The sequence below is a fragment of the Scandinavium sp. genome (assembly GCF_032012665.1).
Lineage (GTDB): Bacteria > Pseudomonadota > Gammaproteobacteria > Enterobacterales > Enterobacteriaceae > Scandinavium.
The window spans coordinates 1-57,479 of the sequence record NZ_DALZVG010000027.1 but is presented as its reverse complement, the minus strand read 5'-3'; the positions used below and the strand labels follow the sequence as shown (position 1 = coordinate 57,479).

At 56.4% G+C, this 57,479-nt stretch carries 54 protein-coding genes (1 of these 54 running past the window's edge); 28 read left to right on the top strand and 26 right to left on the bottom strand.

The features are described 5' to 3' along the window. Positions 1-105, top strand: partial view of a Si-specific NAD(P)(+) transhydrogenase gene (gene sthA / locus RTU33_RS18430; RefSeq protein WP_312629278.1) — the final stretch only. 1,296 nt of this gene lie to the left of the window's left edge; 105 of the gene's 1,401 nt are visible here — the last part of the coding sequence; its start codon lies beyond the left edge, outside the window; the stop codon is at positions 103-105. On the opposite strand, the gene oxyR is transcribed toward sthA, so the two are convergent. The 4 genes from oxyR to argC all read right to left on the bottom strand — a co-directional run bounded on the left by oxyR (position 88) and on the right by argC (position 4,605). Further along, complete coding sequence (gene oxyR, locus RTU33_RS18425) at positions 88-1,005, bottom strand: DNA-binding transcriptional regulator OxyR (RefSeq protein ID WP_312629277.1); 918 nt, start codon at positions 1,003-1,005, stop codon at positions 88-90. The genes sthA and oxyR overlap by 18 nt on opposite strands. Positions 1,006-1,334: 329 nt before the next feature. Next, positions 1,335-2,708, bottom strand: a complete 1,374-nt coding sequence (gene argH / locus RTU33_RS18420; protein WP_312629276.1) for an argininosuccinate lyase — start codon at positions 2,706-2,708, stop codon at positions 1,335-1,337. A gap of 105 nt (positions 2,709-2,813) precedes the next feature. Beyond that, entirely contained in the window at positions 2,814-3,590 is a 777-nt protein-coding gene (gene argB, locus RTU33_RS18415; protein WP_312629275.1) for an acetylglutamate kinase, read from the bottom strand. A gap of 10 nt (positions 3,591-3,600) precedes the next feature. Beyond that, positions 3,601-4,605 (bottom strand): N-acetyl-gamma-glutamyl-phosphate reductase, encoded by a 1,005-nt coding sequence (gene argC / locus RTU33_RS18410; protein ID WP_312629274.1) that lies wholly within the window; start codon positions 4,603-4,605, stop codon positions 3,601-3,603. 88 nt (positions 4,606-4,693) lie between these two features. On the opposite strand from argC, the gene argE reads away from it, so the two are divergent. Together argE and ppc are read left to right on the top strand one after the other, a co-directional pair. After that, complete coding sequence (gene argE, locus RTU33_RS18405; protein ID WP_312629273.1) at positions 4,694-5,845, top strand: acetylornithine deacetylase; 1,152 nt, start codon at positions 4,694-4,696, stop codon at positions 5,843-5,845. 339 nt (positions 5,846-6,184) lie between these two features. Beyond that, positions 6,185-8,836, top strand: a complete 2,652-nt coding sequence (gene ppc, locus RTU33_RS18400) for a phosphoenolpyruvate carboxylase (RefSeq protein ID WP_312629272.1) — start codon at positions 6,185-6,187, stop codon at positions 8,834-8,836. A 134-nt stretch (positions 8,837-8,970) separates the two neighbouring features. On the opposite strand, the gene katG is transcribed toward ppc, so the two are convergent. The 4 genes from katG to metB form a co-directional block, all read right to left on the bottom strand. Next, on the bottom strand, positions 8,971-11,151 hold the full coding sequence (gene katG, locus RTU33_RS18395; RefSeq protein WP_312629271.1) for a catalase/peroxidase HPI: 2,181 nt from the start codon (positions 11,149-11,151) through the stop codon (positions 8,971-8,973). Between the two features lie 284 nt (positions 11,152-11,435). Further along, a complete protein-coding gene (metF, locus tag RTU33_RS18390) occupies positions 11,436-12,323 on the bottom strand; it encodes a methylenetetrahydrofolate reductase (RefSeq protein ID WP_312629270.1) in 888 nt (295 codons plus the stop codon). Between the two features lie 222 nt (positions 12,324-12,545). Then, on the bottom strand, positions 12,546-14,978 hold the full coding sequence (locus RTU33_RS18385) for a bifunctional aspartate kinase/homoserine dehydrogenase II (RefSeq protein ID WP_312629269.1): 2,433 nt from the start codon (positions 14,976-14,978) through the stop codon (positions 12,546-12,548). Between the two features lie 2 nt (positions 14,979-14,980). Continuing rightward, positions 14,981-16,141: a cystathionine gamma-synthase gene (metB, locus tag RTU33_RS18380; protein ID WP_312629268.1), complete on the bottom strand. Its 1,161-nt coding sequence runs from the start codon at positions 16,139-16,141 to the stop codon at positions 14,981-14,983. A 262-nt stretch (positions 16,142-16,403) separates the two neighbouring features. Here metB and metJ point away from each other — a divergent pair, with 262 nt between their 5' ends. Further along, complete coding sequence (gene metJ / locus RTU33_RS18375; protein ID WP_002436782.1) at positions 16,404-16,721, top strand: met regulon transcriptional regulator MetJ; 318 nt, start codon at positions 16,404-16,406, stop codon at positions 16,719-16,721. A 49-nt stretch (positions 16,722-16,770) separates the two neighbouring features. Here metJ and rpmE read toward each other — a convergent pair whose 3' ends face one another. Beyond that, positions 16,771-16,983 carry a 50S ribosomal protein L31 gene (gene rpmE, locus RTU33_RS18370; protein WP_312629267.1) on the bottom strand — a complete coding sequence of 71 codons (213 nt, stop codon included), beginning with the start codon at positions 16,981-16,983 and terminating at the stop codon, positions 16,771-16,773. Positions 16,984-17,190: 207 nt separating this feature from the next. Here rpmE and priA point away from each other — a divergent pair, with 207 nt between their 5' ends. The 7 genes from priA (at position 17,191) to rraA (ending at position 25,199) form a co-directional block, all read left to right on the top strand. Continuing rightward, positions 17,191-19,386, top strand: a complete 2,196-nt coding sequence (priA, locus tag RTU33_RS18365) for a primosomal protein N' (RefSeq protein WP_312629266.1) — start codon at positions 17,191-17,193, stop codon at positions 19,384-19,386. Between the two features lie 150 nt (positions 19,387-19,536). Continuing rightward, complete coding sequence (gene cytR, locus RTU33_RS18360; RefSeq protein ID WP_312629265.1) at positions 19,537-20,565, top strand: DNA-binding transcriptional regulator CytR; 1,029 nt, start codon at positions 19,537-19,539, stop codon at positions 20,563-20,565. Positions 20,566-20,658: 93 nt separating this feature from the next. Next, on the top strand, positions 20,659-21,663 hold the full coding sequence (gene ftsN, locus RTU33_RS18355; RefSeq protein ID WP_312629263.1) for a cell division protein FtsN: 1,005 nt from the start codon (positions 20,659-20,661) through the stop codon (positions 21,661-21,663). Between the two features lie 90 nt (positions 21,664-21,753). After that, positions 21,754-22,284: an ATP-dependent protease subunit HslV gene (gene hslV / locus RTU33_RS18350; RefSeq protein ID WP_097164448.1), complete on the top strand. Its 531-nt coding sequence runs from the start codon at positions 21,754-21,756 to the stop codon at positions 22,282-22,284. Positions 22,285-22,293: 9 nt separating this feature from the next. Then, positions 22,294-23,628 carry an HslU--HslV peptidase ATPase subunit gene (gene hslU / locus RTU33_RS18345; protein ID WP_312629262.1) on the top strand — a complete coding sequence of 445 codons (1,335 nt, stop codon included), beginning with the start codon at positions 22,294-22,296 and terminating at the stop codon, positions 23,626-23,628. A gap of 66 nt (positions 23,629-23,694) precedes the next feature. After that, positions 23,695-24,621 carry a 1,4-dihydroxy-2-naphthoate polyprenyltransferase gene (menA, locus tag RTU33_RS18340; protein ID WP_312629261.1) on the top strand — a complete coding sequence of 309 codons (927 nt, stop codon included), beginning with the start codon at positions 23,695-23,697 and terminating at the stop codon, positions 24,619-24,621. Positions 24,622-24,713: 92 nt separating this feature from the next. Beyond that, positions 24,714-25,199, top strand: a complete 486-nt coding sequence (gene rraA, locus RTU33_RS18335) for a ribonuclease E activity regulator RraA (RefSeq protein ID WP_312629260.1) — start codon at positions 24,714-24,716, stop codon at positions 25,197-25,199. A 53-nt stretch (positions 25,200-25,252) separates the two neighbouring features. Here the strand turns inward: rraA and RTU33_RS18330 are convergent, their stop codons facing one another. From RTU33_RS18330 to cpxP, 4 genes are all read right to left on the bottom strand, one after another. Then, entirely contained in the window at positions 25,253-25,756 is a 504-nt protein-coding gene (locus RTU33_RS18330) for a DUF1993 domain-containing protein (RefSeq protein WP_312629259.1), read from the bottom strand. Between the two features lie 158 nt (positions 25,757-25,914). Continuing rightward, positions 25,915-26,877, bottom strand: coding sequence for a 6-phosphofructokinase (gene pfkA, locus RTU33_RS18325; RefSeq protein WP_312629258.1), 963 nt, complete (start codon positions 26,875-26,877; stop codon positions 25,915-25,917). Between the two features lie 173 nt (positions 26,878-27,050). Then, a complete protein-coding gene (gene fieF, locus RTU33_RS18320) occupies positions 27,051-27,965 on the bottom strand; it encodes a CDF family cation-efflux transporter FieF (RefSeq protein WP_312629256.1) in 915 nt (304 codons plus the stop codon). Positions 27,966-28,101: 136 nt separating this feature from the next. Beyond that, the gene (gene cpxP / locus RTU33_RS18315; protein WP_312629254.1) at positions 28,102-28,605 is read right to left on the bottom strand and encodes a cell-envelope stress modulator CpxP; all 504 of its coding nucleotides are present in this window, start codon (positions 28,603-28,605) and stop codon (positions 28,102-28,104) included. A gap of 150 nt (positions 28,606-28,755) precedes the next feature. Here cpxP and cpxR point away from each other — a divergent pair, with 150 nt between their 5' ends. Further along, positions 28,756-29,454 (top strand): envelope stress response regulator transcription factor CpxR, encoded by a 699-nt coding sequence (gene cpxR / locus RTU33_RS18310; RefSeq protein WP_312629252.1) that lies wholly within the window; start codon positions 28,756-28,758, stop codon positions 29,452-29,454. Next, the gene (gene cpxA / locus RTU33_RS18305; protein WP_312629249.1) at positions 29,451-30,824 is read left to right on the top strand and encodes an envelope stress sensor histidine kinase CpxA; all 1,374 of its coding nucleotides are present in this window, start codon (positions 29,451-29,453) and stop codon (positions 30,822-30,824) included. The genes cpxR and cpxA overlap by 4 nt, the downstream gene beginning before the upstream one ends. A 134-nt stretch (positions 30,825-30,958) precedes the next feature. Here the strand turns inward: cpxA and yiiM are convergent, their stop codons facing one another. Next, on the bottom strand, positions 30,959-31,633 hold the full coding sequence (yiiM, locus tag RTU33_RS18300; RefSeq protein ID WP_312629247.1) for a 6-hydroxyaminopurine reductase: 675 nt from the start codon (positions 31,631-31,633) through the stop codon (positions 30,959-30,961). 146 nt (positions 31,634-31,779) lie between these two features. On the opposite strand from yiiM, the gene RTU33_RS18295 reads away from it, so the two are divergent. Then, the gene (locus RTU33_RS18295) at positions 31,780-32,673 is read left to right on the top strand and encodes a dihydrodipicolinate synthase family protein (protein ID WP_312629246.1); all 894 of its coding nucleotides are present in this window, start codon (positions 31,780-31,782) and stop codon (positions 32,671-32,673) included. A 51-nt stretch (positions 32,674-32,724) separates the two neighbouring features. Here the strand turns inward: RTU33_RS18295 and kdgT are convergent, their stop codons facing one another. Next, positions 32,725-33,708, bottom strand: coding sequence for a 2-keto-3-deoxygluconate transporter (gene kdgT, locus RTU33_RS18290; RefSeq protein ID WP_312629245.1), 984 nt, complete (start codon positions 33,706-33,708; stop codon positions 32,725-32,727). 261 nt (positions 33,709-33,969) lie between these two features. Then, positions 33,970-34,590, bottom strand: coding sequence for a superoxide dismutase [Mn] (sodA, locus tag RTU33_RS18285; RefSeq protein WP_004203668.1), 621 nt, complete (start codon positions 34,588-34,590; stop codon positions 33,970-33,972). 289 nt (positions 34,591-34,879) lie between these two features. Between sodA and rhaT the strand changes: the two genes are divergently transcribed. After that, positions 34,880-35,914 (top strand): L-rhamnose/proton symporter RhaT, encoded by a 1,035-nt coding sequence (gene rhaT / locus RTU33_RS18280; protein ID WP_312629243.1) that lies wholly within the window; start codon positions 34,880-34,882, stop codon positions 35,912-35,914. Here rhaT and rhaR read toward each other — a convergent pair whose 3' ends face one another. Both rhaR and rhaS read right to left on the bottom strand, forming a co-directional pair. Next, on the bottom strand, positions 35,915-36,763 hold the full coding sequence (rhaR, locus tag RTU33_RS18275) for an HTH-type transcriptional activator RhaR (RefSeq protein ID WP_312629242.1): 849 nt from the start codon (positions 36,761-36,763) through the stop codon (positions 35,915-35,917). A 72-nt stretch (positions 36,764-36,835) separates the two neighbouring features. Continuing rightward, positions 36,836-37,672, bottom strand: a complete 837-nt coding sequence (gene rhaS / locus RTU33_RS18270) for an HTH-type transcriptional activator RhaS (RefSeq protein WP_312629241.1) — start codon at positions 37,670-37,672, stop codon at positions 36,836-36,838. Between the two features lie 301 nt (positions 37,673-37,973). Here rhaS and rhaB point away from each other — a divergent pair, with 301 nt between their 5' ends. The 5 genes from rhaB (at position 37,974) to rhaM (ending at position 43,306) form a co-directional block, all read left to right on the top strand. After that, entirely contained in the window at positions 37,974-39,440 is a 1,467-nt protein-coding gene (rhaB, locus tag RTU33_RS18265) for a rhamnulokinase (protein ID WP_312629240.1), read from the top strand. Beyond that, positions 39,437-40,696 carry an L-rhamnose isomerase gene (gene rhaA, locus RTU33_RS18260; protein ID WP_312629238.1) on the top strand — a complete coding sequence of 420 codons (1,260 nt, stop codon included), beginning with the start codon at positions 39,437-39,439 and terminating at the stop codon, positions 40,694-40,696. The genes rhaB and rhaA overlap by 4 nt, the downstream gene beginning before the upstream one ends. A gap of 98 nt (positions 40,697-40,794) precedes the next feature. Then, positions 40,795-41,625 (top strand): rhamnulose-1-phosphate aldolase, encoded by an 831-nt coding sequence (gene rhaD, locus RTU33_RS18255; RefSeq protein ID WP_312629237.1) that lies wholly within the window; start codon positions 40,795-40,797, stop codon positions 41,623-41,625. A gap of 221 nt (positions 41,626-41,846) precedes the next feature. Continuing rightward, positions 41,847-42,995: a lactaldehyde reductase gene (fucO, locus tag RTU33_RS18250; protein WP_312629235.1), complete on the top strand. Its 1,149-nt coding sequence runs from the start codon at positions 41,847-41,849 to the stop codon at positions 42,993-42,995. After that, complete coding sequence (rhaM, locus tag RTU33_RS18245) at positions 42,992-43,306, top strand: L-rhamnose mutarotase (protein WP_312629233.1); 315 nt, start codon at positions 42,992-42,994, stop codon at positions 43,304-43,306. The genes fucO and rhaM overlap by 4 nt, the downstream gene beginning before the upstream one ends. 41 nt (positions 43,307-43,347) lie before the next feature. Here rhaM and RTU33_RS18240 read toward each other — a convergent pair whose 3' ends face one another. Beyond that, positions 43,348-43,896: an XRE family transcriptional regulator gene (locus RTU33_RS18240; RefSeq protein ID WP_312629232.1), complete on the bottom strand. Its 549-nt coding sequence runs from the start codon at positions 43,894-43,896 to the stop codon at positions 43,348-43,350. A 113-nt stretch (positions 43,897-44,009) separates the two neighbouring features. Between RTU33_RS18240 and RTU33_RS18235 the strand changes: the two genes are divergently transcribed. Then, on the top strand, positions 44,010-44,672 hold the full coding sequence (locus RTU33_RS18235; RefSeq protein ID WP_312629231.1) for an AzlC family ABC transporter permease: 663 nt from the start codon (positions 44,010-44,012) through the stop codon (positions 44,670-44,672). Beyond that, complete coding sequence (locus RTU33_RS18230) at positions 44,672-44,995, top strand: AzlD domain-containing protein (RefSeq protein WP_312629230.1); 324 nt, start codon at positions 44,672-44,674, stop codon at positions 44,993-44,995. Before RTU33_RS18235 ends, RTU33_RS18230 begins: the two co-directional genes overlap by 1 nt. Positions 44,996-45,047: 52 nt before the next feature. Here the strand turns inward: RTU33_RS18230 and RTU33_RS18225 are convergent, their stop codons facing one another. After that, positions 45,048-45,260 (bottom strand): DUF1471 domain-containing protein, encoded by a 213-nt coding sequence (locus RTU33_RS18225; RefSeq protein WP_312629229.1) that lies wholly within the window; start codon positions 45,258-45,260, stop codon positions 45,048-45,050. A 128-nt stretch (positions 45,261-45,388) separates the two neighbouring features. After that, entirely contained in the window at positions 45,389-46,174 is a 786-nt protein-coding gene (gene fdhD, locus RTU33_RS18220; RefSeq protein WP_312629288.1) for a formate dehydrogenase accessory sulfurtransferase FdhD, read from the bottom strand. A gap of 247 nt (positions 46,175-46,421) precedes the next feature. Between fdhD and fdnG the strand changes: the two genes are divergently transcribed. The 6 genes from fdnG (at position 46,422) to RTU33_RS18190 (ending at position 52,764) form a co-directional block, all read left to right on the top strand. Continuing rightward, complete coding sequence (fdnG, locus tag RTU33_RS18215) at positions 46,422-49,472, top strand: formate dehydrogenase-N subunit alpha (protein WP_312629228.1); 3,051 nt, start codon at positions 46,422-46,424, stop codon at positions 49,470-49,472. 12 nt (positions 49,473-49,484) lie between these two features. Beyond that, positions 49,485-50,387, top strand: a complete 903-nt coding sequence (fdxH, locus tag RTU33_RS18210) for a formate dehydrogenase subunit beta (RefSeq protein ID WP_312629227.1) — start codon at positions 49,485-49,487, stop codon at positions 50,385-50,387. Beyond that, positions 50,384-51,019: a formate dehydrogenase cytochrome b556 subunit gene (gene fdoI / locus RTU33_RS18205; protein WP_312629226.1), complete on the top strand. Its 636-nt coding sequence runs from the start codon at positions 50,384-50,386 to the stop codon at positions 51,017-51,019. The genes fdxH and fdoI overlap by 4 nt, the downstream gene beginning before the upstream one ends. Beyond that, positions 51,016-51,945, top strand: coding sequence for a formate dehydrogenase accessory protein FdhE (fdhE, locus tag RTU33_RS18200; RefSeq protein ID WP_312629225.1), 930 nt, complete (start codon positions 51,016-51,018; stop codon positions 51,943-51,945). Before fdoI ends, fdhE begins: the two co-directional genes overlap by 4 nt. A gap of 296 nt (positions 51,946-52,241) precedes the next feature. Continuing rightward, positions 52,242-52,484 (top strand): type II toxin-antitoxin system ParD family antitoxin, encoded by a 243-nt coding sequence (locus RTU33_RS18195; RefSeq protein ID WP_312629287.1) that lies wholly within the window; start codon positions 52,242-52,244, stop codon positions 52,482-52,484. Beyond that, positions 52,477-52,764 (top strand): type II toxin-antitoxin system RelE/ParE family toxin, encoded by a 288-nt coding sequence (locus tag RTU33_RS18190; protein ID WP_312629223.1) that lies wholly within the window; start codon positions 52,477-52,479, stop codon positions 52,762-52,764. The genes RTU33_RS18195 and RTU33_RS18190 overlap by 8 nt, the downstream gene beginning before the upstream one ends. Before the next feature lie 2 nt (positions 52,765-52,766). Here the strand turns inward: RTU33_RS18190 and fabY are convergent, their stop codons facing one another. The 5 genes from fabY to typA all read right to left on the bottom strand — a co-directional run. After that, entirely contained in the window at positions 52,767-53,708 is a 942-nt protein-coding gene (gene fabY, locus RTU33_RS18185) for a fatty acid biosynthesis protein FabY (protein WP_312629286.1), read from the bottom strand. 47 nt (positions 53,709-53,755) lie between these two features. Beyond that, entirely contained in the window at positions 53,756-54,193 is a 438-nt protein-coding gene (gene dtd / locus RTU33_RS18180) for a D-aminoacyl-tRNA deacylase (protein WP_312629221.1), read from the bottom strand. Then, the gene (locus tag RTU33_RS18175; RefSeq protein ID WP_312629219.1) at positions 54,190-55,062 is read right to left on the bottom strand and encodes a virulence factor BrkB family protein; all 873 of its coding nucleotides are present in this window, start codon (positions 55,060-55,062) and stop codon (positions 54,190-54,192) included. Before RTU33_RS18175 ends, dtd begins: the two co-directional genes overlap by 4 nt. After that, complete coding sequence (yihX, locus tag RTU33_RS18170; RefSeq protein ID WP_312629217.1) at positions 55,056-55,655, bottom strand: glucose-1-phosphatase; 600 nt, start codon at positions 55,653-55,655, stop codon at positions 55,056-55,058. Before yihX ends, RTU33_RS18175 begins: the two co-directional genes overlap by 7 nt. 172 nt (positions 55,656-55,827) lie before the next feature. Further along, positions 55,828-57,479, bottom strand: a 1,652-nt coding sequence (typA, locus tag RTU33_RS18165; RefSeq protein WP_312629215.1) for a ribosome-dependent GTPase TypA, incomplete at its 5' end; no start/stop codon positions are given.

Below are 57,479 nucleotides of genomic sequence, written 5' to 3'. Positions count from 1 at the left end.
GGTGGCAACACCATCGAGTACTTCGTTAACACCACCTTTAACTACCCGACGATGGCGGAAGCCTATCGGGTAGCGGCGCTGAATGGCTTAAACCGCCTTTTTTAACGACTTATCGAAATGGCCATCCATCTGCGTGCGGATGGCCTCTGCCAGCTGCTCATAGCGGCTGCGCAGCGGTGAACCCGGACGATACACCAATCCTACCGTACGACGCGGCTCCGGCTTAATGCACGGCAGATAAATCACGCCATCACGTTTACGTTCAGACGGCACGGAGAGCGCCGGTAACAGCGTAATTCCGCTGCCTGCGGCCACCATATTGCGCAGCGTTTCCAGGCTGGTTGCACGGAAGTGTGTATCTTCGTCCGCGCCCGCCTCAAAACAGAAGCCCATCGCCTGATCGCGCAGACAGTGCCCGTCCTCCAGCATCAGCAACTTTTCACCGGCCAGGTCGGACATCGGTACCACGTCGCGGTTGGCCCACGGATGGTCCTCATAAATCGCCAGCATCATTGGCTCGTCAAACAGCGGAACCTCAATAAAGGCTTCACTCTCTTTAACCAGCGCGAGAATGGCGCAGTCGAGCTTGCCGCTGTCGAGCTGTGCCAGCAGCTGATGCGTTTGCGCTTCATGCAGATACATTTCCAGCTTCGGGAACGTCTGATGCAGCATTGGGATAATCTGCGGGAGCAGATAAGGCCCCACGGTCGGGATCAGGCCGATATGCAGCGGACCGGACATCGTTTCGCCCTGTTGGCTCGCCATCTCCTTGAGCACTTTTACCTCGCGCAGCACCGTACGCGCCTGATCCACCAGCAGCAAACCGGCCTGGGTGAACAGCACCTTGCGGCTGGTACGCTCCAGCAGCATCACGCCAAGCTCATCTTCCAGCTTGCGGATCTGTCCGCTCAGCGTGGGCTGGCTGACGTGGCAGGAATCCGCCGCGCGGCGAAAATGACGATGCTCGGCAAGCGCCACCAGGTATTCAAGATCACGAATATTCATTCTTCATCCTCCATCGCCACGATAGTTCATGGCGATAGATAGCATAGCAACGAACGATTATCCCTATCAAGCTCTCTGGTCAATAATAACCCACATAAACGAGGCGGTACCTCATTTAACCCTTGAAGCCACCGACTCGTTCAGAGTTTCTCTCTGATACAAATAACGAAAGCCAACGTGAACTTTGCGGACCCCGTGGTCCGCTTTTTTTTGCGTAAAAAAGCCTGGTCCAGATAAAAGCAAAAAGGCAACTTGAGTTGCCTTTTTTAGTGTTTGCTCCCTCTTTCCGTGGGAGAGGGCTGGGGTGAGGACACCAGACCATAGCGAGCTTAATTCAATCGCGCCTTAGCGTCAGCAATTGCCTGCGCAATCTGTTTCGGTGACACGCCACCTTTTGCAGCACGCTTATCCAGACAAGACTGCAGCGACAGAACCGGATAAACATCTTCACCAATTACCGCACTGAATTTTTGCAGGTCTGACAGCGGCAACTCTTCCAGCGGTTTGCCCTGACGAATGGCTTCCACCACAGCTTCACCAACGATATGGTGCGCTTCGCGGAACGGTACACCTTTCGCAACCAGATAATCCGCCAGCTCCGTTGAGTTAGCATACCCTTGCTGCGCGGCTTCCTGGCAGCGCGGGCGTTTTACCTGAATGCCGTCCAGCACCAGCGCGCCCATATGCAGGCAGTCCAGCCAGGTGTCGAGTGCATCGAACAGCCCTTCTTTGTCTTCCTGCATATCTTTGTTGTACGCCAGCGGCAGGCCTTTCAGGGTCATCATCATGCCCGTCAGCGCGCCCTGCACGCGGCCACACTTACCACGAATGAGCTCCAGCGCATCCGGGTTTTTCTTCTGTGGCATCAGGGATGAACCGGAGGTTACGCGATCGGAAAGCTCCACGAAGCCCGCTTCGCCAGAGTTAAAGAAGATAAGGTCTTCCGCAAAGCGCGACAGATGCACCATGCCGATGGACGCATTCGACAGCAGTTCCAGCACGTGATCGCGATCGGAGACGCTGTCGAGGCTATTGCGGGTAGCCGAGGCAAAACCCAGCCAGCCTGCCAGCTGCTCACGGTCGATTTCATACGCCGTGCCTGCCAGCGCGCCGCAGCCGAGCGGGCTTACGTCCAGACGTCTTAACGTATCCTGTAAACGGCTTTCGTCACGGGCCAGCATTTCAACATACGCCAGGCACCAGTGCGCAAACGTCACCGGCTGTGCGCGCTGCAAATGCGTGTAGCCCGGCATTACCGCATCCTGATTATTCTTCGCCGTTTCCACCAGCGCCTGTTGCAGCTGACGGCTGGCGCTCAGCAGTTCAGTAATTGTGTCTTTGCACCACAGCTTCAGATCGGTGGCAACCTGGTCGTTACGGCTACGCCCGGTATGCAGCTTTTTTCCCAACTGACCCACTTTGTCGATGAGCTTGCCTTCTACCCAGCTGTGAATATCTTCGGCATCGCTCTCAAGAATTTGCTGTGGATTGGTACGAACTTCCTCCAGCAGCACGTTGAGCGCCTCTTCAAGCTGCTGTTGTTCGGCGGCCGTCAACACGTTAACCGTCACCAGCGCTTTAGACCAGGCCACAGAGCCAACGATGTCCTGCTCCGCCAGGCGATAGTCAAAGCGCAAAGAGTCGTTGAACAGTTTGAACCGTTGATCCGCTGCCTGAGTAAAACGCCCGCCCCAAAGTGCCATAACATGCATCCTTAAATTCGTTTATTTCTGCCGGATGGCGCTACGCTCATCCGGCCTACGCTATTGCAGGCCCGGCAAGCGCAGCGCCGCCGGGCAATAAAAAAATTAAGCCAGAATCCGCGTGCCGATTGGCGCGCCGTTGAAAAGCGACGGCAGCTGCTCAGCGTGACGCCAGGAGGCGATATCCACCGGGCGACCCAGCGTGCGGGCCGCATCCAGCGCAGCATTCACTTTAACGATCATGCCGTCGGTGATAATACCCTGGTCAATCAGCTGCTCCGCCTTCGCCGCAGTCATTTCCGCAATGCGCTGGCCTTTACCGTCCAGAATTCCGCTTACGTCAGAAAGCAGGATCAGATCGGCACCGAGCGTTGCCGCCAGCGCCGTCGCGGCCTGGTCGGCGTTAACGTTCATCAGCTGACCTTCTTCCGTCACGCCAATGGAGCTCACCACGGGCAGGAAACCACCTTCCAGCAGCGTATTAATCAGCTTTGGCGAACCCGGTTTCGCCAGCCCAACGTGGCCCAGCTCTTCATCCAGCTGCGTGACCTTTACGCTGTCGCCATCGCCAAGATACAGGCCAACGGAGGCGATATGGTGCTTCTTCGCCCACGCCAGCAACGTTTTGTTCGCTGTGCCTGCCAGCGCACCGGTGATGATATCAATCTGATCCGCAGGCGTGACGCGCAGTCCGTTCTTCTTTTTCACCGGCAGATTGAGCCCTTTCATCAGTTCATCCACCACGCAGCCGCCACCGTGAACAATCACCAGCGGGCGCTTGTGCTCCGCCCGGTAATTTACCAGCGCGCTGAACAGCCGCTCCAGCGCTTCTTCACTGTCCAGCAGCACACCACCGAGTTTGATAATCAAAGGATTCATCATCACGTATCCATTAAAGAAGAGACTGGGTTTCAGCAAAGCCGAAACGAATGTTGGCGCACTGCATCGCCTGAGCAGCTGCGCCTTTCAGCAGGTTATCCTCTGCAGCGACCACGATCAGGTGCTCGCCCTGAACGGCAAAGCCGATATCGCAGAACGGCAGGCCGACGACATTTTTCAGCGCCGGAACACCGTTGTTGTACAGACGAACCAAAGGTTTAGCGGCATACGCCTGAGCGAAGGTTTCCGCCACCTGTTCGCGGGTCACGCCCGGCTTCAGCCGACAGGTAATGGTTTCCAGAATACCGCGCTTAAAGTTACCCAGATGCGGAGTAAAAATCACCTCAGCACCTAAGTGAGTGGTAATTTCAGGATGATGGCGGTGGTTGAACACGCCGTAAGGCTGCAGGCTGACTTCGCAGAAGCTATTGGAAATCGCCGCTTTGCGCCCTGCTCCGCTGACGCCACTGGTGGCGTTGATCACCGGCCATTGGGAAAGATCTAACAGCCCGGCGTCGATCAGCGGCTTCAGGGAAAGCTGCGCCGCCGTTGGATAACAGCCCGGCACCGCAATCAGGTTCGTTTCTTTAATTTTGTCGCCGCACCACTCCGCCAGGCCGTAAACGGCTTGCTCAAGCAGCGCCGGATATTGATGGGTGAAGCCATAGTATTTCTGATAAAAATCAGCATCATTGACGCGAAACGCACCGGAAAGATCGAATACTACGCAGCCAGCGTCCAGGAACTGTGGAGCCAAATCGTGACTCACTTCATGCGCCGTAGCGAGGAACACCACGTCTACGCCCGCGCTGAAATCACGGATGTCGGACATCGGCTGTAGCGGCAAATCGACAATGCCTTTCAGTTGAGGATGCAGATCGGAGATTAGCTTACCGGCATCATTGCTTTGCGCTGAGACCGTCAAAGCGGTTATGTTCATATGCGGATGACGATTTACGTAGTTCACCAGCTCAGCGCCAGCATAACCGCTTGCGCCTACTATCAGCGTATTCAACATCGGGTTCCTTTATGCTCAACGATAATGTATTTTTATTCACAAATATTGCATGAATATTGATACTATCACGACCTGAGGTGTGTCAACAATGAAAAACAATTTACCGCCATTTATCGAGATTTACCGCGCATTGATCGCCACACCGTCCATCAGCGCCACCGAAGAATCCCTCGACCAGAGCAATGAAGGTTTAATCAATCTTCTGGCCGAGTGGTTTTCCACGCTGGGCTTTAAGGTAGAGATTCAGCCCGTTCCCGGAACCCGCCATAAATTCAATATGCTTGCCAGCACCGGTGAAGGCGCAGGCGGGCTGCTGTTAACGGGCCACACCGATACCGTACCATTCGACGACGGCCGCTGGACGCGGGATCCCTTCACCCTGACCGAGCACGACAACAAGCTTTACGGCCTGGGCACTGCCGACATGAAAGGCTTCTTCGCCTTTATTCTCGACGCCCTGCGCGACGTCGACGTGACGCAGCTGAAAAAGCCGCTCTACATTCTGGCCACCGCCGATGAAGAGACCAGCATGGCGGGCGCACGCTATTTCTCAGAATCAACAACTCTGCGTCCGGACTGCGCCATCATTGGTGAGCCAACCTCCCTGCAGCCGGTTCGCGCTCACAAAGGCCACATTTCCAGCGCCATTCGCGTGCTCGGTCAGTCGGGTCACTCCAGCGATCCGGACCGCGGCGTGAACGCCATCGAACTGATGCACGATGCGATTGGCAGAATTATGCAGTTGCGCGACTCGCTGAAAGAACGCTATCACTATGATGCTTTTGCCGTGCCTTACCCGACGCTAAACCTTGGGGCAATCCACGGCGGTGACGCGTCCAACCGAATTTGTGCCTGCTGCGAATTGCATATGGACATTCGTCCGCTGCCGGGCATGACGCTCGACGATCTTGAAGGGTTGTTAAACGATGCCCTGGCCCCGGTCAGTGAAAAATGGCCGGGCCGCCTGACGGTTTCAGAACTGCATCCCCCAATCCCAGGCTACGCCTGCCCGCCGGATCACCAGCTGGTACAGGTCGTGGAAAAACTGCTCGGCACGCAAACCGAAGTGGTGAACTACTGCACCGAAGCACCGTACATTCAGACGCTGTGCCCAACGCTGGTGCTCGGTCCGGGCTCAATTAATCAGGCGCACCAGCCGGATGAGTATCTCGAAACCCGGTTTATCAAACCTACGCGCGAGCTGATTACTCAGGTTGTGCATCATTTTTGTTGGCACTGATTTAACGGAAACGCCCGGCGGCGCAACGCTTACCGGGCCTACGTTCAAATACAGGCCGGAGAAACGCAGTGCCGCCCAGGTTAGTGATTCTCCTCACATTTCCATAAGCAGCGCTTATCTCGCTCTCTCGCAATTAAATTTCGCAAATTGTCGGCATTTATTCGTTTGCTGAACCGATTTCGCAGCAATTGACGTAGGGGTTTTTACGTGGCTTTATAAAGTGAACACGAGAAAAAACTGAATACCTTTGTCCGAACGATTTTGACTCACCGCACGCGGTGCCGTTGCGGCTGTGCAAAATCCAGGGACATACATAAATGAGATGGGGTGTCTGGGGTAATGAACGAACAATATTCCGCTTTGCGTAGTAATGTCAGTATGCTCGGTAAGGTGTTAGGGGAAACCATCAAGGATGCCCTTGGCGAAAACATTCTTGATCGCGTTGAAACCATTCGTAAGTTGTCAAAATCCTCCCGTGCGGGCAATGAAGCCAACCGCCAGGAGCTGCTCACCACGTTGCAAAATCTCTCCAACGACGAGCTGCTGCCGGTCGCCCGCGCCTTCAGTCAGTTTCTGAATCTGGCGAATACCGCCGAGCAATACCACAGCATTTCGCCCAACGGCGAAGCGGCCAGCAACCCGGAAGTCATTGCCCGCACTCTGCGTAAACTCAAAGATCAGCCGAACCTGAACGAAGCGACCATTAAAAAAGCCGTCGAGGCGCTGTCGCTGGAGCTGGTGCTGACTGCCCATCCGACGGAAATCACCCGCCGGACGCTGATCCACAAAATGGGCGAAGTGAATAGCTGCCTTAAGCAGCTGGATAATAAAGATATTGCCGACTATGAGCGCCACAGCCTGATGCGCCGTCTGCGCCAGCTGATTGCGCAGTCCTGGCACACTGATGAAATCCGTAAGCATCGCCCAAGCCCGGTCGATGAAGCCAAATGGGGCTTTGCGGTGGTCGAAAACAGCCTCTGGGAAGGCGTGCCAGATTACCTGCGCGAGCTCAACGAACAGCTGGAAGAAAACCTTGGCTATCAGCTGCCGGTTGACTTCGTGCCTGTCCGTTTCACCTCCTGGATGGGCGGCGACCGTGACGGTAACCCGAATGTGACCGCCGATATCACACGGACCGTACTGCTGCTCGGTCGCTGGAAGGCCACCGATCTGTTCCTGAAAGATATTCAACTACTTATCTCTGAACTCTCGATGGTCGACTGCACCGATGAGCTGCGTGAATACGTGGGTGAAGCGGGCGCCGCAGAACCGTATCGCTACCTGCTGAAAACTATCCGCAGCCAGCTGATGGCGACTCAGGCCTGGCTCGAAGCGCGTCTGAAAGGCGAGAAACTGCCAAAACCGGCGGGCCTGCTGACCCAGAATGAACAACTTTGGGAACCGCTTTACGCCTGCTACAAATCTCTTCAGGCCTGCGGCATGGGTATTATCGCCAACGGCGAGCTGCTCGACACCCTGCGTCGCGTGAAGTGTTTTGGCGTACCGCTGGTGCGTATCGACGTGCGTCAGGAAAGCACCCGCCATACCGAAGCGCTGGGCGAACTGACCCGCTATCTCGGCATCGGCGACTACGAAAGCTGGTCCGAAGCCGACAAACAGGCGTTCCTGATCCGCGAGCTGAACTCCAAGCGTCCGCTGCTGCCGCGCCAGTGGGAGCCAAGCGAAGAAACTCGCGAAGTGCTCGACACCTGCAAAGTCATTGCCGAAGCGCCGAAAGGCTCTGTCGCCGCGTACGTAATTTCGATGGCGAAAACGCCTTCCGACGTGCTGGCCGTGCACCTGCTGCTGAAAGAAGCGGGTATCGGCTTTGCGCTGCCGGTCGCGCCGCTGTTTGAAACCCTCGATGACCTCAATAACGCCAACGACGTCATGACGCAGCTGCTGAACATCGACTGGTATCGTGGCTTCATCTCCGGCAAGCAGATGGTGATGATTGGCTATTCCGACTCCGCAAAAGACGCGGGCGTGATGGCCGCCTCCTGGGCACAGTATCAGGCTCAGGACGCGCTGATCAAAACCTGTGAAAAAGCAGGTATTGAGCTGACGCTGTTCCACGGACGCGGCGGCTCCATTGGTCGTGGTGGTGCGCCTGCACACGCGGCACTGCTCTCTCAGCCGCCGGGTAGCCTGAAAGGCGGCCTGCGCGTGACCGAGCAGGGCGAGATGATCCGCTTCAAGTACGGCCTGCCTGAAGTGACCATCAGTAGCCTGTCGCTCTATACCAGCGCCATTCTGGAAGCCAACCTGCTGCCGCCGCCGGAACCGAAGCCGGAATGGCGTCATATCATGGCCAAACTGTCCGACATCTCCTGTGAGATGTACCGTGGCTACGTGCGTGAAAACAAAGATTTCGTGCCGTACTTCCGTTCCGCCACGCCGGAGCAGGAGCTGGGTAAACTGCCGCTGGGTTCACGCCCGGCGAAGCGCCGTCCGACCGGCGGCGTGGAATCGCTGCGCGCTATTCCGTGGATTTTCGCCTGGACGCAGAACCGCCTGATGCTGCCAGCCTGGCTCGGTGCCGGCGCCGCGCTGCAAAAAGTGGTGGAAGACGGCAAGCAGAGCGAACTGGAAGTCATGTGCCGCGACTGGCCATTCTTCTCTACCCGCCTGGGCATGCTGGAGATGGTGTTCGCCAAAGCCGACCTGTGGCTGGCGGAATACTACGATCAGCGCCTGGTGAAGAAAGAGCTGTGGCCATTAGGTGCCGAGCTGCGCCAGCTGCTGGAAGCGGACATCAAGGTGGTTCTGGATATCGCCAACGATTCACACCTGATGGCAGATTTACCGTGGATTGCCGAGTCTATCCAGCTGCGTAACATCTACACCGACCCGCTGAACGTGCTTCAGGCCGAACTGCTTCACCGTTCACGTCTGGCGGAAGAGCAAGGCAAAGAGCCGGACCCACGCGTTGAGCAAGCCCTGATGGTCACCATCGCGGGCGTGGCAGCAGGTATGCGTAATACAGGTTGATGGCCGGAAATGTCGGGTGGCGCTTTGCTTACCCGACCTGCGAAACCTCGCAGGCCCGGCAAATGCAGTACCACCGGGTAGCTAAAACAAAAATCCCCGCTCGAAAGCGGGGATTTTTTATACTAAACGCAGAATTACTGCAGGTCGAAGCGATCCAGGTTCATCACTTTCACCCATGCCGCGACGAAGTCTTTGACGAACTTCTCTTTGGCATCACCGCAGGCGTACACTTCCGCCAGCGCGCGCAGGACAGCGTTGGAACCAAACACCAGGTCTGCACGGGTTGCGGTGTACTTCACTTCACCGCTCTGACGGCAGCGACCCTCGAACAGCTCAGCAGACTCGTCTGTCGCTTTCCATTCGTTGCGCATATCCAGCAGATTAACGAAGAAGTCGTTGCTGAGGACGCCAGGACGGTCGGTGAATACGCCCGCTTTGCTACCATCGAAGTTAGCGCCCAACACGCGCAGACCCCCCACCAGCACGGTCAGTTCCGGCGCGGTCAGCGTCAGCTGCTGCGCTTTATCAATCAGCAGAGATTCCGTGGTTGCCGCATCCACACGAGCGCGGTAGTTACGGAAGCCATCGGCGACCGGCTTCATCAGGTTGAACATTTCAACGTCGGTCTGATCCTGACTTGCATCCACACGTCCTGGAATAAACGGCACCCGCACGCTAACGCCAGCGGCTTCTGCAGCCTGCTCAATGCCGACAACGCCCGCCAGTACGATAATATCTGCCAGTGATGCTTTACCAGACGCTTTCTGGATAGCTTCCAGCGCAGGCAGCGCTTTAGCCGCCACGGCGTTGACGTCCCAGTCGCGCTGAGGGGCCAGCGCCAGACGTGCACCGTTCGCGCCACCGCGCTTATCGCCGCCACGGAAGGTGGAAGCAGAGGCCCAGGCGACGGAAACCAGTTCGCTGACGGAAAGACCCGCATGGGCAATCTCTGCCTTCAGTTTGTCGATATCCGCAGGCGTCGGGCTGTGGGTCGCTTTCGGCAGCGGATCCTGCCAAATCAGATCTTCTTTCGGCACTTCCGGGCCGATGTAACGCGCTTTTGGCCCCATATCACGGTGGGTCAGTTTGAACCACGCACGGGCAAAGGCTTCGTTAAACGCTTGTGGATCGTTGAGGAAGCGACGGGAAATTTTGTCGAAATCCGGATCGAAACGCAGCGTCAGGTCAGTAACCAGCATGGTTGGCTTACGTTTTTTCGATGGGTCGAACGGATCGGGAATGATTTCTGGCGCATCGACCGCTTCAAACTGGATAGCCCCGGCCGGACTGCGGGTCTGCACCCACTCGTATTTGTACAGGTTTTCGAAGAAGTAGTTGCTCCATTGGGTTGGGGTCTGCGTCCAGACCACTTCCAGACCGGAGGTAATGGCATCTGCGCCAACGCCGCTGCCGTGCGTGCTGGCCCAGCCCAGGCCCTGGGATTCAATCGGCGCAGCTTCCGGATCGGCACCCACATTTGTGGCCGACCCGGCACCGTGGGTTTTACCCAGGGTGTGACCACCGGCGATCAACGCAACGGTCTCTTCGTCGTTCATGCCCATGTTGCCAAAGGTAGCGCGAATGGCGGATGCCGCAGAGAGCGGTTCACCGCTGGCGTTTGGCCCTTCCGGGTTAACGTAAATCAGGCCCATCTCGGTGGCCGCAAGCGGGCGTTTCGCCAGTTCTTCCGGATCACGGTGCTTCAGCCAGGTGGTTTCATCACCCCAGTTCACGTCCATATCCGGTTCCCAGACGTCTTCACGTCCGGCACCAAAGCCGAAAGTACGGAAGCCGGAGTTTTCCAGCGCCACGTTACCGGCCAGGATGAACAGGTCAGCCCAGGAGATTTTCTGACCGTATTTTTGTTTGATTGGCCACAGCAGACGGCGGGCCTTGTCGAGACTGACGTTATCCGGCCAGGAGTTGAGCGGCGCAAAGCGCTGCTGGCCGCGACCAGCACCGCCACGGCCATCAACGGAGCGGTAGGTTCCTGCACCGTGCCACGCCATACGGATAAACAGGCCTGCATAGTTACCCCAGTCGGCTGGCCACCAGGGTTGAGAGTCGGTTAACAGCGCTTTGAGATCGCCTTTCAGGGCGGAGTAGTCCAGTTTGCTGAATTCTTTACGGTAATCAAAATCTTCGCCCAGTGGATTCGAGCGGCTGGAGTGCTGATTGAGGAGATCGACCCGAAGCTGTTTCGGCCACCAGTCACGGCTGCTGGTTCCGGCTCCTGCGCTTTCATCATGACCGCCCTGATGAAACGGGCATTTTCCTGCGGATGCTGCGTTATGATCGTTTTCGTTATTGCTCATCTTCCTGCTCCCTTCAGTGTTTTCATACCAGGATATACAGCTCTGCAGATTAGTTATAGATGATAAAATCTACAGATTTGATAGTTGTTTCCTTCTGGCCATCCACACGATAACAAAAGTTCTTCATAGAAATGTCGACGCGTCCGTAAACTTTCGACAATAACCCTGGATTATGCAAGGTAAACAGGTCAATGATCTGTCAGCATTTCTTCGTAATTTAAGCGAAAGCTAAGGCGGGAAAAGAGAGGCACAAAAAATAAGGCCCTCGGGAGAGGGCCTTATCGTTACGCCGGGCGCACGCCCAGCGTATGGCAGATAGCGTAGCTCATTTCAGCACGGTTCAACGTGTAGAAATGGAAGTCCTTGACGCCTTCGCGACTGAGGATTTTCACCATGTCCATAGCGATGTTCGCGCCCACCAGCTTGCGGGTTTCGGCATCGTCGTCCAGCCCTTCAAACATTTTCGCCATCCATGTCGGGATGCGTACGTTGGTCATATCAGCAAATTTCTTCGCCTGTTTGAAGTTCGACACCGGCAGAATACCGGGAATGATTTCCACGTCGATGCCGGTTGACGCGCAGCGGTCGCGAAAACGCAGGTAGCTTTCAACGTCAAAGAAGAACTGGGTAATCGCGCGGCTTGCGCCAGCATCGACTTTGCGCTTCAGGTTCAGCAGGTCCGCCTGTGCGCTTTTCGCCTCCGGGTGTACTTCCGGATAAGCGGCGACGGAAATATCGAAGTCACCGACTTCTTTCAGCAGGCCGACCAAATCCGCCGCGTACATATCCGGCTTTCCGCTGCCCGGCGGCAGGTCGCCGCGCAAAGCGACGATATGGCGGATGCCGTTATTCCAGTAATCCTGGGCAATGGCGCGCAGCTCGTCGCGGGAAGCGTCAATACAGGTCAGATGTGGGGCGGCTTCCAGCCCGGTTCTCTCCTTGATACCTTTAATGATGCTGTGAGTGCGGTCACGCTCGCCGGAGTTTGCCCCGTAGGTGACGGACACAAATTTCGGCTTCAGGCTGCTCAGTCGATCGATAGAAGCCCATAAGGTCTGCTCCATTTCACTGGTGCGCGGCGGAAAAAACTCGAAGGAAACATTAATCTGGCCCTGTACTTCGGCCAGGCTCTGATTCAGGGCTTCCCGCTGGTTGGCGTGAAAAAAGCTCATACCTTACCTCTTCAATCTTCTGTGTTGTTTATTATGTTATGAGCATCTATACGTTTAGACGTCCAGAAGTCAAAAATGACTGAAAAGCGACGGGCAGTCAACTAAAAATAACGCACAAGGAGTGAGGTTTGTTCAGGGAAGGTGAAAATTATTCATAAGGCAGAGGCAGTGCCCGGCGGCGAAAGCTTGCCGGGCCTGCCCTGAATGCAGGCGCAGAAGAGGCTACAGCAGCTGCGCCAGACGGTTAATGTCCGACTGAATCGCCCCGGCAGTGACGTCACGACCCGCACCCGGACCGCGAATCACCAGCGGGTTATCACGATACCAGCGGCTTTCGATGGCAAAAACGTTATCACAAGGCAGCAGCGCCGCCAGCGGGTGTTCCTGACGCACAGCCTCCACGCCAACACGCGCTTTACCGTTGGCGTCGAAGCGAGCCACATAGCGCAGCACCAGTCCCATTTCCTGTGCCGCCTCCAGGCGCTGAATCATCTGCTCATTCAGCTCATCGCCGTTCTCAAAGAAGTGATCGATAGACCCCTCTTCGCAGTGCGATGGCACCAGAGACTCCACGCGTACCTGATCGGGCTCGATGTCATAACCCGCTTCACGGGCGAGGATCACCAGCTTGCGCATCACGTCTTTACCGGACAGATCCACGCGCGGATCGGGCTCGGTCAGCCCTTGCTGCCACGCCTGATCCACCAGCTCCGTAAACGGTACCGTGCCGTCAAATTGCAGGAACAGCCAGGAGAGGGTTCCGGAGAAAATACCGCTGATGGCGAGGATGGAATCACCGCTTTCACGCAGATCACGAACGGTATGGTTTACCGGCAGGCCCGCGCCGACGGTGGCGTTATACAGCCAGTGGCGTCCGGTTTTCTCAAACGCATCGTGAATCTGGCGATACTTATCGCTGGTGCTCGCGCCCGCCAGCTTATTGGCGCTGATCACGTGGAAACCGTGGCTGGCAAAATCCAGATACTGATCGGCGAGCTGAGCGCTTGCGGTGACATCAAGCACCACCAGGTCATCGTATGGATGCGCACGCATCCACAGGAAAAGCGACTCTTCATCCTGCTCAACCGCTTCATCGTTAAAGAAGGCGAGCGCGCGGCTGGCGTCGAGCCCTTCGTAGTTGAGCAGGCTGCGGCTGCTGTCCACCACGCCTGCCAGCACAAATTCAAACCCGGTGCGCGCTGAGAGCGTACTTTGCTCACGGGAAAACAGCTCCAGCCAACGAGAACCGATGTTACCTTTGCCGAACAGTATCAGGCCGATGCGTTTTTCCGCACGGAAGAGCGACTGATGCAGGCCCTGAATCAGGCTCTCCGTTGGGCCAGTGCGCAGCACTGCCACCAGGCTGATGCCCTCTTCCGACTGCCAGGTAAACTCGACCGGCTGGCCTTTCAGCTGCTGCCAGAAACGGTGGCAGTGCAGCGGATTACGGGTGACGCCCGCCCCGACCATTGCGATAAGCGCCAGACCCTGACGCAGGCGCAGTTCGCCCGGCAGGCCCGCCTCATCCAGCAATTTCAGGGCGCTGTCGGCGACTTCGGCGGTGTAGCAGAATTGCAGCAGGTGGCGGTCGGTATGCACGCCGACGGCCAACGGGCGCACCTGCGAACGTTTAAGAATCAGGTCGATCTCTTTCTGCGCAAGCTTAAAGTCCTGGCTGGCAGGCACCTGGAACTCAATCAGGCAAACGTCGTCATGGCTGGTAACGATACGGGCCCCGGTGCCGGAAGCCAGCACGCGTTCGATGCGGGTGGAACCCTGATCGGGGGTGTAGCTACAGCGAAGTTGCAGATCGATGTCGCTGCCGGAAACGGGTTGCAGCGTGCGGGCATGCAGTACCGGCGCAGCCAGACGCGCCAGTTCACTCGCTTCATCAAGACGCAGCAGAGGAAGCAGGCACGCATCTTTGACTTTACGCGGGTCGGCGCTGTAAACCCCGGCGACGTCGCTCCAGATGGTGACGCGGGAAACGCCGGCCAGCGCGCCAATCTGTGTGGCGGAGTAGTCGGAACCGTTGCGGCCCAGCAGTACGGTTTCGCCCGCGTTATTGCGGCTAATAAACCCGGTCACCACCAGACGTTTATTCGGGTGCTGTGCCAACAGCTGCTGGAGCAACGGGAAAGAAAGGCCTTCATCAACCTGAGGCTGAGCGGCACGCTCGGCGCGTAAAAATGAACGGGCATCGAGCCAGGCCGCGTCCAGGCCCTGCTGTTGCAGCACGGCGGACATTAAACGCGCAGACCACACTTCACCGTGGCCCACCACTTCGGCGTACACGGCGTCATTCACGCCGCCGTCGAGGAGTACGGCCAGACGTTCAAGATCGTGGATGAACTCCGCAATCATGCCGTCGGCCACGTCGGCAGGCAGCAGGCCAGTCATCAACTCAATCTGATAACGGCGCAGCGACTGCTGAACCTGATGCGCAGAAAGGCGATCCGTCTGGCTGAGCTTCAGCCAGTTGATCAACTGGTTGGTGGTGCTGCCAGCGGCGGAGACGACCATCATGTCATCAGGCTGCGAGTGTTCAGCCATAATGCCTGCCACGCGCAGGTAACATTTCACATCCGCCAGACTACTGCCACCAAACTTGTGCAGTTGACGACCCTTCGCCCCTGCCTGCGCTATCACACTCATGTTTACCCCTCGTTTGCTGCCCGGAACCCATTTTCCAGGTCGGCAATTAAATCTTCACTGTCTTCAATACCGGTCGAAATACGCAGCAGCGTTTCCGAAATACCCGCCGCCGCTCGGGCTTCTGGCGCCATGCCCGCGTGGGTCATGGTCGCCGCGTGAGAAATCAGGCTTTCCACACCGCCCAGCGATTCTGCCAGCGTGAACAAAGAGAGCCCACTCAGGAAACGACGAAGCGTATTTTCATCGCCGTCCAGTTCAAAGCTGAGCATCGCACCAAACCCTTTCTGCTGGCGGGCGGCAATCTCATGTCCCTGGTTCTCCGGCAGGGAAGGATGATACAGCTTTTTCACCAGCGGTTGCTGCTTCAGGAACTCAACAATCGCCGTGGCGTTACGCTGCGCCACTTCCATACGTGGACTCAGCGTCCGCAGGCCGCGCAGGAGCAGGTAGCTGTCGAAAGCGCTGCCGGTGACGCCGATATTATTTGCCCACCATGCCAGTTCGGTGACGGTTTCCTGATCTTTAGCAATCACTACGCCCGCCACCACGTCAGAGTGACCATTAAGGTATTTGGTGCAGGAGTGCAGCACCAGATCGGCCCCCAGCGCCAGCGGATTTTGCAGCGCCGGGCTCAGGAAGGTGTTATCCACCACGCTGACGGCACCCGCCGCACGCGCCAGCTCGCAAATTTTTGCAATATCCACGACGCGCAACAACGGATTACTTGGGCTTTCGATCAGCACCAGCTTCGGTTTTTCGGCCAGCGCCGCCTTTAACGCCTGTTCATCACCCTGATCGACAAACAGCACGCGGTAGCAGCCGCGTTTCGCAAGGCTGTCGAACAGGCGATAGCTTCCGCCATAGCAGTCGTGCGGCGCCACCAGCAGATCGCCAGGCTTCAGGAAAACGGTCGTCACCAGATGAATCGCCGACATACCGGTGTTGGTTAGTACCGCACCTGCCCCGCCTTCCAGCTCGGCCAGCGCCCGCTGAACGACATCACGCGTCGGGTTACCACGACGGGAATAGTCGTGCGCACGCGGCTCATTGAATCCGGTGAAGTTATAGGTGCTGGAAAGGTGAATCGGGGGGACAACGCAGCCATATTGCTCGTCATCATTTAACCCGCTACGCACTGCGATGGTGGCTTGTTTACGCGTCATGGTGAATCGTTCCTGGCTTTAGCGATGAAAAGTCAGGCCTCAGAGTAACCACTGCCACAATAGACGTCAATACATCTGGACATCTAAACTTCTTTGCGTATAGATTGAGCAATCGGGAAATAGCCGTTAAAATTACCTGCATTAGCGCACATCCACGGTGGCTTTGCTGGTGTCATGGTCACACCTCTCAGGTAAACTGTGCGACATTCTGGTTCGGGCGCGCGCCTGAACCTTTTATTCATGATTAGAGGATTAGAGTCTCATGGCTGAATGGAGCGGCGAATATATCAGCCCCTACGCTGAGCACGGTAAGAAGAGTGAGCAGGTCAAAAAAATTACGGTGTCCATTCCACTGAAGGTCCTGAAGATCCTCACTGATGAACGCACCCGCCGCCAGGTGAACAACCTGCGCCACGCCACCAACAGCGAGCTGCTGTGTGAAGCGTTCCTGCATGCGTTTACCGGCCAACCGCTGCCGAACGATGAAGATCTGCGTAAAGAGCGCAGTGATGAGATCCCGGAAGCGGCGAAGATTATTATGCGTGAACTGGGTATCGACCCGGAGACGTGGGAATACTGAGCTTGCAGAAACAAAAAAGGCGCCTTTCGGCGCCTTTTTTTCGGTTCGCTTATTTTGCGCCCGGGATGCTGAAACGCTTGTTGAAGCGGTCAACACGGCCACCGGTAGCAACGTCACGCTGCTTGCCAGTGTAGAACGGGTGGCATTTGCCGCACACGTCCAGGTTCAGATCGTGACCAACGGTAGAGTTGATCTTCATGATGTTACCGCAAGAACAAGTTGCAGTAACTTCTGCGTAATTTGGGTGAATACCTTTTTTCATGGGAAACCTCAGTGAAGGCCGCGTCGCTCTTCCAGCCCTAACGCCAGACACCACGCGAAGTTAATAGTATAGTTCGTTTGATACCGCATTAATGCGCATCAAAGGCGGCGAATCATACAGAATTTAACCAGGGGTTGCAATCTGATCCGCGCTCCCTGAATAACAATGTGTATACTAACTCCCCCTTTTTCAAGCCAGGAAGAGTCGATGCCCGTCGCACACGTTGCCCTGCCCGTTCCGCTTCCCCGCACCTTTGACTACCTGCTGCCTGACGGCGTAAGCGCTCAGGCCGGATGTCGCGTGCGCGTGCCCTTTGGCAAGCAGGAGCGCGTGGGGATTGTCGTGTCGGTGAGCAACGATAGCGAATTACCGCTCAACGAGCTGAAAAGCGTCGTGGAAGTGCTGGACGATGAACCGGTGTACTCCTCTGCCGTCTGGCGCATGCTGCAATGGGCCGCAGACTATTATCATCATCCCATTGGCGACGTACTGTTCCACGCTCTGCCCATTCTGCTACGTCAGGGAAAACCGGCCAGCCCGGCCCCGCTCTGGTACTGGTACGCGACAGAACAGGGCCAGGCCGTCGATATTAGCACCCTTAAACGATCGGCAAAGCAGCAACAAGCTTTAGCGGCGCTGCGTCAGGGGAAAATCTGGCGCCACCAGGTCGCTGACCTGGAATTTAATGACGCCGCGCTTCAGGGCCTGCGTAAAAAAGGCTACTGCGATCTGGCAAGTGAAGCGCCAGCGTTAACGGACTGGCGCCACGGCTACGCGGTGACCGGCGAGCGTCTGCGTCTGAACACAGAACAGGCCACCGCCGTGGGTGCGATTCACAGCGCCTCGGATAAATTCTCCGCCTGGCTGCTGGCGGGCGTGACGGGTTCCGGTAAAACGGAAGTCTATCTGAGCGTGCTGGAAAACGTACTGGCCCAGGGCAAGCAGGCGCTGGTGATGGTGCCGGAAATCGGCCTGACGCCGCAAACTATCGCCCGCTTTCGCGAACGCTTTAACGCCCCGGTTGAGGTGCTGCACTCCGCCCTGAACGACAGCGAGCGGCTGTCCGCCTGGCTGAAAGCCAAAAATGGCGAAGCGGCCATCGTGATCGGCACGCGCTCTTCCTTATTTACCCCGTTTAAAAACCTTGGCGTGATCGTCATCGACGAAGAGCACGACAGCTCCTACAAACAGCAGGAAGGCTGGCGCTATCACGCCCGTGATTTAGCCGTCTGGCGGGCACACAGTGAGCAAATTCCGATTATTCTGGGTTCCGCCACGCCGGCGCTGGAAACGCTGCATAACGTTCGCCAGGGGAAATACCATCAGCTGAAGCTGACCAAACGCGCAGGTAATGCCCGACCGGCGAATCAGCACGTGCTGGATTTGAAAAGCCAGCAGCTGCAGGCCGGACTTTCCCCGGCGCTTATCAGCCGCATGCGCCAGCATTTGCAGGCGGATAACCAGGTTATTTTATTCCTCAACCGACGCGGCTACGCTCCGGCACTGCTGTGTCACGAATGCGGCTGGATTGCCGAATGCCCGCGCTGCGACAGCTATTACACCCTGCATCAGGGCCATCGCCATCTGCGCTGCCACCACTGTGACAGCCAGCGCCCGATCCCGCGCCAGTGTCCGTCGTGCGGCTCCACGCATCTCGTGCCGGTTGGCTTAGGCACAGAACAGCTCGAAGAAGCGCTGGCACCGCTTTTTGCGAACGTGCCGATTTCCCGTATCGATCGCGACACTACCAGCAGAAAAGGCGCGCTGGAACAGTACCTCGCCGAAGTGCATCGCGGCGGTGCGCGTATCCTGATTGGCACGCAGATGCTGGCGAAGGGCCATCACTTCCCGGACGTGACGCTGGTTGCATTGCTCGATGTAGACGGTGCGCTGTTTTCTGCAGATTTCCGCTCCGCTGAACGCTTCGCACAGCTTTATACCCAGGTGTCAGGCCGTGCCGGACGCGCAGGCAAACAGGGCGAAGTGATTTTGCAGACGCATCATCCTGAGCACCCGCTGCTGCAAACCTTGCTGCATCAGGGATATGACGCTTTCGCCCAGCAGGCTTTAGCGGAACGCCAGTCGCTTCAGCTGCCGCCGTGGACCAGCCACGTGCTGATTCGTGCTGAAGATCACGATAACCAGCAGGCACCGCTGTTTCTTCAGCAATTGCGAAACCTGCTTCAGGCAAGCCCGCTGGCAGATGACAAACTCTGGCTGCTCGGCCCGGTGCCTGCTCTGGCGCCCAAACGCGGCGGCCGATGGCGCTGGCAGATTGTGCTGCAACACCCGTCACGCCTGCGTTTGCAGCATATCGTCGGCGGCGCGATGGCGCTGATTAACACCCTTCCTGCCTCCCGGAAAGTAAAATGGGTGCTCGACGTGGACCCCATCGAGGGCTAACCCCTTGCGCTGAGAAGCAGATCGAAAAATTTCGCATCCGTCACAATTTTAATGAAATTTGTGTAACTCCCTGGCGTGACTCTCTGATACAAAAGAGAGAGTTGTCAGAGACAGCGGATGTCTCTGCCCCCGGCCGCGAGGAGAACCCAGGTGAAGTCCAATAAAGAGGTTGCTGCAGCAACCATGAAGGATGTTGCAGAAAAAGCAAATGTCTCAACGGCAACGGTTTCCCGGGCGTTGATGAATCCCGATAAAGTTTCGCAGTCCACGCGCAACAAAGTGGAAAAGGCCGCACTGGAAGTGGGCTATTTTCCCCAGGCGCTCGGGCGTAGCTCAAAACGAAACGAGTCGCGCACCATTCTGGTGATTGTGCCGGACATCTGCGATCCCTTCTTTAGCGAAATCATCCGCGGCATTGAAGTCACGGCCGCCGCGCAGGGATATCTGGTGCTGATTGGCGACTGCGCCCATCAGAATCAGCAGGAAAAAACCTTCATCGACCTCATCATCACCAAGCAAATTGACGGCATGCTGCTGCTGGGCTCGCGACTGCCGTTTGACGCCAGCATTGAGGAGCAGCGTAATCTGCCGCCAATGGTGATGGCTAACGAATTTGCGCCAGAGCTGGAACTGCCAACGGTGCATATTGATAACCTGACGGCCGCCTTTAACGCCGTCAATTTCCTGCATGAGCTCGGACACCAGCGCATCGGCTGTATCGCCGGGCCGGAAGAGATGCCGCTGTGCCACTACCGCCTGCAGGGTTACGTTCAGGCTCTGCGTCGCAGTGGAATAACCGTTGACCCGCACTATATCGCCCGGGGGAATTTCACCTATGAAGCCGGTGCGAACGCGCTTGAGCAGCTACTGGCGCTGCCGCAGCCGCCAACGGCCGTTTTCTGTCATAGCGATATCATGGCCCTGGGCGCGCTTTCGCTGGCAAAACGCCGCGGGCTGAAAGTACCGGACGATCTGTCGATTATCGGCTTCGATAATATCTCGCTGGCTGAGTTCTGCGATCCGCCGCTCACCACAGTTTCTCAGCCACGTTTCGCGATTGGGCGCGAGGCCATGCTGTTACTGCTCGATCAGCTTAGCGGGCAAAATGTCAGTAGCGGTTCCCGCTTGCTGGACTGCGAACTCATTGTCCGGGGTAGTACCACAAAAAATAAGCCTTAAACTAAACGGCTTTCGGAGTTGCGGTTCTGGTCAAAGCTCCGTCGCTTAAGTAACATGGCGGGCTGACGAACGAATAAATACAGCGAAACGACAGTGGCACAACGAGATTATGTCAGCCGCAGCAAACCTGCAGCTTCGCGGCGCAAAAAGAATCCTTCAAGGAATTCACGGAAAAAGCAAAGTAGCCTTCCTGCTGTCTCACCAGCCATGGTCGCTATTGCTGCGGCTGTGCTGGTTGCCTTTATCGGTGGCCTGTACTTCATCACCCATCATAAAAAAGAAGAGGCGGAAGCCCTTCAGGGCCGCCAGGCGACGGGCAATGGCCTGCCGCCGAAGCCGGAAGAGCGCTGGCGCTACATCAAAGAGCTGGAAAGCCGCCAGCCGGGCGTGCGCGCGCCAACCGAACCCTCTGCGGGCGGCGAGGTGAAAAATGCCGATCAGCTGACCGACGAGCAGCGTCAGCTGCTGGCACAAATGCAGGCGGACATGCGCCAGCAGCCCACTCAGCTGACAGAAGTGCCGTGGAACGAGCAGACGCCAGCCCAGCGCCAGCAAACGCTGCAGCGCCAGCGTCTTCAGCAGCAGGCGCAACAGCAGGTTCAGCAGCAACAATGGACGCAGACTCAGCCAGTGCAGGCGCCGCGCACCCAGTCTCGCGTGACGGAGCAGCCGTATCAGGCCCCACGCACGGTTCAGAGCCAGCCTGCACAGCAGCCACGCCAGGCTCAGCCGAAGCAAACCACGCAGCAGCCGTATCAGGATTTGCTGCAAACGCCAACGCACACCACGGCAAGCCAGCCTAAAACCCAGCAGGCCGTCCCGGTGACGCGTGAACCAGAGCCTGCGAAGCAAACGGCAGAGAAAAAAGATGAGCGCCGCTGGATGATTCAGTGTGGCTCGTTCAAAGGGGCCGATCAGGCCGAAACCGTTCGCGCCCAGCTGGCATTTGAAGGATTCGACTCCCGCATCACCACCAACAACGGCTGGAACCGCGTAGTCATTGGCCCACTGAAAGGTAAGGAAAATGCCGACGGCACCATCTCTCGCCTGAAGGTCGCCGGACACGCAAACTGCATTCGTCTCGCCGCCGGGGGTTGAAACCCCCAAAATCCCCCCCATCTATAAATGCATTCTGCCCCGTACACCGTGCGGGGCCTGTATTCTGCTTCACACCCAGGGGGTCCTCTCGTGACAACAATAGTCAGTGTTCGTCGTAACGGTCATGTCGTTATCGCCGGTGATGGTCAGGCCACGCTTGGCAACACCGTCATGAAAGGCAACGTGAAAAAAGTCCGTCGTTTGTACAACGACAAAGTGATCGCCGGTTTTGCGGGCGGCACTGCGGATGCCTTCACGCTGTTTGAACTGTTCGAACGCAAGCTGGAAATGCATCAGGGACATCTGGTGAAAGCGGCGGTTGAGCTCGCCAAAGACTGGCGTACCGACCGCATGCTGCGCAAGCTTGAAGCGCTGCTTGCCGTTGCCGACGAAACCGCATCTCTCATCATTACCGGGAACGGCGACGTCGTTCAGCCAGAAAACGATTTGATTGCCATTGGCTCCGGCGGCCCGTATGCCCAGGCCGCAGCCCGTGCGCTGCTGGAAAACACCGAGCTCAGCGCTCGTGACATTGCGGAAAAAGCGTTAGGTATTGCAGGCGATATTTGCATCTACACCAACCATTTCCACACTATCGAAGAATTACCTTCTAAAGCGTAAGGATCTCAAATGTCTGAAATGACCCCACGCGAGATTGTCAGCGAACTCGACAAACACATTATCGGCCAGGACGACGCCAAGCGTTCTGTGGCTATCGCCCTGCGTAACCGCTGGCGTCGTATGCAGCTTGACGAAGAGCTGCGTCATGAAGTGACCCCGAAGAATATTCTGATGATCGGTCCGACCGGCGTCGGTAAAACCGAAATCGCCCGTCGTCTGGCGAAGCTGGCTAACGCACCGTTCATCAAAGTCGAAGCGACTAAGTTCACCGAAGTGGGCTATGTTGGTAAAGAAGTGGACTCTATCATCCGCGATCTGACCGATGCCGCCGTCAAAATGGTGCGCATGCAGTCCATCGACAAAAACCGCTATCGTGCGGAAGAGATGGCGGAAGAGCGTATTCTCGATGTGCTGATCCCGCCGGCCAAAAACAACTGGGGCCAGTCGGAACAACCTCAGGAACCTTCAGCCGCACGTCAGGCGTTTCGCAAAAAACTGCGTGAAGGTGAGCTTGATGACAAAGAAATTGAAATCGATCTCGCTGCTGCGCCGATGAACGTCGAAATTATGACGCCGCCGGGCATGGAAGAGATGACCAGCCAGCTGCAGTCGATGTTCCAGAACCTCGGCGGCCAGAAACAAAAGCCGCGTAAGGTGAAAATCAAAGACGCCATGAAGCTGCTAATTGAAGAAGAAGCGGCGAAGCTGGTGAACCCGGAAGAGCTGAAGCAGGCCGCAATCGACGCCGTTGAACAGCACGGGATCGTGTTCATCGATGAAATCGACAAAATCTGTAAGCGCGGCGGTAACTCCTCCGGCCCGGATGTGTCCCGCGAAGGCGTTCAGCGTGACCTGCTGCCGCTGGTGGAAGGCTGCACCGTATCCACCAAGCACGGGATGGTGAAAACCGACCACATTCTGTTTATCGCCTCCGGTGCTTTCCAGGTGGCCAGCCCGTCTGACCTGATCCCTGAGCTGCAGGGTCGTTTGCCTATTCGCGTTGAGCTGAAGGCGCTGACCACCCACGATTTCGAGCGTATTCTGACCGAACCGAACGCCTCCGTTACCGTGCAGTACAAAGCGCTGATGGGCACCGAAGGCGTGAACATCGACTTCACCGACGACGGCATTAAACGCATTGCTGAAGCAGCCTGGCAGGTGAACGAATCCACCGAAAACATCGGTGCCCGTCGCCTGCACACCGTGCTGGAACGCCTGATGGAAGACATCTCTTACGACGCCAGCGAACGTCAGGGTGAATCCTTTACCATTGATGCAGAATATGTGAGCAAACATCTGGATGCGTTAGTGGCAGATGAAGATCTGAGCCGTTTTATCCTATAATCCCGGTAACTGCATTTTCATCACTGTTGATGGGGGCTCTGGCCCCCATTTTTATTGGCCGGAATAATGACTGAACAATCACTGAGTCGTACCCAGGCATGGCTGGAAAGCCTGCGCCCGAAAACATTACCGCTGGCGTTTGCCGCCATCGTCGTCGGAACGGCGCTTGCCTGGTGGCAGGGTCATTTCAATCCGCTGGTTGCTCTGCTGGCGCTCGTCACCGCCGGGCTGCTGCAAATTCTGTCGAACCTGGCGAATGACTATGGCGATGCGGTGAAAGGCAGCGACAAGCCCGATCGCATTGGGCCGCTGCGCGGGATGCAAAAGGGCGTTATCACCAAAGAGCAGATGAAGCGGGCGTTGATTATCACCGTGGCGCTGATTTGCATCTCAGGTATTGCGCTACTTGTTGCTTCGTACCAGACGATGCAAGATTTTATCGGCTTCCTGGTGCTTGGCGGGGTGTCGATTATTGCCGCCATCACCTATACCGTCGGCACGCGCCCGTATGGCTACATTGGGCTTGGCGATGTTTCCGTGCTGATTTTCTTCGGCTGGCTCAGCGTAATGGGCAGCTGGTATCTTCAGGCGCACACGCTTGAACTGTTAACGTTCCTGCCTGCCACGGCCTGCGGATTACTCGCCACGGCCGTGCTGAATATTAATAATCTGCGTGATATCAACAGCGATCGCGAGAACGGTAAAAACACCCTCGCCGTGCGTCTGGGGCCGGTTAACGCTCGCCGCTATCATACCGTTCTGCTGCTGGGCGCGCCGCTTTGCCTGGCGTTATTTAACCTGCTGGCGCTGCATAGCCCGTGGGGTTGGCTGTTTATTCTCGCTCTGCCGTTGCTTATCAGGCAGGCGCGTTTTGTCCTGACCCATCGCGACCCGGTCGATATGCGCCCAATGCTGGAACGCACGGTTAAAGCGGCTCTGCTGACTAACCTGTTGTTTGTGGTTGGGATTATTCTAAACCATGCGTTCGCTTAACTGACAAATATCAATTAACAATTGATGATTTTGCCAACAATGCGATTCGCACGATATACTGAAAACACTCACAGCTTCTGAACGTTAAGCCTATGAAATACGATACATCCGAGCTTTGCGACATCTACCAGGAAGATGTCAATGTCGTTGAACCGCTGTTCTCCAACTTTGGCGGACGGTCGTCGTTTGGTGGACAAATCATCACGGTGAAGTGTTTCGAGGATAACGGGCTCCTGTACGATATGCTCGAACAGAACGGTCGTGGCCGCATCCTGTTAGTGGATGGCGGTGGCTCCGTGCGCCGGGCACTGATTGACGCCGACCTCGCGCGCCTGGCCGTGCAAAATGAATGGGAAGGCATGGTGGTTTACGGTGCCGTCCGTCAGGTTGATGACCTGGAAGAGCTGGACATCGGTATTCAGGCGATGGCGGCTATTCCGGTCGGTGCCGCAGGAGAAGGCATTGGTGAAAGCGACGTGCGCGTGAACTTCGGCGGTGTTACGTTCTTCTCCGGCGACCATCTCTATGCCGACAATACCGGCATTATCCTGTCGGAAGACCCGCTCGACATTGAATAAGCGCTTCTGAAAAAGGCCTTCTCACTGAGAAGGCCTTTTTGTTTGCGGCAAACTTACTGGATCTTGCCTAAAAAGTCGCGTTTGCCCAGCGGCACGCCCGCCTGACGCAAAATGCCGTAGGCCGTGGTGGAATGGAAAAAGAAGTTCGGAACGGCGAACTGCCATACGAAGCTTTGAGCGGTGAAGTTCAGCTGATGCTCGCGGGCCTGAACCATCACCGGACGCTGATCGTCACCTGCGAGCTGTTCATCGCTGATGCTTTTCATATAAGCGATAGTGGCTGCGATGCGTGCCTGAAGCTCGGCAAACGTAGCTTCGTTATCTTCCATCACTGGCGCGTCAACGTCCGCCAGGCGGGCAATCGCGCGCTTAGCCATATCGCAGGCAACCTGTACCTGACGCTTCAGCGGGAACATATCGTCCGCCAGCTTCGCCTCCAGTAGCGTAGCCTCCTGAACCCCCTGCTCTTTTGCCCAGGCCGCGCTCTTTGCCAGAACGGCATCCAGACTCACCAGCCCGTGAATAAACTGCGCTTTCATTTCGCTATACAGTGACATTTTCAGCTTCCTTAATGGTGGTAAACCCATCGAGAATAAACTCAGGGCATAACGAAGAGTAGCGCGAATTGTGCGCCAATACGTTGAACCTGAGGGCATAAAAAAATCCGTAGCCCCAGAGGGTTACGGATTCTGATAAAACGAACTTGCGGTCGCGCTTAGTACAGCTTTTTCGCACAATCCAGCAGGTCAGTTCTGAATGGACGCTTCATATTTTCAATGGCGTCGATGATGTCGTGGTGAACCAGTTTTTCGTTCTGGATCCCGACACAGCGGCCGCCGAAGCCTTCCAGCAGAACTTCAATCGCGTATGCGCCCATGCGTGAAGCAAGGATGCGGTCATAAGGCACCGGGGAACCGCCGCGCTGGATGTGGCCCAGAACGGTTGCACGGGTTTCGCGCTTGGTTTCGGTTTCGATGAATTTCGCCAGCTCGTCCACGTCACACATGTGCTCAGTGATAGCCACGATCGCGTGTTTCTTGCCTTTCGCGATGCCCGCTTTGATTTCTGCCACCAGATCTTCGCGATTGAATTCAACTTCCGGCACCACGACAAACTCACAGCCGCCCGCAATGGCTGCCGCCAGGGTCAGATCGCCGCAGTAACGGCCCATCACTTCAACGATGGAGATACGCTGGTGAGAAGAAGAGGTGTCACGCAGGCGGTCAATCGCTTCCACGACGGTGCCCAGCGCGGTGAAGTAACCGATGGTGTAATCGGTGCCTTTGATATCGTTATCGATAGTGCCCGGCAGGCCCACGCACGGGAAGCCCATTTCGGTCAGGCGCTTAGCCCCCATGTAGGAACCGTCACCGCCGATAACCACCAGCGCGTCCAGGCCGCGCTTTTTCATGTTCTCGATAGCCACGGCACGGATGTGCTCTTCGCGGAATTCCGGGAAACGCGCAGAACCCAGGAAGGTACCACCGCGGTTAATCATATCGGACACGCTGTAACGGTCGAGCTGAACCATCCGGTCTTCGTACAGACCAAGGTAGCCATCATAAATACCCATTACTTCCAGACCTTCCGTCAGCGCGGCACGAACCACACCACGGATAGCTGCGTTCATGCCCGGCGCATCACCGCCGCTTGTCAACACACCGATTTTCTTAATCATGACTACCTCTGAACTTAGGAATGCTAAAAATTATTCTGTTGCCCGAAGCGCCCCCGTATCACGGGAGAGATCGACTCTATGAGAGATAGTATATCAGGCGCTTCGTGCTGAATTGATTCAGGTCAGACCAAACGGCGGTAATTTAGACAAAAATGCCGATCCGACCCCCATTTTTACAACGAATGACGAAAGTCCAAAAAGCCCTGTCGTCCCGAAGGCACAACCGAGCGCGGATCCTGATGAATAATGACATCAGAACCCGGAAAACGAAGCAAAATAGCCTGCTCAACCTGTTCAGCCACCAGATGCGCCTGAACCAATGGCAGATTGTCTTCCATTTCTAAATGAATCTGAATAAAGCGGGTCGGCCCTGACTGCCGCGTTCGAAGGTCATGCGCACCGCTCACGCCCGGCCAGGCGCTGACGATGTTAATGATTTCTTGCCGTTCTTCATCGGGTAAAGCCCGGTCCAGCAGAGACTGAACGGCTTCATACCCCATGCGTAACGCACTATATAAAATATAGATGCCAATACCCAATGCAAACAACGCGTCTGCGCGATGCCAGCCGTACCAGGCGAGCGCCAGCGCCACCAGAATGGCGCCGTTCATCATAACATCAGACTGATAATGAAGCATATCTGCACGCACCGCCTGGCTTTGCGTCTTACGCACGACCCAGCGCTGGAAGGTCACCAGCACCATCGTGCTGATAAGCGCAATCACCGTCACAATCATGCCGACGCCAGGCTCATGCATAGGCTCTGGCTTGATCAAATTCTGAATGCCGGTCAAAAACAGGAACAGGGCCGAACCGGAAATAAACATGCTCTGGGCAAGCGCGGCCAGCGATTCAGCTTTGCCGTGGCCGAACGTATGTTCTTCGTCGGCGGGCTGCAGCGAATAGCGCACGACCAGCAGATTGGTTAGCGAGGCGGCAATATCCACCAGCGAGTCCACCAGCGCGGCCAGAATACTGACGGATCCGGTGTACCACCACGCAAAAATCTTAATCAAAAGTAACACCGACGCCATCACCGTCGCGGCCAGCGCCGCACGGCTGACTAACCGGCCATAAGATTGATTCATAAACACTCCTGCACGTATCTGCGGGTAGTATAGCGGAATGCGCTCGAAGTCAGTGGCTGGAAAAAGGGCAAAAAAAACCCCCTCATCATGAGGGGGAAGACAGGGATGGTGTCTATGGCAAGGAAAACAGGGTTTGTTACTGGTTGCTACGGGTATTGCTACTACTGAACAGCGTTAGAGCTGAACCTTGCTGCATCCGTGCAACCTCACGCAACTGATCCATACGTTGCTGGTGTCTTTCATTTAAAACCGCTTGTTGCTCTGGCGTAAGCAGGCGGTACATCTGGTTGCGGACCCGGGCCATTTCGACCTGGCGAGCAACCTGCTCCTGCGCCATTTTTTCTGCCTGAGCGTGCACGGCGGTTTCATCAAATTTTTCTGCGGTGACAAGCTTATGCATTGTCTCCATTTCGCTAACATTAACAGGGGGCTGCTGGCGCCGGGCCTGTTGCATAAGATCCCGCATCTGTTGACGCTGATATTCGGTTAAACTTATGCCGTCAAACATATGGCTCTGGTGACTGCCCTGCGTCGCCCCATCATTTGGGGTCCAGTTAACGCTGGTAACGACTTCAGCAGCCTGGCTATTCGCACTTAGCGCCAGCGTTGAGGCCATGACGGCAGCGATAACATTGCGCATCAATTGCTCCCAGGTACTTTTGTTTCGCGATTCAACGAAAGCCAGTCTACGATTCAGGCTGCAAACATGCGTCAGGGGGTGTAAAACAACGTAAAGTCATGGATTAGCGAGCCTTGATGACGTAATTTCTGCCTCGGAGGTATTAAATCAATGAATAAAATCCTGTTAGTTGATGATGACCGGGAGCTCACCTCCCTGTTAAAGGAGCTGCTCGACATGGAAGGCTTCAATGTGCAGGTTGCCCATGATGGGGAACAGGCACTGGCGCTTCTGGATGACAGCATCGACCTGCTTTTACTCGACGTGATGATGCCGAAAAAGAACGGTATCGACACCCTTAAAGAGTTACGACAGACGCACCAGACACCGGTCATTATGTTGACCGCACGCGGCAGCGAGCTGGATCGCGTTCTCGGCCTTGAGCTGGGCGCAGACGACTACCTGCCTAAACCGTTTAACGATCGCGAGCTGGTCGCCCGTATTCGCGCGATCTTGCGTCGCTCCCACTGGAGCGAACAGCAGCAGACCAGCGAAAACAACTCACCAAACTTAGAAGTGGATTCTCTGAGCCTGAATCCAGGCCGTCAGGAAGCAAGCTTTGACGGTGCGACCCTTGAGCTGACCGGCACCGAGTTCACGCTGCTGTATCTGCTGGCACAGCATCTCGGCCAGGTGGTGTCTCGTGAACACCTGAGCCAGGAAGTGCTGGGTAAACGCCTGACGCCGTTTGACCGCGCCATCGACATGCACATTTCCAACCTGCGCCGTAAATTGCCGGAGCGGAAAGATGGCCATCCATGGTTTAAAACCTTACGTGGCCGCGGCTATCTGATGGTATCCGCTTCATGATAGGAAGTTTGACCGCTCGCATCTTTGCCATTTTCTGGTTAACCCTGGCACTGGTGCTGATGCTGGTACTGATGTTGCCCAAGCTTGACTCGCGCCAGATGACCGAACTGCTGGACAGCGAGCAGCGCCAGGGGCTAATGATAGAGCAGCACGTTGAAGCCGAGCTTGCGAACGATCCCCCGAACGATTTGATGTGGTGGCGCCGCCTGTTTCGCGCCATCGACAAATGGGCACCGCCTGGGCAACGCCTTCTGCTGGTCACCAGCGAAGGCCGCGTGATCGGCGCAGAACGCAATGAAATGCAGATCATTCGTAACTTTATCGGCCAGTCCGATAACGCCGATCATCCGCAGAAAAAACGCTACGGGCGTCTGGAAATGGTGGGGCCTTTCTCGGTCAGAGACGGGGAAGATAACTACCAGCTTTATTTGATTCGCCCGGCAAACACCTCGCAATCCGATTTCATCAACCTGCTGTTTGACCGCCCGCTGCTGCTGCTGATTGTCACCATGCTGGTGAGTTCACCGCTGCTGCTATGGCTGGCGTGGAGCCTCGCCAAGCCTGCACGTAAGCTGAAAAACGCCGCCGATGAGGTCGCCCAGGGAAACCTGCGCCAGCATCCTGAACTGGAAGCCGGGCCGCAGGAGTTCCTCGCGGCGGGCTCCAGTTTCAACCAGATGGTGACCGCGCTGGAAAGGATGATGACGGCTAACCAGCGCCTGCTGTCCGATATTTCTCACGAGCTGCGCACGCCGCTCACGCGCCTTCAGCTGGGCACCGCCTTGCTGCGTCGCCGGGCCGGAGAAAGCAAAGAGCTGGAGCGTATTGAAACGGAAGCGCATCGTCTGGACAGCATGATCAACGACTTGCTGGTAATGTCGCGCAATCAGTCGAAAAACGCGCTGGTCAGTGAAACCCTCAAGGCCAACCACCTGTGGGGGGAAGTGCTGGACAACGCCGCGTTTGAAGCGGAACAGATGGGGAAATCATTTACCGTCGAATATCCGCCTGGCCCATGGCCGCTGTACGGTAACCCGAATGCGCTGGAAAGCGCCTTTGAGAATATCGTGCGCAACGCCCTGCGTTACTCGCACACCAAAATCTCGGTCAGCTTCTCGGTGGATAAAGACGGCATCACCATTAACGTGGACGATGACGGCCCGGGCGTCAGCCCGGAGGACAGAGAGCAGATTTTCCGTCCGTTCTACCGCACAGACGAAGCCCGCGACCGCGAATCCGGCGGCACCGGGCTTGGCCTGGCTATTGTCGAAACCGCCATCCAGCAGCATCGCGGCTGGGTGAAGGCCGACGACAGCCCGCTCGGCGGTTTGCGTCTGACTATGTGGCTGCCGCTGTATAAGCGGGATTGATCAGCGTCTCCCCTCTCCCTAACCCTCTCCCAAAGGGAGAGGGAACCGATCGAGCCAATACCAATCAGGGTGCTGGTTTTCTCCCTCTCCTTATGGGAGAGGGCCGGGGAGAGGGTATCAGTCAATCTGAATCCCTACTTCCCCCACAACCTCCGCGAATTATCCTCAATCTGTCCGTTCAGACGCCGCTTCTGCATGGTTCTCGTCCAACTGACGGATAGCCCCGCCGCCGACAGCAGACGATGATACTGTTCGTCGTCATACGGCGTGTACCACGCAATCGCCGCCGCGCCATACACGGACACATTGCTCAGGCGGGAAACGAGAACCAGCGGCTGCTCCGTCGATACTTTTCCCGCCACAATGACCCGATACAGCCAGCCCATTTTGCCACTGCTTTGCATTAGAGAGGAAAAGTCGCTGATGCCGAAGTGATAGTTAAGCTTAAAGCACGGCGAGCGCGGCTGCGTCACCTGAATCAGCGCATCGCCCCAGCGGAAGATGTCGCCAATAAAAACGTTTTTCTCCGTCAGACCTTCCGTTGAGAGGTTCTCACCAAAGGCGGGCGCGCAGAACAGATCGGCCTGTTCCGGAAATTCACGCGCCCAGGCAGCGTAATGCTCGCGTGGATAATGGCACAGCGCGCGGTCCGGGCCACCGTGAATTTTCTTTTCCGCCTGCTCGTCACCCACCAGGCCCCGTTCGGTGAGTTCCAGCTCGCCGTCTACCTGCAATTTTGCAATCGCGCTTGGTCGGCTGCCCTCGTACTCCCGCACGCTGCCCGTAAAAACCTCCACCGGATATTGCATCTTCCCTCTCCTGCTGCTGACAACACATTGCCGCTATTTTTGCACGTAAACTACGCAAAATGCGACATGCGTAAAGCCGCGAGCGACGGATTCATGTTATCCATTAGTTAAAATGAAACACCATTTCACTATAAGGAGTTCATGCTATGACCCGTCATTCTGCGTTTAGCGGCGTATGGTGCCCCTCTATCACGCCAATGGACAGTGAAGGAAATATTGATTACGTCGGCATGTCGCGGCACCTCGCCCGCCTGACTGACGCGCGCATCGACGTCATCCTGCTGATGGGCAGCATCGGCGAGTTTGCTTCATTTTCACTGGAGGAGCGCCTTGCTCTCATTCGTAAAGCGCGGGAGATGTCGCCCCTGACGATGGTCGCCAACGTCTCCTCCACCTGCCTGAGTGACGTCGTGACGATGGCGCAGGCAGCTCACGACGCGGGCTACGAAGCGGTGATGGTATTGCCGCCCTATTATTACGCTCAGACGGCGAATCAGGTCCTGAGCTACTTCCGCAGGATTGGCCAGACGCTGAAGGGGAAATGGTTTGCCTATAACTTCCCGGCGCGCACCGGCTGCGATATCACCCCGGAGATTGCCGCCACGCTGGCCGCTGAATTTCCTGATTTCGCCGGTATCAAAGACACGGTCGATTGCCAGTCGCACACGCGAGACATGATCCTCGCCACTCAGGCCGTGCGCCCTGATTTTGCGGTACTTTCGGGCTATGACGAATATTTCATTCCGAACCTGATGGCGGGCGGCGCTGGCGTTATTTCAGGTCTGAACAACGTCATGCCGGAGCTGTTCGTCACGGCGCGTGAAGCCTGGCAAAAAGGGGATTTACCTGCACTCACCGGGGCCCAGCGTGAAATTGGCCGCTGCATGGCAATTTATGCCATCGGCGATGATTTTGTGACCACGATTAAAACGGTTGTCTCCCGCAAGTTCGGTTACAGTACGCCCGTTTCCCGCAACGCGGGCGGCGCGCTGAATGAGGCACAGCTTCAGCAGGCCGATCGTCAGTTCGACATCCGCTGAAAGCAAAAGAGCCTCACAATGCGAGGCTCCCTTTCATAATACCAGACAGGTCTATTTCACCGTATTACGCACATCAATCGCCACCGACTCGCTCTTCACTCTGCGTGACCAAACAGAGGTGATGATCGGCACCAGGATGGACGTTACGATAACTGACGTTGCCACCAGCGAAGTTGCAGCTGGCGCCATCGGTTTAAACGCAGGCACCATTTCTGCAATCAGAACGGGCGTGGCAACCGCAGCACCCGCTGAGCTGGATGCCGCAATCCCCGCCGTGCCATCGCCGCCGCCAATCAGCTTATCGGCAATAATCAGCGGAATGCCGGTGACCACAATCACCGCCAGGCCAAGCAGAACACCAAGCAGGCCGGTCTGGGCAATCACGCTCAAATCAATGGTGTTGCCCAACGCAAAGGCGAAGAACGGGATCAGCGTCTGTACCGCTTTGCCGAAAAAGTCGCGTAGCTCAGGATCGAGGTTACCCAACAGGAAGCCTACGAGGAACGGCAGCACTGCGCCAACAAACACGTGCGGTTCAAATGAGGCAATACCCGCCGTGCCGAGAATAATCATGGTCATCAGCGGGCCGGACTCCAGCGACATCAGCACGAACGCCCCCGCCTCTTCTTTGGTACCGTACTGCTGCATGATCGAGGCGTAGAGACCGCCGTTGGTCATGTCCATGCACGCCACCAGCGCCAGCGTCGAAAGCCCGGCAAAGAAACCCGCCTCAACGCCGTGCTCAGGAATAATTCGGGAGGCAATGGCCGCCACCACCCACGCCACCGCGATTTTAGTCACCACCAGCGTGCCGGATTTACGCAGCACGGTACCGGTGGCGCTCAGCTTGATGGAAGCTCCCATACAGAAAAACCACACGGCCAGAATCGGTACCGTTCCGGTGATCATTCCGTTGGTAAAAGAACCGAAGTATTTACCCGCATCCGGGGAGAAAGTGTGACACAGGGCGCCGAGGAACAGCGGCACCAGCATCATACCACCGGGGATTTTTTCAATTGCACGTTTGATTTGCATGACCACCACCCGTAAGAACGTATTGTTTTTCTGATTTTCAGACGCCGGATGACGCTCAAGGAGTGCCGCGGCAGGCCAACAATAGTCCCAACGAGGGGTGAGAACAGTGATCGAACAAACAAATTAAAACGATGTTTTATATTTATGGGATCAATGTTTTTATTTTTGATCTTTATCACAACTCCCGCGGCAGGCATAAAAAAACCCTGCTGAATCAGCAGGGTTTTGTCTTCTGCCCAGGGCAGGAGGCGCTAAATCGCCTTATTTTTTCGCTGCAAAACGCGCAGCCGCTTCGTCCCAGTTCACTACGTCCCAGAACGCTTTGATGTAGTCCGGACGACGGTTCTGGAATTTCAGGTAGTAAGCGTGCTCCCACACGTCCAGACCCAGAATCGGGAAGCCGGATGCGCCAGAAATCGCTTCGCCCATCAGCGGGGAATCCTGGTTAGCGGTTGAAACTACCGCCAGCTTGTCGCCTTTCAGCACCAGCCACGCCCAGCCGGAGCCGAAACGGGTGGCAGCGGCTTTTTCGAATTCCGCTTTGAAGTTGTCCACGGAGCCGAAATCACGCTCGATAGCCGCTTTCAGGTCGCCCTGCAGGGTGGTACCGGTTTTCAGGCCTTTCCAGAACAGGCTGTGGTTGGCGTGGCCGCCTGCGTTGTTGCGCAGCACGGTTTTCTTGTCTGCTGGCAGCTGATCCAGTTTGGTGATCAGCTCTTCCGCGGAGAGGTTTGCGAACTCCGGCAGGCTTTCCAGCGCCGCGTTAGCGTTGTTCACATAGGTCTGGTGGTGTTTGGTGTGATGGATTTCCATCGTCTGCTTGTCAAAGTGCGGCTCAAGGGCATCGTACGCGTACGGCAGGGATGGCAGTGTATAACTCATATTCATCTCCAGTTATTATCGGGCGGCAGAGGTGTTAACGCCGCGTAAGCAGTTGGTTCATTATAGTTATTTAAATGATATTGAAAATGTTTATCAATGCCGTAGTTTTAATAAGGTTATAACAATTGGTTATGTGGCTGATTTTGTGAGCCCGCTCAGGCGGAACACGCGCTTTTTGCCAGGTCCAGGGTTTACGCGGCAACGGTCTGAAGGTTAATCCGTTGACTGATTTTTACACTCATCAGGTCAGATGAAAGATTCATCGACGTAACACGTTGAGGATAAAAAAATGAGTCACGCGATTACGATGGGTATTTTTTGGCATTTGATAGGTGCAGCCAGTGCAGCCTGTTTCTACGCCCCGTTCAAAAAGGTTAAAAATTGGTCCTGGGAAACGATGTGGTCGATTGGCGGTATCGTCTCCTGGCTCATCCTGCCGTGGACGATCAGCGCCATGCTACTGCCAGATTTCTGGGCCTACTACGGTTCATTCAGCGCCTCCACGCTGCTACCCGTGTTCCTGTTCGGCGCGATGTGGGGCATCGGTAACATTAACTACGGTCTGACCATGCGCTACCTTGGCATGTCGATGGGTATTGGCATTGCCATCGGCATTACGCTTATCGTTGGCACGCTGATGACACCGATTCTGAACGGAGATTTTCACATTCTGGTTGGCACCGAAGGCGGGCGTATGACGCTGCTCGGCGTGCTGGTTGCCGTCGTTGGCGTGGGCATTGTGACCCGCGCGGGGCAGCTTAAAGAGCGTAAAATGGGCATCAAAGCCGAAGAGTTCAACCTGAAAAAAGGGTTGGTGCTGGCGGTCATGTGCGGGATTTTCTCCGCCGGGATGTCATTTGCGATGAACGCCGCAAAGCCGATGCATGAAGCCGCCGCCGCGTTGGGTGTCGATCCGCTGTATGTCGCTCTGCCAAGCTATGTCGTGATTATGGGCGGCGGTGCGGTAATTAACCTTGGCTTCTGCTTCATTCGCCTGGCAACAAAATCAAACTTGTCGGTAAAAGCAGACTTCTCGCTGGCAAAACCGATGATCGTCGGCAATATCCTGTTTTCCGCACTGGCAGGGCTGATGTGGTATCTGCAGTTCTTCTTCTACGCCTGGGGCCACGCCAGCATTCCGGCGCAGTACGACTACATGAGCTGGATGCTGCACATGAGTTTCTACGTGCTGTGCGGCGGCCTGGTTGGGCTGATTCTCAAAGAGTGGAATGCGGCAGGACGCCGTCCGGTCGGGGTGCTGAGCCTCGGCTGCGTGGTAATTATCATCGCCGCCAACATCGTTGGCCTGGGCATGGCGAACTGATTACGCCGCGGTTTTTTGACGATGACGCCATTGCCCTGGCGTCATCCCCACTTCGCGATTAAACACCACCGAGAAGTAGTTACTGTCCTCAAAGCCGCAGTGCATCGCAATTTCCCCGATCATCAATTCTGAATGCTGAAGCAGATATTGCGCGTGGCAGATGCGCAACTGGCGCAAATAGTGATTAATGGTCATCCCCGTCTGGCTGCGAAACTGCTGACGCAGCGTTCGCTCACTGCAGGCCTGCTGCTCACAGAATTTATCCAGCGCAAAAGGCCGGTTCAGACTACCCGCAAGGGCAGTCAGCAGCTTATCGAGCAGCGCTTCGCTCTCGGTGGCGGCAAGGTTATCGGTGGCATAGCGATGGCGGCGCAGCGTCACCACCAGCTGGGCAAACAGCAGCTCGGCCATATCGTCAATCTGGCCGCCCGTTTTGTGACTCTCCTGTTCCAGCGCGGTGATCACCTGCCGCGCCTGAGCCATACCGTTGCTGCCGATGCGCCAGTGCGGCGTCCAGACGGTGCCATTCAGGCCGGGAATGTGCGCCGCCCAGTCAAGGTTAAGCTTCAGCCGCTCCGGGCAGTAAATAATATTCTGTAAAACCAGATCGTTAACGGAAGCGTAGGAGTGCTTATCTTCCGCGCGGATGTAGAACAGATCGCCGCGCGTAATGCGGTAGGGCCTGTCGTTAAGGATATGCAGCCCGTTTCCGCGCCATACCAGCACCAGTTCGCAGAACTCATGCGTATGCTCAGCAAAGACGTTTTGCGGATAGCGATCGGCCACCGCCACCGCCTGCTGCGGGGAGGCAAAGAAATCGGCTTTGCGGAGAATGAGCTGGGCTGGCACGGAGGACCTCAAACAGCGAATAACTGCCTATTATTCGCTGTTTTACGGGCAAAAACGGTGACTGGACTCGCGTTACTGAGGCAGGGTGTCGCGCCCCTGGCGAATATCACGCGGTGACCACTGAAATTCGCGGCGAAACAGCGTCGAAAAGTGGTTACTGTCGCCAAAACCACAGCGAAAAGCGATATCCGTAACGCTCTCATCGCTGTGGCGTAGTAAGTGACGCGCTTTGGTCAGGCGAATACGATTGAGATAGCGCTGAGGCGTTAACCCGGTGTGCTGTTTCAGCTGGCGATGCAGGGTACGCAGCGACAGAGAAAAGCGTCCGGCAAGCGTTTCCCAGCAGACATCTTCCGCAAAGTGCTCTTCCAGCCACGCCATCATCAGATTCAGGCGCGCATCGTTGTTGGTCGCCTCCGCCGCCAGGCTCCCCTTGCGCAGCTGCACCAGCAGCTGCATAAACAGAATTTCGCGGTGGGCGATGGCGTGCATGTCAGTGCCATCATCGAGTACCTCCATCTGCTGCACAATTCCGCGCACCTGGTGCAACACAGACTGATTCACCCGCCAGTGTGAGGGGTAGATGCCATCCTGCTCCTGCGGCAGCAGCTTTTGCAGGCCGGAGAGAAACTGGAAAGCATCAGGCGAACGGTACAGGACGTTGGTCAGGCACAGATTGTCAGTGTGCTCATACAAATGGCGGTCGTGATCGCGGACAAAGCAAACCGTGCCGCCGGCAATGGTATAGGGTTGACCGTTGAACACGTGAATGCCCGTGCCGTGCTCAACGATAACAATCTCATGAAAATCATGGTGATGCTCAGGGAACTCGGCCTGTGGAAGCCGTGGCTCAATGGCAACAGGCGCATGTCCTGAAGGAAAGAAATCCACGCTGTGCAATACGGTCATAACAGTTCCGCCAGATGAGAAAAGTTATCAGGATAATAAGCAGCTCCCGCCAATCTCACCTTGAATTTTTGACAACAAAGCGCGCAAACCTCGTTCATTTTTCAAGAAACGACAGGAAAAATCAGGAAATGCGTTCAGCGTCACACCCGCATGAAACGGCATGATTACTGGAAAGTGTGAAGGCTCTCACGTTCACCTTTGCTTTCTTGCCAGCCGACTTTTACCGCTGTCAGTAGTGAGAAGGTAGCCAGTGCAGGGGTACGCCAGACTGATGCCATTGACCATCAGAAGGACCTCTCCAATGAGTTTTCGCCATTGTGTGGCCGTGGATTTAGGCGCTTCCAGCGGACGCGTCATGCTCGCCAGTTACGACCGCCAAAAACGGACCCTGGCGCTGCGGGAAATCCACCGCTTTGTGAATACGCTGCAGAAAGTGAACGGCACCGACTGCTGGGATATCGACAGCCTGGAAGCCGATATCCGCCTCGGCCTGAAGAAAGTCTGCGACGACGGCATTCTTATCGACAGTATCGGCATCGACACCTGGGGCGTGGACTACGTGCTGCTGGATAAAGACGGCCAGCGCGTCGGCCTGCCCGTCTCCTATCGCGACAGCCGTACTCAGGGCGTGATGCAGCTTGCCGAAACACAGCTGGGGCGTGCTGACATCTACCGCCGCAGCGGCATTCAGTTTTTACCCTTCAACACGCTGTATCAGTTCCGCGCCCTTGCAGATCAACAACCAGAGATCGTCGACAGCGTCGCCCACGCCCTGCTGATCCCCGACTATTTCAGCTTTCGCCTGACCGGCAAGCTGAACTGGGAGTACACCAACGCGACCACCACTCAGATGGTGAACATCAATACGGATAACTGGGATGAGAGCCTGCTCAACTGGGCGGGTGCGCCTCGCCGCTGGTTCGGCACGCCAACGCATCCCGGCAACGTGATTGGTCACTGGATTTGCCCGCTGGGCAATGAAATCCCTGTGGTCGCCGTTGCCAGCCATGATACCGCCAGCGCGGTCATTGCCTCGCCGCTGAAGGGTAAACATGCGGCTTACCTCTCCTCCGGCACGTGGTCGCTGATGGGTTATGAAAGCAAAACCCCGGCGACCAGCGACGTGGCGCTCACCAACAACATCACCAATGAAGGCGGCGCGGAAGGCCGCTACCGGGTGCTGAAAAACATCATGGGGCTGTGGCTGCTTCAGCGCGTGCTCAAAGAACAAAGCATCAGCGATATTGCGTCCTTAATCACTCAGACCCGCGATATCCCGGCCTGCAAATTTGTCATTAACCCGAACGACGACCGCTTTATCAACCCGGCCAACATGAGCGCCGAAATTCAGGCCGCGTGCCGCGAAAGCCAGCAGCCTGTCCCCCAAAGCGCGGCGGAACTGGCGCGCTGTATTTTCGATAGTCTGGCGCTGCTGTATGCCCGCGTGCTGCACGAACTCGCCGATCTTCACGACCACGCTTTTTCACAACTGCACATCGTCGGCGGCGGCTGTCAGAACGAGCTGCTGAACCAGCTTTGCGCCGATGCCTGCGGCATTTCGGTCATCGCCGGGCCGATTGAGGCCTCCACGCTCGGCAACATCGGCGTGCAGCTGATGACGCTAGACGAACTCAAAGACGTTGACGATTTTCGCGAGGTGGTGCGCGGCAACCATGCCCTCACCACCTTCACCCCGGATCCGAACAGTGAAATTGCCCGCTACGTCGCGCAATTTCAGCCACAACAGACCAAGGAGCTTTGCGCATGACCACTCAACTTGAACAAGCCTGGGAACTGGCAAAACAGCGTTATGCCGCTGTGGGTGTCGACGTCGAGGAGGCGCTGCGTCAGCTTGACCGTCTGCCCGTCTCGATGCACTGCTGGCAGGGCGACGACGTCGCCGGATTTGAAAATCCAGGCGGCGCGCTGACGGGTGGCATTCAGGCAACGGGCAACTATCCGGGCAAAGCCCGGAACGCCACGGAGCTGCGCGCCGATCTGGAGCAGGCGCTGAGCCTGATCCCGGGCCCAAAACGCCTGAACCTGCACGCCATCTATCTGGAGTCTGAGACGCCGGTTGGCCGCAACGAAATCAAGCCTGAGCACTTCAAAAACTGGGTGCAGTGGGCGAAAGCCAATAAGCTGGGGCTGGACTTCAACCCCTCCTGCTTCTCGCACCCGAACAGCGCCGACGGCTTTACCCTGGCAAGCGCCAACGATGAAATCCGACAGTTCTGGATTGACCACTGCAAGGCCAGCCGCCGCGTATCAGCGTACTTCGGCGAGCAGCTCGGCACGCCTTCGGTGATGAACATCTGGATCCCGGATGGCATGAAGGACCTGACCGTTGATCGCTTCGCGCCACGCCAGCGCTTAATGAACGCGCTGGATGAGATCATCAGCGAAAAACTGAGCCCGGCACACCACATCGACGCCGTGGAAAGCAAGCTGTTCGGCATCGGCGCGGAGAGCTACACCGTCGGCTCCAATGAGTTCTATATGGGCTACGCCACCAGCCGCCAGACTGCGCTGTGTCTGGATGCAGGTCACTTCCACCCGACCGAAGTCATCTCAGACAAAATCTCCGCCGCCATGCTGTTCGTGCCGCGCCTGCTGCTGCACGTGAGCCGTCCGGTGCGCTGGGACAGCGACCACGTGGTGCTGCTGGATGATGAAACCCAGGCCATCGCCAGCGAAATCATCCGCCACGACCTGTTCGACCGCGTCCACATCGGCCTCGACTTCTTCGATGCCTCCATCAACCGCATCGCGGCCTGGGTTATCGGCACCCGCAACATGAAGAAAGCCCTGCTGCGCGCGCTGCTGGAGCCAACGGCAGAGCTGCGCCAGCTGGAGCTGGACGGCGACTACACCGCGCGCCTGGCGCTGCTTGAAGAGCAGAAATGCCTGCCGTGGCAGGCCGTCTGGGAGATGTACTGCCAGCGCAACGATACCCCGGCGGGTAGCCAGTGGCTCGAGAGCGTGCGGGCCTACGAGAAAAATATCTTAGCAAAGCGCAAATAAATACACTGCCCGGCGGCGCGCTGCTTGCCGGGCCTACGGATAAATGTAGGCCGGGTAAGCGCAGCGCCACCCGGCATTTTCAAAGGATCCACAAAATTATGCAGACCATTATCGACGCCTGGTTCGTCCAGGGCATGATCAAAGCCACCACCGACGCCTGGCTGAAGGGCTGGGACGAGCGCAACGGCGGCAACCTGACGCTGCGCCTGGACGAGGCCGACATCGCACCGTTCGAAGCGGATTTCCATGCCAAACCGCGCTATATCGCCCTGAGCCAGCCGATGCCAGCGCTTGCCAACACGCCGTTTATCGTCACCGGCTCCGGCAAATTCTTCCGCAATGTGCAGCTCGACCCGGCGGCGAATTTAGGCATCGTCAAAGTAGACAGCGACGGCGCGGGCTACCACATTATTTGGGGGCTGACGCACGAAGCGGTGCCAACCTCTGAACTGCCGGCGCACTTCCTGTCCCACTGCGAGCGCATCAAAGCGACCCATGGCAAAGACCGCGTGATCATGCACTGCCACGCCACCAATCTGATCGCCCTGACCTACGTGCTGGAGAACAGCACCGACTTCATCACCCGCAAACTGTGGGAAGGCAGCACCGAGTGCCTGGTAGTGTTCCCGGACGGCGTCGGCATTCTGCCGTGGATGGTGCCGGGCACCGATGAAATCGGCGAGGCGACCGCCAAAGATATGCAGAAACATTCGCTGGTGCTGTGGCCGTTCCACGGCGTCTTCGGCAGCGGCCCGACGCTGGATGAAGCCTTTGGCCTTATCGATACCGCCGAAAAATCAGCAGAAGTGCTCGTCAAAGTCTATTCGATGGGCGGCATGAAACAGACCATCACCCGGGAAGAGCTGATTGCGCTCGGCAAGCGTTTTGGCGTCACCCCGATGCAGTCCGCTTTAGATTTGTACCCATAACAACATCGCGCCCCGCTGTCAGGGCTGACGGTAATGCGCTGGCTTACCCTCGCCACGCTCGTTGTCGTTGGCTATTTCCTGCGCTACAGCCGCAATGGATTTTACAACGGAGAAGGATTTAGCTGCCGGGTGGCGCTGCGTTTACCCGGCCTACGGTCATGCAGGCCCGTGCAAGCGCAGCGCCGCCGGGCATAAAAATCATCGTAATTAAGGAGAATAAAATGAGCTTTATGTTGGCACTGCCGAAAATCAGCCTGCACGGCGCGGGCGCAATTGGCGATATGGTAAATCTCGTGGCAAGCAAACAGTGGGGCAAAGCGCTGATTGTCACCGACGGGCAACTGGTGAAAATGGGCCTGCTTGACTCACTGTTTGCCGCGCTGGATGAGCATCAAATGTCGTATCACCTGTTCGACGAAGTGTTCCCGAATCCGACCGAAATGCTGGTGCAGAAAGGTTTTCAGGCGTATCAGGAGGCAGGCTGCGACTACATTATCGCCTTCGGCGGCGGCAGCCCAATCGACACCGCCAAGGCCGTGAAAATCCTCACTGCCAATCCGGGCCCGTCCACAAATTACTCAGGCGTCGGCAAAGTCAAAAATGCAGGCGTGCCGCTGGTGGCCATCAACACCACCGCCGGAACGGCCGCGGAGATGACCAGCAACGCAGTCATTATCGACAGCGAACGCCAGGTCAAAGAAGTGATCATTGATGCCAATATCATCCCGGATATCGCCGTAGACGATGCCAGCGTGATGCTGGATATTCCGGCCTCCGTAACCGCTGCCACCGGAATGGATGCGCTGACCCACGCCATTGAAGCCTATGTTTCTGTCGGCGCACACCCGCTCACCGACGCCAACGCGCTGGAAGCCATTCGCCTGATTACGCAGTGGCTGCCAAAAGCGGTCGATAACGGCCACAGCCTTGAAGCTCGCGAGCAGATGGCCTTCGGTCAGTATCTGGCGGGTATGGCCTTCAACAGCGCCGGGCTCGGGCTTGTTCATGCACTGGCGCATCAGCCAGGCGCCACGCACAACCTGCCACACGGCGTCTGCAATGCGATTCTTCTGCCGATCATCGAAAACTTTAATCGCCCGAACGCCGTTGCCCGCTTCGCTCGCGTGGCGCATGCCATGGGCGTCGACACGCGTGGTATGAGTGATGAAGCTGCCAGCATGGCCGCCATTCAGGCCATTCGCGACCTTAGCGCCCGCGTCGGCATTCCTGCTGGCTTCAGCCAGCTTGGCGTCACCAAAGCCGATATCGAAGGCTGGCTGGACAAAGCCCTCGCCGATCCGTGCGCGCCATGCAACCCACGCAGCGCCAACCGTGACGAGGTGCGTGAGCTTTACCTGGAGGCTTTATGATCCGCAAAGCTTTTATGATGCAGGTGCACTCACACGCGCATGAAGAGTATGAGCACCGCCACAATCCCATCTGGCCGGAGCTGGAAGCGGTGCTGAAAGCGCATGGGGCGCATCACTACGCCATCTACCTCGATAAGGCCCGCAACCTGCTTTTCGCAACGGTGGAAATTGAGTCTGAGGAGCGCTGGAATGCTGTCGCCAGCACCGATGTCTGCCAGCGCTGGTGGAAATATATGGGAGACGTGATGCCGTCAAACGCGGACAACAGCCCGGTGAGCGCGGAGCTGAAAGAGGTGTTCTGGCTGGAGTAAGCGCGGGTTTTGTTACTGGCCTCTCTCAGGAGAGGCCGCTTTTAGTTCTGTTCCGCCACCAGCAGCGCGTGCGTATCAGGCTCCAGCGCTTTGAAAACGTGTTCACGATCGGCGGGATAGCAAATATAGTCGCCTTCGGCTAATTCTTCGGGCGCTTCCGTCAGGCCCACCAGGGCGCGGCCCTGAGTCACAATAATATGTTCTACCGACCCCGGCGGATGCGGCTGAGAGATGCGGTCAGCGCCCGGCTGCGTCATCAGCAGGTAGATATCACGGCGTGCGCCCGGCGGGCAGGTTGCCAGTAAAATCGCCTGATAGTTGGCCTGCTCGGCCACCACTTTTGTACCTTCACCGCGGCGGATCACCTGTGTCGTCGGCAGCTGCGGCTCCAGCAGACGGGCGAACGGAATATCCAGCGCCACGCAAAGCGACCACAGCGTCTCCAGACTTGGATTACCGTTTCCGGCCTCCAGCTGCGACAGCGTGGATTTGGCAATGCCCGCGCGACGGGCAATCTCCGCCAGCGACAGCCCGGTTCGCTGGCGCTCCCGCACCAGGCTTTTGGCAATCACGCTGATTGGCTGCGTCATATACGGCTCCGTATTGCTTGCAAAATAAAGTCAAATCGAACGAATCGTTCATCTTGAAAAACGACCCCGGTGCGTTCATTATAATGGAAACTCGTTCGATATGGCTAATTTGTATGTTCAGACACTATCTCTCCTGCCTCAAAGGCGACACCATCAAGGCCATTTTCCTGGTCTGCGTGGCCGTGGGCGTCGTGGGGGTATCCTATGGCTCGCTGGCGATGTCGTGGGGCTTTCCCCTCTGGGTGCCGCTGGCGCTCTCGACGCTGGTGCTTGCCGGAGCGTCTGAATTTATGTTTATCGGCATTATCGCCAGCGGCGGCAATCCGCTGGCCGCCGCCGCCGCCGGTTTGCTGGTTAACGCCCGTCATATCCCGTTTGGCGTCGCGGTGCGTGACCTGGTTGGCAAACGCGCCGCCGGGCTGCTTGGCTGCCATATCATGAATGATGAAAGCGTGGTCTTCGGCATGTCTCAGCCCACGCCGGAACAGCGTAAAGCCGCGTACTGGCTGTGCGGCAGCGGCGTTGCAATCCTCTGGCCGCTGGGCGTCCTGCTCGGCAGCGGCGTCGGCAAGCTGCTGCCTTCGCCGGAAACCATCGGGCTGGATGCCGTCTTCCCCGCCATCCTTTTAGCTTTAGTGATCCCGGCGTTTAAAAAGCGCACCACGCTGATTCGCGCGGTGAGCGGCGCGGTCATTTCGCTGGCCTCCGTGCCGTTTACGCCTGCGGGCGTGCCGGTGCTGCTGTCGCTGTTTGGTCTTCTTGCGAGGAAAAAATAATGGGCGAGACGTTATGGATTATTGCCGGGATCGCCGTGCTGTCGGTCGGGACTTATCTGATGCGCTTTGGCGGTACGAAGCTGGGTAATAAGCTGGCGCTCTCCGAGCGTTCTCAGGCGATGCTCAACGATGCGGCCACCACGCTGCTGTTTGCCGTTGCGCTGGCTGCGACGTTCTTTGAAGGCAGCCATTTTGCCGGCAGCGCTCGCGTGCTCGGTGTGAGCGTTGCGGTGTTTCTCGCCTGGCGTAAGGTGCCGTTAATCTTTGTGATCCTCTCTGCTGCGGCAGTCACCGCTTTACTGAGGCTGGCAGGGCTTCACTGATTTGGGCATAAAAAAAAGCGCCCGAAGGCGCTCTTTCTGCAGTCGAACTCGATTATTTATTCAGTTCAGCGGTCATGTGCACTTTGTTACCGGTGAAAGCCTGAGTGATTTTGTAGGAAGAGGCACCCGCTTCCTGAGCCTGAGCGGCGATCTTCGCTTCTGCACCGTCGAGGGTAGAAGAGGTTGCGGTCACAGTCTGTGCTGCGAAAGAACCGAAAGAAGTAGCCAGAGCGATAACTGCGACAAAAGTTTTGATGCTTTTCATAATATAAACCCTTTCGTTAATCTGTTTTAGTAAGGCACCGTGCCTTGATGTGATAAATAGTAACGTCACATTCAGATAACGAATAGCGGAAGGTTTTGCTTACATCATTCAATTTTTTTGACTAATTGTCATACACTCAATAACCGCTGGGGGTGCGTATAAATCGTCGCCCTGCCCGGCTTGCAGAACCCGACCAGCGTCAGGTTGCAGCGCTCGGCAACTTCGACCGCAAGCGTGGTGGCCGCGGAAACCGCAAAGAGGATTTCCACGCCGCACATCGCCGCTTTCTGCACCATTTCATAACTTGCGCGGCTCGACACAAGCACTGCCCCCTGATGCCAGCTATCCCCTTCTCCAGCCCGTTTGCCCAGCAGCTTATCGAGCGCCACATGGCGACCCACATCTTCAAGTCCACCCACCAGCTTTCCATCCGGCATCACCCATGCTGCTGCGTGGGTGCAGCCCGTCATGCGGCCAACCGGCTGAACGTCGTTGAGGTGTTCCAGGGCTAAATCGAGATATTTCAGGCTGAAGGTCTGGGTGAAAGGCAACGGTGCCACCGGACGACCCACGTCGTCGAGCTGCTCCACCCCGCAGACGCCGCAGCCGGTACGTCCAGCCAGCGCACGGCGCCGCTCTTTAAGCGCCATAAAGCGACGGCTGGAAAGCTCGATGCGCACTTCCAGCCCGTTACAGGCCGGTAACACATCCATCCCGTAAATCTCTGCGCGGTTTTCAATAATCCCTTCGGATAAGGAAAAACCGACAGCAAACAGCTCAAGATCTTTCGGCGTCGCCATCATCACCACATGGGAAATGCCGTTATAAACCAGCGCCACGGGCACTTCCTCGGCGAGTTCATCCTGCCGGGTGTGCTGCAGATCCTGGCGATTCCAGAGGCTGACCTGGCGCATTCCAGTGAGTTGACTCACATTTTCATCCTGTGCTGATGAGTTTCTGTTCACTTCGCGTTAACCGTATTGGAACAAACGTACCTAACATGTGGTACTCTGAATAGATATCCCTCCGGGAAAGAGGGAGATTTACCCCTAATTCTGAACCTTTGCGGCAATGACCGCAAAGGTTAATAACAATCCATCCCCTTAGCGGTTCAGGTATTGAAGGGCGACGGGGAAGCAATGTCGAAACAAGGAGTGACCCATGCAGGTCAGCAGAAGGCAGTTCTTTAAGATCTGCGCTGGCGGTATGGCAGGCACCACGGCAGCAGCACTGGGCTTTGCCCCGAGTGTCGCACTGGCGGAGACGCGGCAGTACAAACTGCTGCGCACCCGTGAAACCCGTAACACCTGCACATATTGTTCTGTCGGTTGTGGGCTGTTGATGTACAGCCTCGGCGATGGAGCCAAAAACGCCAAAGCATCTATCTTCCATATCGAAGGGGATCCGGATCACCCGGTTAACCGTGGCGCGCTCTGCCCGAAAGGGGCAGGCCTGGTGGATTTCATCCACTCCGCAAGCCGCCTGAAATACCCAGAATACCGCGCGCCGGGTTCCGATAAATGGCAGCAAATCAGCTGGGATGACGCGTTTGACCGCATCGCGAAGCTGATGAAGGCCGACCGTGACGCCAACTTCATTGCACAAAACGCCGAAGGCACCACCGTTAACCGCTGGCTCTCCACCGGGATGCTGTGCGCCTCTGCTTCCAGTAACGAATCCGGCTATTTAAGCCAGAAATTCTCCCGCGCACTCGGCATGCTCGCGGTGGACAACCAGGCGCGCGTCTGACACGGACCAACGGTAGCAAGTCTTGCTCCAACATTTGGTCGCGGTGCGATGACCAACCACTGGGTGGATATTAAGAACGCCAACCTGATTGTAGTGATGGGCGGTAACGCCGCTGAAGCGCATCCGGTCGGGTTCCGCTGGGCGATGGAAGCCAAAATCCACAACGGTGCCAAACTTATTGTTATCGATCCGCGCTTTACGCGTACGGCATCGGTGGCAGATTTCTATACGCCAATTCGTTCCGGGACGGACATTACCTTCCTCTCCGGGGTGATCCTGTATCTGCTCAACAACGAAAAAATTAACCGTGAGTACACCGAGGCGTACACCAACGCCAGCCTGATCGTGCGCGAAGATTACGCGTTCGACGACGGCCTGTTCTCCGGCTATGACGCAGATGCACGCAAGTATGACAAAACCAGCTGGAACTATGAGCTGGACGAAAACGGTCATGCCAAACGCGATACCACTCTCACCCACCCACGCTGCGTGTGGAACCTGCTGAAAGAGCACGTTTCCCGCTATACGCCGGAAATGGTTGAGAACATCTGCGGTACGCCGAAGGCCGACTTCCTGAAAGTTTGTGAGTACATCGCTGAAACGAGCGCACACGACAAAACCGCATCATTCCTGTATGCGCTGGGCTGGACGCAACACTCCGTGGGTGCGCAGAACATCCGCACGATGGCGATGATCCAGCTGCTGCTCGGCAATATGGGCATGGCCGGCGGCGGCGTGAACGCGCTGCGCGGTCACTCCAACATTCAGGGCCTGACCGATCTCGGCCTGCTGTCACAAAGCCTGCCGGGCTACATGACGCTGCCGAGCGAAAAACAGACCGACCTGCAAACTTACCTGACGGCCAACACGCCTAAACCGCTGCTGGAAGGCCAGGTGAACTACTGGGGTAACTATCCGAAGTTCTTCGTCTCAATGATGAAGGCGTTCTATGGGGATAAGGCAACGGCTGAAAACAGCTGGGGCTTTGACTGGCTGCCGAAGTGGGACAAAGGCTACGACGTTCTGCAGTACTTCGAGATGATGTCACAGGGCAAGGTGAACGGCTATATCTGCCAGGGATTCAACCCGGTGGCGTCGTTCCCGAACAAGAACAAAATTGTGGCTTCGCTTTCGAAGCTGAAGTTCCTCGTGACCATCGACCCGCTTAACACCGAAACGTCTACGTTCTGGCAGAACCACGGCGAGTCTAACGACGTTGATCCGTCGAAGATTCAGACCGAAGTCTTCCGCCTGCCGTCCACCTGCTTTGCCGAAGAGAACGGCTCCATCGTCAACTCCGGACGCTGGTTGCAGTGGCACTGGAAAGGCGCGGACGCCCCGGGTAGCGCTAAAACCGACGGCGAAATCCTGGCAGGCATTTTCATGCGCATGCGTGAAATGTACGCCAAAGACGGCGGTCCGGTACCGGAGCCCGTACTCAACATGACGTGGAACTACTCCACGCCGGAAGAGCCTGCTTCAGAAGAAGTTGCAATGGAGAGCAACGGTAAAGCGCTGGCCGATATTACCGACCCGGCAACGGGCGCGGTCATCGTCAAGAAAGGGCAGCAGCTCACTTCGTTTGCACAGCTCCGCGACGACGGCACCACCTCCAGCGGCTGTTGGATCTTCGCGGGCAGCTGGACGCCGGACGGCAACCAGATGGCGCGTCGTGATAACGCCGATCCGTCAGGCCTGGGCAATACGCTCGGCTGGGCATGGGCGTGGCCGCTCAACCGCCGCATTCTCTATAACCGCGCCTCCGCTGACCCTCAGGGTAAACCGTGGGATCCGAAACGCCAGTTGCTGAAATGGGACGGCGCGAAATGGAGCGGGATGGATATTCCGGACTACAGCACCGCAGCACCGGGGTCTGACGTCGGGCCGTTCATCATGCAGCCGGAAGGCATGGGTCGCCTGTTTGCTCTCGATAAGATGGCGGAAGGACCGTTCCCGGAACACTATGAGCCGTTTGAGACACCGCTTGGCACCAACCCACTGCATCCAAATGTCGTGTCGAACCCGGCAGCACGCGTGTTTAAAGACGACCTGGCGGCAATGGGTAAAGCCGATAAGTTCCCGTACGTGGGTACCACTTACCGTCTGACCGAGCACTTCCACTACTGGACCAAGCACGCGCTGCTCAACGCCATCGCGCAGCCGGAACAGTTTGTGGAAATTGGCGAAAAGCTGGCGAACAAGCTTGGCATCGGCCACGGCGATACCGTTAAAGTCTCTTCCAACCGTGGCTATATCAAGGCCAAGGCGGTGGTGACCAAGCGTATCCGCACGCTGAAGGTGGACGGTAAGGACGTGGATACCATCGGCATCCCAATCCACTGGGGTTACGAGGGCGTGGCGAAGAAAGGCTTTATCGCCAATACCCTGACGCCGTACGTCGGCGACGCCAACACCCAGACGCCGGAGTTCAAATCCTTCCTCGTGAACGTGGAAAAGGTGTAACGGAGACGACTTATGGCTTATCAATCCCAAGATATCATCCGTCGTTCCGCGACTAACGGCTTAACGCCACCGCCAGAGGCACGCGACCACCAGCAGGAAGTGGCGAAGCTTATCGACGTGACCACCTGTATCGGCTGTAAAGCCTGTCAGGTGGCCTGTTCGGAGTGGAACGATATCCGCGATGAAATCGGCAGCAACGTCGGGGTGTACGACAACCCCGCCGATTTGACCGCCAAGTCCTGGACGGTGATGCGCTTCTCGGAAGTGGAGCAGAACGACAAACTGGAATGGCTGATCCGCAAGGATGGCTGCATGCACTGCGCCGACCCAGGCTGCCTGAAGGCGTGTCCGTCTGAGGGGGCTATCATTCAGTATGCCAACGGCATCGTCGACTTCCAGTCTGAGCAATGCATCGGCTGCGGTTATTGCATCGCAGGCTGCCCGTTCGACGTACCGCGCCTGAATCCGGAAGACAACCGTGTCTACAAATGTACGCTGTGCGTAGACCGCGTTACCGTGGGCCAGGAACCGGCCTGCGTGAAGACCTGCCCGACTGGCGCTATCCACTTTGGCTCCAAAGAGGATATGAAAGTGCTGGCAGGCGAACGCGTGGCAGAGCTGAAAACGCGCGGTTATGACAACGCGGGCCTGTACGATCCGGCGGGCGTTGGCGGTACGCACGTGATGTATGTGCTGCACCACGCCGACAAGCCGAATCTCTATCACGGCCTGCCGGAGAACCCGGAAATCAGCCAGACCGTTAAGTTCTGGAAAGGCATCTGGAAACCGCTTGCCGCCGTTGGCTTCGCAGCAACCTTTGCCGCCAGCATCTTCCACTACGTCGGGGTTGGGCCAAACCGCGCCGATGAGGAAGAGGACAATCTGCATGAAGAGAAAGACGAGGTGCGCAAATGAAACGTCGTGACACCATCGTGCGCTACACCGCGCCGGAACGCATCAACCACTGGGTCACCGCCTTCTGCTTTATTCTGGCGGCAGTGAGCGGGCTGGGCTTTTTCTTCCCGTCCTTCAACTGGCTGATGCACATTCTCGGTACGCCGCAGCTGGCGCGCATTGTGCATCCCTTCGTCGGGGTGGTGATGTTCGCTTCGTTCATCATCATGTTCTTCCGCTACTGGCACCATAATCTAATCAATCGGGATGATATCTTTTGGGCGAAGAATATTCGTAAGATCGTCGTCAACGAGGAAGTGGGGGACACCGGACGCTATAACTTCGGCCAGAAATGCGTGTTCTGGGCGGCGATTATCTTCCTGGTGCTACTGCTGGTGAGCGGCGTGATTATCTGGCGTCCGTACTTTGCGCCAGCGTTCTCCATTCCGGTGATCCGCTTCGCGCTGATGCTGCATTCATTTGCCGCGGTAGCGTTAATTGTGGTTATTATGGTGCATATTTACGCCGCCCTTTGGGTGAAAGGTACCATTACCGCGATGGTGGAAGGCTGGGTCACCAGCGCATGGGCGAAAAAACATCACCCGCGCTGGTACCGGGAAGTCCGCCAGAAACAGGAAAAAGAGACCGAATGAGTATTCGCATAATCCCGCAAGATGAACTGGGGAGTAGCGAGAAACGCACGGCGGAAGCAATTCCGCCGTTATTATTCCCGCGACTGAAAAACCTCTATCACCGCAGAGCGGAACGCCTGCAGCAGCTGGCTCAGGACAATCCGCTGGGCGACTACCTGCGTTTTGCTGCGCTTATCGCCCATGCGCAGGAAGTGGTGCTGTATGACCACCCGCTGCAAATGGATCTGACCGCGCGCATTAAAGAAGCCGCAGCTCAGGGCAAACCGCCGCTGGATATTCACGTCCTGCCCCGCGACAAGCACTGGCAAAAATTGCTGCAGTCGATGATAGCCGAGCTGAAGCCTGAAATGAGCGGCCCGGCGCTGGCGGTTATCGAGAATCTGGAAAAAGCCTCCGATACGGAGCTGGAAGCGATGGCGAGCGCCCTGTTCGCTTCCGATTTCGCTTCCGTCAGCAGCGATAAAGCCCCGTTCATCTGGGCTGCGCTGTCGCTCTACTGGGCACAAATGGCCAGCCTGATCCCCGGCAAAGCACGAGCGGAGTACGGCGAGCACCGCCAGTTCTGTCCGGTCTGCGGATCGATGCCGGTTTCAAGCGTTGTGCAGATTGGCACCACCCAAGGGCTGCGCTATCTGCACTGCAACCTGTGTGAGTCTGAATGGCACGTGGTGCGCGTAAAATGCAGCAACTGCGAACAGAGCCGCGATTTGCACTACTGGTCTCTGGATAACGAGCAGGCATCGGTCAAAGCGGAAAGCTGCGGCGACTGCGGTACTTACCTGAAGATTCTGTACCAGGAAAAAGACCCGAACGTTGAGCCCGTAGCCGACGACCTTGCCTCGCTGGTGCTGGACGCACGCATGGAGCAAGAGGGCTTTGCCCGCAGCTCTATCAACCCGTTCCTGTTCCCGGGCGAAGGTGAGTAACACGTTAAGTAACCGGGTGCAGATGCGCCCGGTTAACATTTTTTGTATACCTCATCTCTTGCCATAACCTGGCATTCATCCCAAATCTCCGCCTGTTGCCCATACCACATGCAAAACTTATGCGATCGGCTTTCCGGAATCTGAAGCTGATTAATTTATCGTCTATTCAATACTGAATATTGACGATATAACCCCCTTTCAGACAAGGCATTGATCATCTCTTACGGAAAGATGTGTTCATGTTTTAACCGTCGAGTGCTATCTTGTGTGAATAGATAACACAAGTGAGTGAAATTATGCCCAGGACAACAAGCATTACAATTGGCGAACATCTCGATCGCTTTATCAGTGACATGGTTGAAAGCGGACGCTATGGATCCACAAGTGAAGTGATCCGCTCCGCGTTACGGTTGCTGGAAGAGCAGGAATTACGCAATGGACAGTTACGAGAGGCGCTGGAAGAAGGACTCCGCAGTGGTGAAAGTCCACTCACCCTGCATGAGATTGCGGCAAGGAAAAAACGCAGCTTAAATGTATAAACTTTCGTATCGGGCAGCAGAGGATTTTGGGACAGTTTATGAATACACGTTCAGGCAGTTTGGCCCACAACAGGCAGACAGCTACACGAACCAACTGGACGCGATCCTTACGTTACTGGCCAAAAATCCCCATATGGGGCGTGATGTTTCAGAGATCGTTGAAGGGATTCGTCGTCACGAACACAGCCATCATGCCATCTTTTACCAGACAATGGATGACGGGATTTTTATCATTCGTATTCTGCATCAGAAAATGAACCCCCACTTACACCTCCTTTAACCTTACTCCTCCTCGTTGCCGCCCTCTTCCAGCGGCCCGAAGGGTTTGGCGGGCAGAACGATATAGATGCCTTCAAAAACGGCACCCGGATGCTCATCGCCAAACAGCTCAACCTGAAGCTGTACTCGCGCCTTACGGCCACGAGCAAGGCGATCGAGGTCACCGCTGAGTGAACCCAGGTCAGCAATGGCGCTGGGTTTGCCGCTGATAGGGCTGCTGTAACGAATGTGGGCATCGGCCAGAATGATGGTGCCGCCGAGATGACGTTCGCGCAGCATCAGCCAGATAAGTCCCCAACCGGTGAGCGTCGCCAGCGAGAACAGACTGCCGGCGAACAGCGTATTGTGCGGGTTCTGATTGCCGATCTCCGGCATGGTCGTGATAAATTTTTGCCCGGTGTACTGCTGAATGCGCACGCCCATCTTTTCGCTAAGTGGGATATGTTCGTACCAGGCCTGCTGAAGCTGACCGCACCAGTCGCCGCGGTGCAGAATGTCGTCGAGCGTCGCCACGGGTTTAATCATCAGGAAGTGGCGCACTGGCGTAGTTTGCGGGGTGGTAATCTCACCCTGGTTTACGAATCCGAGCTTGGCAAAGAACTCCACCGCGTCTTCGCGGGCGCTACAGGTAACGCGTTTGACGCCCTCCTGACGCGCGACCGATTCCAGCGTCATCGCCATCAGCGTGCCGAGCCCTTTATCCTGCACGGCAGGATCCACGGCCATAAAGCGAATCGACGCTTCGTTGTCCCCGTTGATGTACAAGCGTCCAACCGCCACCAGGTTGCCAGACTCGTCCATCACCATCTGGTGATGCGCCATCGCATCCCAGGCGTCGCGCTCGGAGCCCTGCGGCTGATGGAGCGGCTTGCGCAACATCTCCCAGCGAAACTGATAATAACGCGCTAACTCTTCTTCCGTTTGCGGTACTCGAAGGTGATACATAGCAGAACTCTCTTTTGCCGCCCGCGACCAGCCTGCATGAAGGCTGTTCATACCTGCAACCAGAAGGTCACGGGACCGTCATTAACCAGTGAAACCTGCATATCAGCCGCGAAGCGCCCCGTCTGGGTATGCATCTCCTGCTGACGACAACGCTCAACAAAGTACTCATACAGCGCTTCGGCTTTATCAGGCGCGGCCCCGCGCGAGAAGCCAGGACGCATACCACGTTCGGTATCTGCCGCCAGCGTAAACTGCGACACGACCAGTACGCTACCGCCCGCCTGCTGCACGTTAAGATTCATTTTACCGTCGGCGTCGCTGAAGATTCGATAGCCCAGCACGCGCTCGCACAGGCGATTTGCTTTTTGCTCGTCATCCTCTTTTTCGACACCCAATAACACCAAAAGTCCCTGACCAATTTCTCCCGTCACCTCTCCCTCCACGGTGACGTTGGCACGGGTTACGCGCTGAATTAATGCAATCATGGTTGTTCTTCTTCTTCCTGGGATGCAGCGAGTTTGAGTTTGCGGTATTCCCCGAGAGTGACAGTAATTTCGGCCCCAAGCAAGACGATACACCACGTCCAGTAAACCCAGACGAACAAAATGGGGATAACCGAAATCACACCGTAAATCAGCTGATAGGACGGGAAAGTGGTGATGTAGAGCGCAAATCCCTTTTTCCCCAGTTCAAATAGCGCAGCGGCCACCAGCGCGCCAAGTACCGCATCGCGGTTCAGCACGCGCGTGGTCGGTACAATGCTGTAGAGCAGCCAGAAGGAGATCCAGGAAAGCAGCAGCGGGAAGATACGCAGGACGTTATCAATGACGCCGTTGAGCTCGCTCGCCCAGCGTAATGAGAGCAGATAAGAGCTGATGACCAGGCTTGCTCCCGCCAGCAACGGTCCGAGCGTCAGGATCATCCAGTAGACGGCGAACGAGTAAACCTTTGGCCGCACCCGTTTGCTGCGCCAGATAGTGTTCAGTGCGCTATCGATGGCGTACATCAACAGCAGAGCCGTGACGATCAGGCCACAGGCACCGACGGCGGTCATTTTACTGGAGTTAGCAACGAACTGTTCGATGTAGCGCTGAATAACATCGCCCGTGGCGGGCAGGAAATTGGCGAAGACAAAATGACGCAGCGTCAGGCTGACGTCAGAAAACATCGGAAATGCCGCGAACAGCGCAAAAATAACGGCGATAAGCGGCACCAGGGAAAGTAACGATACATAAGCCAGATTGCCGGCCAGCGTCGTCATATTGTCTTCATCAATGCGCCGCCAGAGAAGCTTCAGCCAGGCGAAGAACGGCCCGGCGTGTCGGGTGGCTTTTTGATGAACGGTTTTTAGCATAGCTGTTTCGCAAAATACTCGGGAATGGTGTCTTTTCCGGTCACCAGAATGCTGTTAATGCCCAGCTGTCTGGCGCCCTCTATATTATCGACGTTATCATCGAAAAAGACCGTATCGTTTGCGGAAAAACCTTCGGCTTCCAGCACCTGCTGATAAATTCGCGTTTCCGGTTTACGCATACCCATTTCCTGCGACAGGTAAATATGGTCAGCGGATTCGCGCACTTCCGGATATTCATCCGGCCAGAAGGTAGTATGCAGACGATTGGTATTCGACAGCACCACCACACGATGACCCTGCTGGCGAAGTTTACGCATAATCGCAGTCACCTCCGGACGCAATCCCACAAAAATCGCCTGCCAGCCATGAGAAAATTGCTCGTAGCTCAGCGGTAAATCCATTTCATGACACAGCGCTTCGGCGAAAGCTTCATCAGAGATTTCCCCTCGCTCGTGCTGATGAAATGCTTCTCCCATGACGAATTTCTGCTTCAGGGTTGCCAGCGGCACACGGCTGAAATCACTCCACGCGCCAAACACGCGGTTGAAGTCAATGTCGACAATCACATTACCTAAATCAAAGATATAGAGCATGATCCTCTCCTTTTGCGTCATGGAAAAATAACTGTAGCGGGAAAGAGGAGGTTTGACTACAAGGAGGAGATGCCTGGCGCAGAAAAGGGTACGTTGCTTTTCCGGACGGCAACCAACAAAAAAACCGCTGAATATCAGCGGCTTTTTTATTTCAGCACGAACAGACTAAAAATTAGTCTTCTTTCGGGCCACGCATTGCGCGTTTACGGTCGTTCTCGGTCAGGTGACGCTTACGGATGCGGATAGAAGTTGGGGTAACTTCTACCAGTTCGTCGTCATCGATGAACTCCAGAGCCTGCTCCAGGGTCATCTTCACTGGCGGAACCAGAACCGTTGCTTCGTCAGTACCAGACGCACGCATGTTGGTCAGTTTCTTACCGGTCAGGCAGTTAACGGTCAGGTCGTTAGAACGGCTGTGAATACCGATGATCTGACCTTCGTACACTTCTGCACCGTGACCCAGGAACAGCTTACCGCGGTCCTGCAGGCTGAACAGCGCGAACGCAACCGCTTTACCCTGACCGTTGGAGATCAGTACGCCGTTGTTACGCTGACCAACATCACCTGGACGCACATCGTCGTAGTGGCTGAAGGTAGAGTACAGCAGACCGGTACCGGAGGTCATGGTCATGAACTCTGAACGGAAACCGATCAGACCACGGCTTGGGATCACGTAGTCGAGACGTACGCGGCCTTTTCCGTCTGGATTCATGTTTTTCAGGTCGCCTTTGCGCTCACCCAGAGCCTGCATAACAGAACCCTGATGCTGCTCTTCAACGTCCAGCGTTACGTTTTCGAACGGCTCTTGTTTACGGCCGTCGATTTCGCGGAAGATAACTTTCGGACGGGAAACCGCCATCTCGAAACCTTCACGACGCATGTTTTCAATCAGAACGGACAGGTGCAGTTCACCACGGCCAGAAACGCGGAATGCGTCTGCATCCGGGGTTTCTTCCACGCGCAGCGCAACGTTGTGCACCAGCTCTTTGTTCAGGCGGTCAAGAATCTGACGGGAGGTAACGAATTTACCTTCTTTACCACAGAACGGAGAGGTGTTGACGTTGAAGAACATGCTCACGGTTGGCTCATCAACGGACAGCGCTGGCAGCGCTTCTACCGCCTGCGGGTCGCAGATGGTGTCGGAGATGTTCAGCTCGCCCAGACCGGTGATCGCGATGATGTCGCCGGCTTCAGCCACGTCGCTCTCGATACGCTCCAGACCCAGGTGGGTCAGTACTTTACCGACTTTACCGTTACGGGTTTTGCCTTCGCTATCGATGATAGTGACCTGCTGGTTCGGCTTCACTTTACCGCGTTTGATGCGGCCGATGCCGATAACGCCAACGTAGTTGTTGTAGTCCAGCTGGGAGATCTGCATCTGCAGAGTCCCTTCCAGATCGACGTTTGGCGCAGGAACGCGGTCAACGATCGCCTGATACAGCGGGGTCATGTCTTCCGCCATATCTTCGTGATCCAGACCCGCGATACCGTTCAGCGCAGAAGCGTAAACGATAGGGAAGTCCAGCTGCTCGTCGGTCGCGTCGAGGTTAACGAACAGGTCGAAGACCTGATCCACAACCCAGTCTGGACGCGCGCCAGGACGGTCAACTTTGTTGATAACAACAATCGGCTTCAGACCATGGGCGAACGCCTTTTTGGTCACGAAGCGGGTCTGAGGCATTGGGCCATCCATTGCGTCAACGACCAGCAGCACGGAGTCTACCATGGACATTACACGTTCAACTTCACCACCGAAGTCGGCGTGGCCTGGGGTATCAACGATGTTGATACGGTAGTCATTCCATTTGATAGCGGTGTTTTTAG

Coding starts and splice junctions, on each gene's coding strand:
- RTU33_RS18230 (WP_312629230.1), top strand. CDS start 44,672: ATGGGCGAGACGTTATGGATTATTGCCGGGATCGCCGTGCTGTCGGTC.
- pfkA (WP_312629258.1), bottom strand. CDS start 26,877: ATGATTAAGAAAATCGGTGTGTTGACAAGCGGCGGTGATGCGCCGGGC.
- priA (WP_312629266.1), top strand. CDS start 17,191: ATGCCCGTCGCACACGTTGCCCTGCCCGTTCCGCTTCCCCGCACCTTT.
- cpxR (WP_312629252.1), top strand. CDS start 28,756: ATGAATAAAATCCTGTTAGTTGATGATGACCGGGAGCTCACCTCCCTG.
- kdgT (WP_312629245.1), bottom strand. CDS start 33,708: ATGCAAATCAAACGTGCAATTGAAAAAATCCCCGGTGGTATGATGCTG.
- oxyR (WP_312629277.1), bottom strand. CDS start 1,005: ATGAATATTCGTGATCTTGAATACCTGGTGGCGCTTGCCGAGCATCGT.
- rhaT (WP_312629243.1), top strand. CDS start 34,880: ATGAGTCACGCGATTACGATGGGTATTTTTTGGCATTTGATAGGTGCA.
- dtd (WP_312629221.1), bottom strand. CDS start 54,193: ATGATTGCATTAATTCAGCGCGTAACCCGTGCCAACGTCACCGTGGAG.
- argB (WP_312629275.1), bottom strand. CDS start 3,590: ATGATGAATCCTTTGATTATCAAACTCGGTGGTGTGCTGCTGGACAGT.
- RTU33_RS18225 (WP_312629229.1), bottom strand. CDS start 45,260: ATGAAAAGCATCAAAACTTTTGTCGCAGTTATCGCTCTGGCTACTTCT.
- RTU33_RS18385 (WP_312629269.1), bottom strand. CDS start 14,978: ATGAGTGTGATAGCGCAGGCAGGGGCGAAGGGTCGTCAACTGCACAAG.
- RTU33_RS18175 (WP_312629219.1), bottom strand. CDS start 55,062: ATGCTAAAAACCGTTCATCAAAAAGCCACCCGACACGCCGGGCCGTTC.
- rhaB (WP_312629240.1), top strand. CDS start 37,974: ATGAGTTTTCGCCATTGTGTGGCCGTGGATTTAGGCGCTTCCAGCGGA.
- rhaM (WP_312629233.1), top strand. CDS start 42,992: ATGATCCGCAAAGCTTTTATGATGCAGGTGCACTCACACGCGCATGAA.
- RTU33_RS18195 (WP_312629287.1), top strand. CDS start 52,242: ATGCCCAGGACAACAAGCATTACAATTGGCGAACATCTCGATCGCTTT.
- argC (WP_312629274.1), bottom strand. CDS start 4,605: ATGTTGAATACGCTGATAGTAGGCGCAAGCGGTTATGCTGGCGCTGAG.
- RTU33_RS18190 (WP_312629223.1), top strand. CDS start 52,477: ATGTATAAACTTTCGTATCGGGCAGCAGAGGATTTTGGGACAGTTTAT.
- fdoI (WP_312629226.1), top strand. CDS start 50,384: ATGAAACGTCGTGACACCATCGTGCGCTACACCGCGCCGGAACGCATC.
- sodA (WP_004203668.1), bottom strand. CDS start 34,590: ATGAGTTATACACTGCCATCCCTGCCGTACGCGTACGATGCCCTTGAG.
- fabY (WP_312629286.1), bottom strand. CDS start 53,708: ATGTATCACCTTCGAGTACCGCAAACGGAAGAAGAGTTAGCGCGTTAT.
- rraA (WP_312629260.1), top strand. CDS start 24,714: ATGAAATACGATACATCCGAGCTTTGCGACATCTACCAGGAAGATGTC.
- metF (WP_312629270.1), bottom strand. CDS start 12,323: ATGAGCTTTTTTCACGCCAACCAGCGGGAAGCCCTGAATCAGAGCCTG.
- rhaA (WP_312629238.1), top strand. CDS start 39,437: ATGACCACTCAACTTGAACAAGCCTGGGAACTGGCAAAACAGCGTTAT.
- cpxP (WP_312629254.1), bottom strand. CDS start 28,605: ATGCGCAATGTTATCGCTGCCGTCATGGCCTCAACGCTGGCGCTAAGT.
- RTU33_RS18235 (WP_312629231.1), top strand. CDS start 44,010: ATGTTCAGACACTATCTCTCCTGCCTCAAAGGCGACACCATCAAGGCC.
- cpxA (WP_312629249.1), top strand. CDS start 29,451: ATGATAGGAAGTTTGACCGCTCGCATCTTTGCCATTTTCTGGTTAACC.
- metJ (WP_002436782.1), top strand. CDS start 16,404: ATGGCTGAATGGAGCGGCGAATATATCAGCCCCTACGCTGAGCACGGT.
- rpmE (WP_312629267.1), bottom strand. CDS start 16,983: ATGAAAAAAGGTATTCACCCAAATTACGCAGAAGTTACTGCAACTTGT.
- fdhD (WP_312629288.1), bottom strand. CDS start 46,174: ATGCGCCAGGTCAGCCTCTGGAATCGCCAGGATCTGCAGCACACCCGG.
- metB (WP_312629268.1), bottom strand. CDS start 16,141: ATGACGCGTAAACAAGCCACCATCGCAGTGCGTAGCGGGTTAAATGAT.
- ppc (WP_312629272.1), top strand. CDS start 6,185: ATGAACGAACAATATTCCGCTTTGCGTAGTAATGTCAGTATGCTCGGT.
- fieF (WP_312629256.1), bottom strand. CDS start 27,965: ATGAATCAATCTTATGGCCGGTTAGTCAGCCGTGCGGCGCTGGCCGCG.
- rhaD (WP_312629237.1), top strand. CDS start 40,795: ATGCAGACCATTATCGACGCCTGGTTCGTCCAGGGCATGATCAAAGCC.
- fdhE (WP_312629225.1), top strand. CDS start 51,016: ATGAGTATTCGCATAATCCCGCAAGATGAACTGGGGAGTAGCGAGAAA.
- menA (WP_312629261.1), top strand. CDS start 23,695: ATGACTGAACAATCACTGAGTCGTACCCAGGCATGGCTGGAAAGCCTG.
- hslU (WP_312629262.1), top strand. CDS start 22,294: ATGTCTGAAATGACCCCACGCGAGATTGTCAGCGAACTCGACAAACAC.
- RTU33_RS18240 (WP_312629232.1), bottom strand. CDS start 43,896: ATGACGCAGCCAATCAGCGTGATTGCCAAAAGCCTGGTGCGGGAGCGC.
- argH (WP_312629276.1), bottom strand. CDS start 2,708: ATGGCACTTTGGGGCGGGCGTTTTACTCAGGCAGCGGATCAACGGTTC.
- yiiM (WP_312629247.1), bottom strand. CDS start 31,633: ATGCAATATCCGGTGGAGGTTTTTACGGGCAGCGTGCGGGAGTACGAG.
- rhaS (WP_312629241.1), bottom strand. CDS start 37,672: ATGACCGTATTGCACAGCGTGGATTTCTTTCCTTCAGGACATGCGCCT.
- katG (WP_312629271.1), bottom strand. CDS start 11,151: ATGAGCAATAACGAAAACGATCATAACGCAGCATCCGCAGGAAAATGC.
- argE (WP_312629273.1), top strand. CDS start 4,694: ATGAAAAACAATTTACCGCCATTTATCGAGATTTACCGCGCATTGATC.
- yihX (WP_312629217.1), bottom strand. CDS start 55,655: ATGCTCTATATCTTTGATTTAGGTAATGTGATTGTCGACATTGACTTC.
- fdxH (WP_312629227.1), top strand. CDS start 49,485: ATGGCTTATCAATCCCAAGATATCATCCGTCGTTCCGCGACTAACGGC.
- fucO (WP_312629235.1), top strand. CDS start 41,847: ATGAGCTTTATGTTGGCACTGCCGAAAATCAGCCTGCACGGCGCGGGC.
- RTU33_RS18295 (WP_312629246.1), top strand. CDS start 31,780: ATGACCCGTCATTCTGCGTTTAGCGGCGTATGGTGCCCCTCTATCACG.
- RTU33_RS18330 (WP_312629259.1), bottom strand. CDS start 25,756: ATGTCACTGTATAGCGAAATGAAAGCGCAGTTTATTCACGGGCTGGTG.